59 protein-coding genes and 1 pseudogene (2 of these 60 only partly in view) are annotated in these 53,993 nt (G+C 65.1%); 10 read left to right on the forward strand and 50 right to left on the reverse strand.

Going from position 1 to position 53,993, the window contains the following annotated elements:
* Positions 1-19 carry the final stretch of a fatty acid desaturase gene (locus I6F24_RS12015; protein WP_225112960.1) on the forward strand. Its footprint begins 1,145 nt before the window's first position, so only the last 19 of its 1,164 coding nucleotides appear in the window; its start codon lies beyond the left edge, outside the window; the stop codon is at positions 17-19.
* A gap of 33 nt (positions 20-52) precedes the next feature.
* Here the strand turns inward: I6F24_RS12015 and I6F24_RS37590 are convergent, their stop codons facing one another.
* The 6 genes from I6F24_RS37590 to I6F24_RS12040 form a co-directional block, all read right to left on the reverse strand.
* Positions 53-187 (reverse strand): hypothetical protein, encoded by a 135-nt coding sequence (locus tag I6F24_RS37590; protein WP_276326279.1) that lies wholly within the window; start codon positions 185-187, stop codon positions 53-55.
* Positions 184-441 (reverse strand): hypothetical protein, encoded by a 258-nt coding sequence (locus tag I6F24_RS12020; RefSeq protein WP_225149239.1) that lies wholly within the window; start codon positions 439-441, stop codon positions 184-186. The genes I6F24_RS37590 and I6F24_RS12020 overlap by 4 nt, the downstream gene beginning before the upstream one ends.
* 254 nt (positions 442-695) lie before the next feature.
* Entirely contained in the window at positions 696-1,187 is a 492-nt protein-coding gene (locus I6F24_RS12025; RefSeq protein ID WP_225149240.1) for a DUF2852 domain-containing protein, read from the reverse strand.
* Positions 1,188-1,308: 121 nt separating this feature from the next.
* Positions 1,309-2,049 carry a TetR/AcrR family transcriptional regulator gene (locus I6F24_RS12030; RefSeq protein ID WP_225149241.1) on the reverse strand — a complete coding sequence of 247 codons (741 nt, stop codon included), beginning with the start codon at positions 2,047-2,049 and terminating at the stop codon, positions 1,309-1,311.
* Positions 2,050-2,173: 124 nt separating this feature from the next.
* Positions 2,174-2,539 (reverse strand): YciI family protein, encoded by a 366-nt coding sequence (locus I6F24_RS12035; RefSeq protein WP_036021849.1) that lies wholly within the window; start codon positions 2,537-2,539, stop codon positions 2,174-2,176.
* 48 nt (positions 2,540-2,587) lie between these two features.
* The gene (locus I6F24_RS12040) at positions 2,588-2,992 is read right to left on the reverse strand and encodes a YciI family protein (RefSeq protein WP_035998515.1); all 405 of its coding nucleotides are present in this window, start codon (positions 2,990-2,992) and stop codon (positions 2,588-2,590) included.
* A 263-nt stretch (positions 2,993-3,255) separates the two neighbouring features.
* Here I6F24_RS12040 and I6F24_RS12045 point away from each other — a divergent pair, with 263 nt between their 5' ends.
* From I6F24_RS12045 to I6F24_RS12055, 3 genes are all read left to right on the forward strand, one after another.
* The gene (locus I6F24_RS12045; RefSeq protein WP_225149242.1) at positions 3,256-4,044 is read left to right on the forward strand and encodes an SDR family oxidoreductase; all 789 of its coding nucleotides are present in this window, start codon (positions 3,256-3,258) and stop codon (positions 4,042-4,044) included.
* A gap of 114 nt (positions 4,045-4,158) precedes the next feature.
* Positions 4,159-4,596, forward strand: coding sequence for a hypothetical protein (locus tag I6F24_RS12050; RefSeq protein ID WP_035998510.1), 438 nt, complete (start codon positions 4,159-4,161; stop codon positions 4,594-4,596).
* Between the two features lie 395 nt (positions 4,597-4,991).
* A complete protein-coding gene (locus I6F24_RS12055; RefSeq protein WP_036021841.1) occupies positions 4,992-5,342 on the forward strand; it encodes a hypothetical protein in 351 nt (116 codons plus the stop codon).
* A gap of 196 nt (positions 5,343-5,538) precedes the next feature.
* On the opposite strand, the gene I6F24_RS12060 is transcribed toward I6F24_RS12055, so the two are convergent.
* The 4 genes from I6F24_RS12060 to I6F24_RS12075 all read right to left on the reverse strand — a co-directional run bounded on the left by I6F24_RS12060 (position 5,539) and on the right by I6F24_RS12075 (position 8,292).
* Complete coding sequence (locus I6F24_RS12060; protein ID WP_036021839.1) at positions 5,539-5,952, reverse strand: VOC family protein; 414 nt, start codon at positions 5,950-5,952, stop codon at positions 5,539-5,541.
* Between the two features lie 30 nt (positions 5,953-5,982).
* Complete coding sequence (kdpF, locus tag I6F24_RS12065) at positions 5,983-6,522, reverse strand: K(+)-transporting ATPase subunit F (protein WP_036021837.1); 540 nt, start codon at positions 6,520-6,522, stop codon at positions 5,983-5,985.
* 118 nt (positions 6,523-6,640) lie between these two features.
* The gene (locus tag I6F24_RS12070) at positions 6,641-7,927 is read right to left on the reverse strand and encodes an RNA polymerase sigma factor (protein WP_035998501.1); all 1,287 of its coding nucleotides are present in this window, start codon (positions 7,925-7,927) and stop codon (positions 6,641-6,643) included.
* Positions 7,924-8,292: a YciI family protein gene (locus I6F24_RS12075; RefSeq protein WP_035998498.1), complete on the reverse strand. Its 369-nt coding sequence runs from the start codon at positions 8,290-8,292 to the stop codon at positions 7,924-7,926. Before I6F24_RS12075 ends, I6F24_RS12070 begins: the two co-directional genes overlap by 4 nt.
* 140 nt (positions 8,293-8,432) lie before the next feature.
* On the opposite strand from I6F24_RS12075, the gene I6F24_RS12080 reads away from it, so the two are divergent.
* On the forward strand, positions 8,433-9,398 hold the full coding sequence (locus I6F24_RS12080; protein WP_225149243.1) for a glyoxylate/hydroxypyruvate reductase A: 966 nt from the start codon (positions 8,433-8,435) through the stop codon (positions 9,396-9,398).
* Between the two features lie 15 nt (positions 9,399-9,413).
* On the opposite strand, the gene I6F24_RS12085 is transcribed toward I6F24_RS12080, so the two are convergent.
* A complete protein-coding gene (locus I6F24_RS12085) occupies positions 9,414-10,094 on the reverse strand; it encodes a TetR/AcrR family transcriptional regulator (RefSeq protein ID WP_225149244.1) in 681 nt (226 codons plus the stop codon).
* 106 nt (positions 10,095-10,200) lie between these two features.
* Between I6F24_RS12085 and I6F24_RS12090 the strand changes: the two genes are divergently transcribed.
* Positions 10,201-10,845: a glutathione binding-like protein gene (locus tag I6F24_RS12090; protein ID WP_036021833.1), complete on the forward strand. Its 645-nt coding sequence runs from the start codon at positions 10,201-10,203 to the stop codon at positions 10,843-10,845.
* A gap of 36 nt (positions 10,846-10,881) precedes the next feature.
* On the opposite strand, the gene I6F24_RS12095 is transcribed toward I6F24_RS12090, so the two are convergent.
* The 12 genes from I6F24_RS12095 to I6F24_RS12150 form a co-directional block, all read right to left on the reverse strand.
* Positions 10,882-11,649 carry a transporter substrate-binding domain-containing protein gene (locus tag I6F24_RS12095; RefSeq protein ID WP_035998489.1) on the reverse strand — a complete coding sequence of 256 codons (768 nt, stop codon included), beginning with the start codon at positions 11,647-11,649 and terminating at the stop codon, positions 10,882-10,884.
* Between the two features lie 17 nt (positions 11,650-11,666).
* The gene (locus I6F24_RS12100; protein ID WP_082641419.1) at positions 11,667-11,945 is read right to left on the reverse strand and encodes a cytochrome c; all 279 of its coding nucleotides are present in this window, start codon (positions 11,943-11,945) and stop codon (positions 11,667-11,669) included.
* Between the two features lie 150 nt (positions 11,946-12,095).
* On the reverse strand, positions 12,096-13,814 hold the full coding sequence (locus tag I6F24_RS12105) for a PQQ-binding-like beta-propeller repeat protein (protein ID WP_035998486.1): 1,719 nt from the start codon (positions 13,812-13,814) through the stop codon (positions 12,096-12,098).
* 324 nt (positions 13,815-14,138) lie between these two features.
* Complete coding sequence (locus I6F24_RS12110) at positions 14,139-15,443, reverse strand: TRAP transporter large permease subunit (RefSeq protein WP_225149246.1); 1,305 nt, start codon at positions 15,441-15,443, stop codon at positions 14,139-14,141.
* A 31-nt stretch (positions 15,444-15,474) separates the two neighbouring features.
* On the reverse strand, positions 15,475-16,068 hold the full coding sequence (locus I6F24_RS12115; RefSeq protein WP_225149247.1) for a TRAP transporter small permease: 594 nt from the start codon (positions 16,066-16,068) through the stop codon (positions 15,475-15,477).
* 9 nt (positions 16,069-16,077) lie between these two features.
* On the reverse strand, positions 16,078-17,079 hold the full coding sequence (locus I6F24_RS12120) for a TRAP transporter substrate-binding protein (protein ID WP_225149248.1): 1,002 nt from the start codon (positions 17,077-17,079) through the stop codon (positions 16,078-16,080).
* A gap of 33 nt (positions 17,080-17,112) precedes the next feature.
* Entirely contained in the window at positions 17,113-18,771 is a 1,659-nt protein-coding gene (locus I6F24_RS12125) for a hydantoinase B/oxoprolinase family protein (protein WP_225149249.1), read from the reverse strand.
* A gap of 2 nt (positions 18,772-18,773) precedes the next feature.
* Complete coding sequence (locus I6F24_RS12130; RefSeq protein WP_225149250.1) at positions 18,774-20,858, reverse strand: hydantoinase/oxoprolinase family protein; 2,085 nt, start codon at positions 20,856-20,858, stop codon at positions 18,774-18,776.
* A gap of 140 nt (positions 20,859-20,998) precedes the next feature.
* Positions 20,999-21,820 (reverse strand): NAD-dependent protein deacetylase, encoded by an 822-nt coding sequence (locus I6F24_RS12135; protein WP_036021820.1) that lies wholly within the window; start codon positions 21,818-21,820, stop codon positions 20,999-21,001.
* Positions 21,821-21,887: 67 nt separating this feature from the next.
* Positions 21,888-23,687: a cation:proton antiporter gene (locus I6F24_RS12140; RefSeq protein WP_036021818.1), complete on the reverse strand. Its 1,800-nt coding sequence runs from the start codon at positions 23,685-23,687 to the stop codon at positions 21,888-21,890.
* Between the two features lie 131 nt (positions 23,688-23,818).
* Complete coding sequence (locus tag I6F24_RS12145) at positions 23,819-24,655, reverse strand: glucose 1-dehydrogenase (RefSeq protein ID WP_035998460.1); 837 nt, start codon at positions 24,653-24,655, stop codon at positions 23,819-23,821.
* A 70-nt stretch (positions 24,656-24,725) separates the two neighbouring features.
* The gene (locus tag I6F24_RS12150) at positions 24,726-26,039 is read right to left on the reverse strand and encodes a solute carrier family 23 protein (RefSeq protein ID WP_035998458.1); all 1,314 of its coding nucleotides are present in this window, start codon (positions 26,037-26,039) and stop codon (positions 24,726-24,728) included.
* A 126-nt stretch (positions 26,040-26,165) separates the two neighbouring features.
* Between I6F24_RS12150 and I6F24_RS12155 the strand changes: the two genes are divergently transcribed.
* A complete protein-coding gene (locus tag I6F24_RS12155; RefSeq protein WP_036021811.1) occupies positions 26,166-27,500 on the forward strand; it encodes a dicarboxylate/amino acid:cation symporter in 1,335 nt (444 codons plus the stop codon).
* Between the two features lie 192 nt (positions 27,501-27,692).
* Here the strand turns inward: I6F24_RS12155 and I6F24_RS12160 are convergent, their stop codons facing one another.
* From I6F24_RS12160 to I6F24_RS12205, 10 genes are all read right to left on the reverse strand, one after another.
* Positions 27,693-29,306 (reverse strand): ABC-F family ATP-binding cassette domain-containing protein, encoded by a 1,614-nt coding sequence (locus I6F24_RS12160; protein WP_225149251.1) that lies wholly within the window; start codon positions 29,304-29,306, stop codon positions 27,693-27,695.
* A gap of 172 nt (positions 29,307-29,478) precedes the next feature.
* Entirely contained in the window at positions 29,479-29,826 is a 348-nt protein-coding gene (locus I6F24_RS12165; protein WP_028138431.1) for a RidA family protein, read from the reverse strand.
* Between the two features lie 13 nt (positions 29,827-29,839).
* Positions 29,840-30,961, reverse strand: a complete 1,122-nt coding sequence (locus tag I6F24_RS12170; protein WP_036021805.1) for an FAD-dependent oxidoreductase — start codon at positions 30,959-30,961, stop codon at positions 29,840-29,842.
* Entirely contained in the window at positions 30,958-32,376 is a 1,419-nt protein-coding gene (locus I6F24_RS12175) for a (2Fe-2S)-binding protein (RefSeq protein WP_225149252.1), read from the reverse strand. The genes I6F24_RS12170 and I6F24_RS12175 overlap by 4 nt, the downstream gene beginning before the upstream one ends.
* Positions 32,373-32,669, reverse strand: a complete 297-nt coding sequence (locus I6F24_RS12180; protein WP_025034065.1) for a (2Fe-2S)-binding protein — start codon at positions 32,667-32,669, stop codon at positions 32,373-32,375. The genes I6F24_RS12175 and I6F24_RS12180 overlap by 4 nt, the downstream gene beginning before the upstream one ends.
* Before the next feature lie 31 nt (positions 32,670-32,700).
* Positions 32,701-33,837 carry an FAD-dependent oxidoreductase gene (locus I6F24_RS12185; RefSeq protein ID WP_225149253.1) on the reverse strand — a complete coding sequence of 379 codons (1,137 nt, stop codon included), beginning with the start codon at positions 33,835-33,837 and terminating at the stop codon, positions 32,701-32,703.
* A gap of 8 nt (positions 33,838-33,845) precedes the next feature.
* Entirely contained in the window at positions 33,846-34,652 is an 807-nt protein-coding gene (locus I6F24_RS12190) for an ABC transporter permease (RefSeq protein ID WP_225149254.1), read from the reverse strand.
* Positions 34,649-35,524, reverse strand: a complete 876-nt coding sequence (locus tag I6F24_RS12195) for an ABC transporter permease (protein ID WP_225149255.1) — start codon at positions 35,522-35,524, stop codon at positions 34,649-34,651. Before I6F24_RS12195 ends, I6F24_RS12190 begins: the two co-directional genes overlap by 4 nt.
* The gene (locus I6F24_RS12200) at positions 35,521-36,561 is read right to left on the reverse strand and encodes an ABC transporter ATP-binding protein (protein WP_036041403.1); all 1,041 of its coding nucleotides are present in this window, start codon (positions 36,559-36,561) and stop codon (positions 35,521-35,523) included. The genes I6F24_RS12195 and I6F24_RS12200 overlap by 4 nt, the downstream gene beginning before the upstream one ends.
* 23 nt (positions 36,562-36,584) lie before the next feature.
* The gene (locus tag I6F24_RS12205) at positions 36,585-37,619 is read right to left on the reverse strand and encodes an ABC transporter substrate-binding protein (protein WP_035998434.1); all 1,035 of its coding nucleotides are present in this window, start codon (positions 37,617-37,619) and stop codon (positions 36,585-36,587) included.
* 277 nt (positions 37,620-37,896) lie between these two features.
* Here I6F24_RS12205 and I6F24_RS12210 point away from each other — a divergent pair, with 277 nt between their 5' ends.
* Positions 37,897-38,817 carry a LysR substrate-binding domain-containing protein gene (locus tag I6F24_RS12210; RefSeq protein ID WP_225126351.1) on the forward strand — a complete coding sequence of 307 codons (921 nt, stop codon included), beginning with the start codon at positions 37,897-37,899 and terminating at the stop codon, positions 38,815-38,817.
* Here the strand turns inward: I6F24_RS12210 and I6F24_RS12215 are convergent.
* The 8 genes and pseudogenes from I6F24_RS12215 to I6F24_RS12250 all read right to left on the reverse strand — a co-directional run bounded on the left by I6F24_RS12215 (position 38,807) and on the right by I6F24_RS12250 (position 46,898).
* Positions 38,807-40,180, reverse strand: a complete 1,374-nt coding sequence (locus I6F24_RS12215) for an amidohydrolase family protein (protein ID WP_225149256.1) — start codon at positions 40,178-40,180, stop codon at positions 38,807-38,809. The genes I6F24_RS12210 and I6F24_RS12215 overlap by 11 nt on opposite strands.
* Positions 40,177-41,759 (reverse strand): annotated as a pseudogene (locus I6F24_RS12220) (ABC transporter substrate-binding protein). The gene I6F24_RS12215 and the pseudogene I6F24_RS12220 overlap by 4 nt, the downstream one beginning before the upstream one ends.
* Entirely contained in the window at positions 41,759-42,643 is an 885-nt protein-coding gene (locus tag I6F24_RS12225; protein WP_225149257.1) for a polysaccharide deacetylase, read from the reverse strand. Before I6F24_RS12225 ends, I6F24_RS12220 begins: the two are co-directional and overlap by 1 nt.
* Positions 42,630-43,445 carry an ABC transporter substrate-binding protein gene (locus I6F24_RS12230; protein WP_225149258.1) on the reverse strand — a complete coding sequence of 272 codons (816 nt, stop codon included), beginning with the start codon at positions 43,443-43,445 and terminating at the stop codon, positions 42,630-42,632. Before I6F24_RS12230 ends, I6F24_RS12225 begins: the two co-directional genes overlap by 14 nt.
* A 16-nt stretch (positions 43,446-43,461) precedes the next feature.
* The gene (locus I6F24_RS12235) at positions 43,462-44,226 is read right to left on the reverse strand and encodes an amino acid ABC transporter ATP-binding protein (RefSeq protein ID WP_225149259.1); all 765 of its coding nucleotides are present in this window, start codon (positions 44,224-44,226) and stop codon (positions 43,462-43,464) included.
* Entirely contained in the window at positions 44,223-45,080 is an 858-nt protein-coding gene (locus I6F24_RS12240) for an amino acid ABC transporter permease (protein WP_036021759.1), read from the reverse strand. Before I6F24_RS12240 ends, I6F24_RS12235 begins: the two co-directional genes overlap by 4 nt.
* Positions 45,077-45,904 (reverse strand): ABC transporter substrate-binding protein, encoded by an 828-nt coding sequence (locus I6F24_RS12245; protein WP_036021757.1) that lies wholly within the window; start codon positions 45,902-45,904, stop codon positions 45,077-45,079. Before I6F24_RS12245 ends, I6F24_RS12240 begins: the two co-directional genes overlap by 4 nt.
* 37 nt (positions 45,905-45,941) lie before the next feature.
* Entirely contained in the window at positions 45,942-46,898 is a 957-nt protein-coding gene (locus tag I6F24_RS12250) for an N-carbamoyl-D-amino-acid hydrolase (RefSeq protein ID WP_074447730.1), read from the reverse strand.
* 151 nt (positions 46,899-47,049) lie between these two features.
* On the opposite strand from I6F24_RS12250, the gene I6F24_RS12255 reads away from it, so the two are divergent.
* Positions 47,050-47,976 carry a LysR family transcriptional regulator gene (locus tag I6F24_RS12255; protein WP_036021753.1) on the forward strand — a complete coding sequence of 309 codons (927 nt, stop codon included), beginning with the start codon at positions 47,050-47,052 and terminating at the stop codon, positions 47,974-47,976.
* 28 nt (positions 47,977-48,004) lie between these two features.
* Positions 48,005-48,712 (forward strand): type 1 glutamine amidotransferase, encoded by a 708-nt coding sequence (locus I6F24_RS12260; protein WP_036021750.1) that lies wholly within the window; start codon positions 48,005-48,007, stop codon positions 48,710-48,712.
* Between the two features lie 194 nt (positions 48,713-48,906).
* On the opposite strand, the gene I6F24_RS12265 is transcribed toward I6F24_RS12260, so the two are convergent.
* The 9 genes from I6F24_RS12265 to I6F24_RS12305 form a co-directional block, all read right to left on the reverse strand.
* Entirely contained in the window at positions 48,907-49,374 is a 468-nt protein-coding gene (locus I6F24_RS12265) for a nuclear transport factor 2 family protein (protein WP_036021747.1), read from the reverse strand.
* 79 nt (positions 49,375-49,453) lie between these two features.
* Positions 49,454-49,816 (reverse strand): YbgC/FadM family acyl-CoA thioesterase, encoded by a 363-nt coding sequence (locus tag I6F24_RS12270; RefSeq protein WP_225156418.1) that lies wholly within the window; start codon positions 49,814-49,816, stop codon positions 49,454-49,456.
* The gene (locus tag I6F24_RS12275; RefSeq protein WP_225156260.1) at positions 49,753-51,543 is read right to left on the reverse strand and encodes a recombinase family protein; all 1,791 of its coding nucleotides are present in this window, start codon (positions 51,541-51,543) and stop codon (positions 49,753-49,755) included. Before I6F24_RS12275 ends, I6F24_RS12270 begins: the two co-directional genes overlap by 64 nt.
* Before the next feature lie 388 nt (positions 51,544-51,931).
* Entirely contained in the window at positions 51,932-52,306 is a 375-nt protein-coding gene (locus I6F24_RS12280; protein WP_225156262.1) for an HNH endonuclease signature motif containing protein, read from the reverse strand.
* A 186-nt stretch (positions 52,307-52,492) separates the two neighbouring features.
* The gene (locus tag I6F24_RS12285) at positions 52,493-52,912 is read right to left on the reverse strand and encodes a hypothetical protein (RefSeq protein ID WP_225156264.1); all 420 of its coding nucleotides are present in this window, start codon (positions 52,910-52,912) and stop codon (positions 52,493-52,495) included.
* Positions 52,899-53,240, reverse strand: coding sequence for a hypothetical protein (locus I6F24_RS12290; protein ID WP_225156266.1), 342 nt, complete (start codon positions 53,238-53,240; stop codon positions 52,899-52,901). The genes I6F24_RS12285 and I6F24_RS12290 overlap by 14 nt, the downstream gene beginning before the upstream one ends.
* 23 nt (positions 53,241-53,263) lie before the next feature.
* Positions 53,264-53,521 carry a hypothetical protein gene (locus I6F24_RS12295; RefSeq protein WP_225156268.1) on the reverse strand — a complete coding sequence of 86 codons (258 nt, stop codon included), beginning with the start codon at positions 53,519-53,521 and terminating at the stop codon, positions 53,264-53,266.
* Positions 53,518-53,676 carry a hypothetical protein gene (locus tag I6F24_RS12300; protein ID WP_225156270.1) on the reverse strand — a complete coding sequence of 53 codons (159 nt, stop codon included), beginning with the start codon at positions 53,674-53,676 and terminating at the stop codon, positions 53,518-53,520. Before I6F24_RS12300 ends, I6F24_RS12295 begins: the two co-directional genes overlap by 4 nt.
* A 28-nt stretch (positions 53,677-53,704) precedes the next feature.
* On the reverse strand, positions 53,705-53,993 hold the 3' portion of the coding sequence (locus tag I6F24_RS12305; protein ID WP_225156271.1) for a recombinase RecT. It continues 683 nt past the right edge of the window; 289 of the gene's 972 nt are visible here — the last part of the coding sequence; its start codon lies off the right edge, out of view; the stop codon is at positions 53,705-53,707.

Consider the following 53,993-nt stretch of genomic DNA (forward strand, 5'->3'; position numbering starts at 1 on the left):
ACTCGCCACGGCGCGCTGAAACTCCACGCCATGCGACACCGGCCGGCAGCGGTCATGTTGCCGGGGCGCGTCCATCGCGGGCGCGGCCGGGGTCAGCCTGCTTGCGGAGGCTGAGCGCATAGAACCAGCCGCCTGCGGCGATCAGCACGGGCAGGACGAAAAGCGCGAAATCGCGGAGCAGGATCATGGGACGATACTTCCCTTCGCGAACGACACCGCGCGGCTGAGTGCGTACGATGCGCCCCAATATAGATAGGCGCTAAGAAACAACCGCCAGGACTCACCGAGCTGCCACTCCGGGTAGAGCTGAACTTCCGTGGGCCATCCATTGAGGAACGCGATCGCCACCGGGACGACCGGGCCGAAGCGCTCGAACAACACGGCCGCGCGCTCGAACAATGCGAGGCGCTGGCTGATGTGTTTGCGTTCAATATTGGTCATGATCGTGCCCGTCGGCGCCGCGGAGGCGCAGTCAAGGCTTGGTCGGTGCTCGCGCGGTCCGGGTTCTATCGATCCTGCACATCTGCGTGATGGGCCTCGCAAAGCCCTCGCAGGCGCTTCGCATCGCCAGGACGACCATCGAAGTGTGACATAAGCCAAACCGCCCGCCTGCGGGTTGCGCAGACGGGCGGCTCGGGGCCATCAGGACTTTGGGGGCATGCGCCTGAAGGCTTTGAGGGGTGCAATTCTTCGGATCAGCCCTGCTGCTGATCGGTCGGCGGCGGGGTCGGACGCGTCTTGTGCTGCGCCATGAACTGGTCGAACTCTTCCTTGTCCTTGGCGTGACGCAGGCGGTCGAGGAAGTTCTTGAACTCGACCTGCTCTTCCTCGAGCCGGCGCAGCGTCTCACTGCGATACTCGTCGAAGGCGCGGTTGCCGGAGGACGGCGGGCCGAAGCCAAAGCCAAAGCCCCGGCGCTCCATGCGGTCGCGCATGCGATCCATCTTGTACTGCATCTTTTCCATCTTGTTCTGCCAGCGATCCTGATTGCTCCAGCACGACATTCTTCTGCTCCCGAGTGTGAAAAAGAGAAGGGCAAGTCCGATCGGCCACCAGATGATGAAGCCGACAATGGTCACGGCGATCCAGCCGGGATGCCAGGGCGTGTCCAGCATGCGGGGGCGCTCGTAATATTGCTGTTGGTTCGACGGGCCGCGCCAGCGATTGACATCAGCGGTGTAGGCCATTTCCCTTCTCCATCACGGCACCAGCGCCGTTGTGAATGTAAATAACATTTACATAGCTAGACCATCCCGCGATTTTGTCAAGCTGGCAGCAAGACACGGCCGCGTGATTATTATCGCAATCTTATTTCGGCTTGCCCCAGGGGCTGCCGGGCGGCAGGCTCGAACCGGAGGGAGCCTCCGGCGGCACCGGCGGCGGCTCGGCGCCCCTGGCCGGAGGACGGCGGTCGATCGGGAAACCGAGGCCGCGCAGATAGATCAGCACCTCGGCCTCCAGCAGCTCGTCCGGCGACATCGGCAGCTTGCGTCGCGCAGCATCGCCGCGGGAAAACAGCGAGGCCACGCCATGCGACATCGACCAGATGTGCAGCGCCATCATCATCGCCGGCGGGCGGGGTGTGCCGGGCGGCGTCAGTGCGGCGAGCCGCTCGGCTGCGGCTCGAATGATGTTGAAGGCGCGTTCGCTGGCCGCCTGAAGTGCGGGATTGGCATCGACCGGCACGCCCGATTCGAACATCGCGTTGTAGAAGGCCGGCTCCGCGCGGGCAAAGGCGAGATAGGCCTTGCCGACGCGCTCGAAGGCGGTGACGGTGTCGGGCCGCCCGTCGTCCCACGCCGCCGACAGGCGCGCCTCGAACTGCTCGAAACCGCGCTGGGCGATCGAGGACAGCAGCTCGTCACGGTCGCGGAAATGCCGGTAGGGCGCCGCCGCACTGACTCCGGCCATGCGCGCGGCATCGGCGAAGGTGAAGCCGGCCGCCCCCTTCTCGGCGATCAGCCCGAGGGCCGCCTGCAACAGGGCTTCCTTCAGATTGCCGTGGTGATAGCCGCGCTCGGCGCGGCGCTGCTCCTTGCGCCAGCTCATGTGAACGAGCTTTACATGAGCCGGGCGTGAAGGTCACTAGCGGCGGCCGGACTGGTTAACCCGTATTTTCACGTCATTCCGGGGCGATACGGAGCATCGAACCCGGAATGACGGGTGACCGGGGCTACATCTCCGGAATCGGCAGCACGGGCATGACCTCGATTGCCTCGCCCGGGAAGATCGCAAAATGCGGATGGTTCTCGAACAGCTTTGCAGCGTCCTCCTGCGAGGCGGCACGCACCACCGTGAAACCGGTCAGCGCGTTGCTGACCTCGGTGATTCCGCTCCCGTCGATCCTGCGGGTCTTGCCGAGCGGGCCGCCCATCTCGACGATCACGGATTTGTGCTTCTCGACCCAGCCGTGCCAGGCGGCCATGCCCTCCTGCTCCTTCGCCTTCCGCTCGGCCTCGGGCAGCGCGCGCCACGCCGCCATTTTCGATCCGCTCGTGCTGCCGAGATAGACGGCGAGAAATTTGTGTTCGGTGCTCATGGGTTTTCTCCTTCAGATTGATTGGGAATCGCGCAGCCGCCGTCTCGTCTACGTCTTCAGGTCGCCGAACCCGGCGACGATCTCCTGCACTTCGGGCGAGTAGTCGGCCATCTCCTGCACCTGGCGGACCTCGATGATCTCGTTGGCTGAAGCGGGACATTTCTTGGCCCAGGCGATCGCCTCGGCGCGCGAGGCGACCTCGATCATCCAATAGCCGCCCAGGACTTCCTTGGCTTCCGCGAAGGGCCCGTCGGTGACGATGGGCTGGCCGGTCGCAAACGAGACGCGTGCCCCGGTCGACGGCGGGTGCAGCCCATCGAGCGTGATCAGCACGCCTGCGTCCTTCAGCGCCTCGTTGTAGCGCATCATCGCGGCGACGCGCTCGGGATCGAGCTGCAGCTCCGGCGGCGCGTTCTCGTAGCCGAGCGGGATCATCAGCATCATGAATCGCATGGGAGTTCCTTGCTGCTCTCAGTCATTCCGATATGTCCTGCGGGCGGAAACGGCCGGGCCCGCGTCCCCTCCAAGACGAACGGCCTTCTGCCGGGCCGACAGCGGGACAGAAATTATTCGAGGCCGCAGCGCAGCCGCGGCTGGCGCATTCTGGGCCGCATCGGGCTCGATCGGCTCGGCGAGGCCTTTCATGCCGGAACGAAAGCGCAGTAAAAGGAACCGGCGCTTCGCGCGCTGCTCCCGGACACAGGACAGATCAGGCAATGCCGCAAGCCCCGCAAAAAGTCGCCCTCGTCACCGGTGCCGCCCGCGGCATCGGGCTTGCGACCGCGAAGAAATTCCTGGCCGAGGGCTGGCGCGTGGCCCTGCTCGACATCGAGCACGAACTGCTCGGCCGCGCGGTCGCGGACATCGGCCAGAGCGAGGCGACGCTGGCGCTGACCTGCGATGTCGCCGACGCGGCCGCAGTCAGCACCGCAATGACGAAGATCGAGCGGCGGTTCGGCCGGCTGGACGCGCTGGTCAACAATGCCGGCATCGCGGTGTTCGCGCCGCTGATGGAGACGTCGGATGCCGACTGGCGCCGCGTGCTCGAGGTCAACCTCACCGGACCGTTCCTCTGCACTAAGGCCGCGGTGCCCCTGATGCGCGACGGTGGTGGCGGCGCCATCGTCAACATCACCTCGATCTCAGCCGTGCGCGCTTCGACACTGCGCTCGGCCTACGGCACCAGCAAAGCAGGCCTTGCACACCTTACCAAGCAGCTCGCGGTCGAGCTCGCCTCCCTCAACATCCGCGTCAACGCGGTCGCACCGGGGCCGGTCGACACCGCGATGGCGAAGCAGGTGCACACCAAGGAGATCCGCGCCGACTATCACGACGCCATTCCGCTCAACCGCTACGGCCTGGAAGAGGAACTCGCGGAAGCGATCTATTTCCTGTGCTCGGGCCGCGCGAGCTACATCACCGGCCAAATTTTGGCCGTGGACGGCGGCTTCGATGCGGCGGGCATCGGCCTGCCGACGCTGCGCGGGCAAAGGCGCAACGGGTAGGCGCAGGATTTGTAGGGTGGGCAAAGGCGCAACGCGCCGATCCCAAATTTGCGGTGCGGATGGTGGGCACGCTACGCTTTGCCCACCCTACGAAAGCGAGTTGGTGGAGAGTTCATGCAACGCATCACCTTCCTCAAAGCTCTGATGCTTGCATCCGCGCTGCTCGCCGCCGCGCCTGCGGCGGCCGAGATCCGCATCATCCAGTCCCCGGGCGGACAGGTCGGGCCGTTCCTCGATCTGTTCGAAAAGGTCCGCGACAGTGGCGAGCGCGTGGTGATCGACGGCCCCTGCCTGTCCGCCTGCACGCTGGTGCTGAGCATCGTGCCGGGCGAGCGCATCTGCGTCACCAAGCGCGCCGTGCTCGGCTTCCATGCCGCACGCTCGGTTGACCGGCGCGGCCGCTTCTATGCCGAGCCGGAAGCATCGGTCGCGGTGCTTGCCGCCTATCCCGGTCCGGTGCGCGACTGGATCAGCCGACGTGGCGGTCTGACCTCGCGGTTGCTGCTGTTGAAGGGGCGCGATCTCGCCGCGATCTATCCGCGTTGCCGCTGATACAGCCGGCAGCCGCCACCGCTTTCAAAACAGCGTCTGGATCACTGGCGCCAGCTTCGCGCTGGCGCAAATGAGCATTCCCCAAAGAGCAAAGTTGATCTGTAGCGCCGCCGCCATCGGTCGCTCCCCTTGCAAGTGACGTCCATCCCAGTTTGTAGCTTTTATGACTCACCAATAACGATTCTGACGTGCAGAGCACAGCCCAATCTTGCGCCAATTGTTGTGCGATGCAGCTCGCTTCACGAAGCGGCCTCACTGCGTCCGCAAAGTGATGCGAAAGCACGACTCATATTCGGCCATGCCGGCAAGTTTGTTTTGCCTTGAGTTCCATTGAACCGACGATGCGCGTGTCTCACGCAGATTCTGCGCGCCGATTGTGGAGGCAAAAGCCCGGCATGATTCGACACGGCTTGATCGTGCTCACTTTTTGCACAGCGCTGATCGGATGCGCAGAGGCGCCAGCGCAGGAACGCCGCGCCATTGCATGGGATGGCCTCGGCAAGGATCCGAACCGTCCGCATGTGGCCAAGCGGCGCGTCACGACCGGCGCGCCGGCTGCAAGTGATCCCAATCAGGAGCGCGAAAAAGTGCTCGGCACATTGCGCGCCTATTCCGAGGCGTGGTGGGCGGTCCAGGACGAGATACAGGCGGAGAACGACAGGAAGCTGGGCGCCAAGCTCGTGATCTGTCCTCGCTGCGTGGAATCGTCGCCGCCGCCCGAGGACGTCACCGGATCAATCCGGTGAAAGGACAACGGCTGATCGGCGCCTAACGTAACGAAACGTACGTCCCCTCTCCCGCAGCATTGGAGAGAGGCATCGCAACGCGACGGTCGCGCCCAAAGCGCGATGCGATAGGATAAATCGTCATCGCGCTTTAGGTTGTTGTTTGAGCATGATCTTTTCGGAAAACCGCTTCACACTTTTCCGGATCATGCTCCTATCACATGCCCTCGGCCGGGCAGTTCACCATCCAGGGAATGCCGAACTTGTCGATGCACATCCCGAAGCCCTTGGCCCAGAACGTCTTGCTGAAGGGCATGGTGACGCTGCCGCCGTCGGCAAGCGCGTTGAACTTGCGCTCACCATCCACGGGGTCCTTGACTGTAATCGAGATTGCAAAGCCCTGCGGCTTCTGGAAATGCTCGGCCGGCGAGTCGGAGGCCATCAATACCGTGCCGTCCGGCAGTGACATCCGCGCATGCATGATCATCTTCTCGCGGCCGGGCGTAGCCGGCACCTCCGGCGGAGCATCCGATGCGCGCATCATCGCGTCGATCTTGCCGCCGAGAACCTTGGCGTAATAGTTGAACGCTGCTTCGCAATTGTCCTGGTAGAACAGATAGGGATTGAGCATCGTTTCTCTCCTCTTCGTTTGCAGTGAGGCTTATTGCTTCTCGGTGAGCTTCTTCAGGCCGGCGAGGCCGGTCTCGAAATCCTTGCCGATCATGCTGTCCATGTTGAAGAACACCTGCATCAGCTTGGACATGAACGGGGCCGGACCGTACATCGCCCATGTGACGAGTGTGGCATCGCCTTGCGGCACAAAGGTGAACTCGGCGGTGTTGTGGCCTTCGAACGGCCGCTCGAAATCAAGCTTGATCCGGAGCTTGGTGGGCCCGGTCGCCTCCAGGATCTCCATATGGCCGGCGCCGACCTTGTTGTCGCCCTCCCAGGCATAGGTCGCACCCTTCCCTGCCGCGGTTCCGCCGAACGTCCGCTTCATGGCGGGATCGCGGGTCTCATACGGCGACCAGGCGGTCCAGCGATGGAAATCGGCAACCAGCGGATAGATCACAGCGGCCGGTGCCCTGACGGCGAGCGAGCGTTCCACACGGAACGTGTCGGGTTTCGTCAGGGCGAAGACGAGGACCGCGGCAAGGCCGGCGGCGAGAACGATGGCGATGACGGCAATGGCTTTCAGCATGGATGGCTCTCCGTGGATACGGAGCCTAGGACGAACGGGGGAGGCCCCGGCCCGACAATGGGACAGAAATTCTTTGGCGCACTGCGCACCCCACGTCCTGGCGTGGAAACAGACGGGCCTACTTCGCCTTGGCGCTTTCCTTTGCCTTCGGCTGGCTGTCCCGGATCAGGCGATCGAGATGCATGCGGATGTGGGCGGCTTCGGCCGAGGTGTTGGCGAGCGCGATGGCGCGGTCGAAGGCGATTCGGGCTTCGTCGTTGCGGCCGAGCTGCATCAGGAAGGCGCCGCGCACGCCGTAGAAATGGAAATAATTGGCGAGCTTCGGCGCCAGCGGCTCGATCAGCTCGAGCGCGGCCTGCGGCCCACGCACCTTGGAGACCGCGACCGCCCGGTTGAGCGTCACCACCGGCGAGGGCTGCACCACTTCGAGCGCGCCGTAGAGCAGGTCGATCTCCGTCCAGTCGGTCTCCTCCGGCGTCGCCGCGCGCGCATGCAGGGCGGCGATCGCGGCCTGGATCTGGTAGGGCCCGCTGCGGCGGTGGCGCATCGCCTTGTCGATCAGCGCGAGGCCCTCCGCGATCATGGTGCCGTTCCACAACGAACGATCCTGATCGTCCAGCAGGATCAGCGACCCGTCCGCGGCAAAGCGCGCCGCGCTGCGCGCGTGCTGCAACAGGATCAGCGCGGTCAGGCCCATGATCTCCGGCTCGCTCGGAAACAGCCGCAGCAGCAGCCGCGCCAGCCGGATCGCCTCCTCGCACAGCGGCTTCCTGATCTCCGCGGTGTCACCGCTCGCCGAATAGCCTTCATTGAAGATCAGGTAGATCATCGCCGCGACGCCGGCGAGCCGTTCAGAGCGCTCGACCGCGCCCGGCGCCTCGAACGGCGTCCCGGCCTCGGCCACCTTTGCCTTGGCGCGCGTGATGCGCTGCTCCATCGCCGCTTCCGAGACCAGGAACGCGCGGGCGATCTGCTTCACCGTGAGGCCCGAGACGATGCGCAGCGCCAGCGCGATCTGCTGCGTCGCCGGCAGTCCTGGATGGCAGCAGATGAACATCAGCCGCAAGATGTCGTCGCGATAGTGCGAGCCGTCGAGCCGCTCGGCCAGTTCGCCTTCGGCGTCGTCGAGATCGGAGATCGCCTGGTCGTCCTCAGGCAGCGGCTGCTGCCTGCGCGCGCGTCGCACTTCGTCGATCGCAACGTTGCGGCCGACCATGATCAGCCAGGCCGCGGGATCGCGCGGCGGCCCATTCTGCGGCCAGGTCTTGAGCGCGCGCAGGCAGGCGTTCTGAAACGCCTCCTCGGCGGTGTCGAGATCGCGGAAATAGCGCAGCAGCGCGCCGACCGCCTGGGGTCGCGCCGAAGTCAGCGCAGTCTCGATCCAGGCGGTATCGGCCTCGCTCACGTCAGGTTTCCTCCGGGCCGGAACACGCCGACGGGACGCACCTCATAGGCGCCGCCGGGATTGGCGGCACCCAGCTCGCGTGCGACGTCGAGCGCGTCGTCGAGATTCTTGCAGTCGACGATGTAGAAGCCGAGGAGCTGCTCCTTGGTCTCGGCATAGGGACCGTCGAGCACCAGCGGCGGATCCTCCTTGCGCAGCGTCGCCGCCGCGGTCGTCGGCAACAGCCGCGCCACCGGCCCGAGTCGACCCTGCCTGGTGAGCTTCTCCTGCACCACGGTGAGCTTCTTCATCACGGCCTCGTCCTGTTCCTTGCTCCAGGAGCCGACGAAATCCTCATCGTGATAGCAAAGAATGGCGTAAAGCATGGGCAGCACTTCCCTCGTCTGTTCTGAAGACGCGCCAATATGCCCCGCCCCGACAGCGCTGCGGAAAAAATTTGCAAGAAAAATCCGGCAGATCGTGCCAAGGAGGGCCTTCTTGCGCGGAACCTGAAGAGGCACTTCGAATGACCATGGGCACACTGGCCGTCCTGATCAACAGCACGCAGCAGAACTGGCTGCCGGAGCGCTGGAAGGCCCGCTTCGACGCGGTCTGCGGGGGACGCCGCGTGGTGCTGCTGCCGGACGCCGGGCTCGATCCGGCGGAGGTGCATTATGCGGCGGTGTGGAAGCCGGTGCCCGGCGATCTCGGTGCGTTCCCCAATCTGCGGGCGATCTTCAACCTTGGCGCCGGCGTTGACGCGCTAATGGCGGACAAGAGCCTGCCCGAGGTGCCGCTGGTGCGCGTCGCCGTGCCCGATCTCACCAATCGCATGACCGAATATGTCGTGCTGCACGTTCTGATGCATCACCGCCAGGAGCTTTACCTGCGGCAATCGCAGCGCGAGAAGCGCTGGGAGCCCAGATATCAGTGGCCGGCGAGCGCGATCACGGTCGGCGTCATGGGGCTGGGCACGCTCGGCGCCGATGCGGCCGACGTGCTGCGGAGGCTCGGCTTCCGCGTCGCCGGCTGGAGCCGCAGCCCGCGCACGTTCGAGGGCGTCGAATGCTTCCACGGCACTGCAGGCATGGACGCGTTCCTGCGCAACACCGACATCCTGGTCTGCCTGCTGCCCCTGACACCAGACACGCACGGCATCCTCAACCGCGAGGTCTTCGCCAAGCTCAATCGCAACAGCCCGCTCGGCGCGCCGGTGCTGATCAATGCCGGCCGCGGCGGCCTGCAGAACGAGGCCGATATTCTCGCCTGCCTCGACGACGGCACGCTCGGCGCCGCCTCGCTCGACGTCTTCGTGCAGGAGCCGCAGCCGAAGGACAGCCGGTTCTGGACCCACCCCAAGGTGGTGTTGACGCCGCACAATGCCGCCGACACCGACGCGGATGCGATCTCGGCCTATGTCGCCGAGCAGATCGCCCGGTTCGAGGCGGGCGGCGCGCTGGAGAACGTGGTGGATCGAACGCGGGGATATTGAAGCTTCGCTTCCAGCTTATCCTTTGGCGCCGATCATCACGTCGATCGCGCCCTTGACGATCGCCTCCAGCTCCTTGCGCGGTACGCGGGCGCGCGAGCGGATGGCGATGGTGTGGATCGTGGCCGATGCGATCTGCGCCAGCGCGAATGGATCGGCGCTCTCCGGCAGCTCGCCTTTCTCCTTGGCGCGGCGGAAGCAACTGGCAAAGGCCTTGTCGAGCCCGGTGAGGCCGTCCAGCACCATGGCGCGGATCTCGGGATCGCCGACCGCCTCGGACGCCGCGGTGACGACCGTGAAGCAACCGCGCGGTCCGGTGTCGCCGGACAGATAGATGTCCAGCGCGGCTGCGTAGATGCGCTCTAGCCGCTGGCGCAGCGGCATCTCCTCGCGGAAGATCGCGACCATCGCCGCGCCCGCCTCGTCGCGGTAGCGCTGATAGCTCTTGATGTAGAGCTCGCGCTTGTCGCCGAAGGCGCCGTAGAGGCTCGGCCGGTTCATGCCGGTGGCGGCGCTGAGATCGTCGAGCGAGGTGGCCGCGAAACCCTGCTTGCGGAACAGATCGAGCGCCTTGCCGAGCGCGACATCGGGCTCGTAGGCGCGCGGACGGCCGCGGCGCTTAGGCCCACCGCGACGCTCGGACTCGCCGCGACGCTCGGGCTGATTGGCAGCAGCTGGCGGCTTCGATTTTTGTACCATTCCGCAAGTTATTCCTTGACCTCACCCATATTATGCAAGATGGTACAAAAATCAATCTGGCCAGGTTGAGCGACACCCAAAGAGGAATTGCCCAAGGAGGCTACAGATGGATCTCTATTTCTCGCCGCTTGCCTGCTCGATGGCGACACGCGTCGCGCTGTATGAAGCAGGCGCCGAGGCGAACTACCTCGAAGTCGATCCGCCGACCAAGAAGGTCTTGAGCGACGGCTCCGACTTCCGCACCGTGAATCCGATCGGCCTCGTGCCGACGCTGCGCACCGATGAAGGCATGGTGCTGACCGAGAACGCTGCGATCCTGCAATATGTCGCGGACCGTTTCCCGCAAGCCGGCCTCGGCGCGAGCGCCGGCATCGAGCGCACGCGGCTGCATCAATGGCTCTGCTTCATCGGCACCGAGCTGCACAAGGGTCTCTTCATCCCCATGCTCGACCGCAAGGCGCCGCAGGAAGTCAAGGCCTATGCCCTGGAAAAGAACCTGTCGCGGCTCGACTATCTCGACAATTACCTGAAGGGACGCGAGTTCCTGCTCGACCATTTCAGCGTGGCCGATGCCTATCTCGTCACGGTCATCAACTGGACCATGGCGACGCCGCCGATCGAGCTTGCGAAATGGCCGAACCTGAAGGCGTATCACGAGCGGCTGCGTCAGCGACCTTCGATTGCCAAGGCGATCGCGGAGGAGTTCGAGCTGTACAAGGCCGAGCTCGCTCGGAAGAAGGCCGCGGCCTGAGGCCGCACGCGAGCTCCGTAATCGCGCGGCAGCGCGCTATCTCGGCGCCTGCAGCGCGATGCCGTAGCGGCGGTAGATCCGGTCGATCGTGCCGTCGCTGCGCAGCCGCTCCACGGCTGCGTCGATGGCTTCGCGCAACGCATCGTCCGGGCGGACCATGCCGACGCCGACGTTCCAGTTCAGATCGGCCGTGCTCTCGTCGCGATCGAGGATCCGGAGCGGTTTGTCCGGGTGGGTCAGATTGAAATAGCTGGCGGCGGTGGGCGTGACCGCGGCGGCGTCGATCTCGCGGTTCGACACGGCCTCCAGGCTGTCGCTCTCGAAGCCGAAGGTCGATATCGGCACGCGCCGCTGACCGATGATCATGGCTGCGATCGATCCAACCTGCACGCCCACCTTGGTCGATTCGTTGAGGCTGGCGAAGGACGTGAGCGTGCTGGATGACGGCACGGCGAGCGCGACGCCTGTGCGATAATAAGGCTTGGAGATTCTCAGACGGGTTTCGCCTTGCGCTTCGCGATCGGCGATGACGTCCAGGAGAATGTCGCAGCCGGCGCTGCGCATCTGGTACTGCGTGATGATCCAGTCGAGCCGCAGCGAGACACCGAGCTCGCGTGCCAGCACCCGACCGAGTTCGACCTGGAAGCCGGGCGGATCGCCGGTCTTGTGCGCGAAGGGAAGCGAATTGGGATGTGCGCAGAGCCCGATCACGCCGCTGGAGCGGATCGCCTCCAGGGGGCGCGCCGCCGCCTGCCCCGACAGGACGATGGCGGCAGCGACGATGACCGGGGCAAATGTCTTCATTCCACACTCTATGCTAGTCAGCCGTCGCGCGGTTTCAGGGCGCGGATGTACTTGACCATCTGGTCGATCTGGGCGTCGGTGAAGGCGCCGTCAAAGGCCGGCATCGCTCCTTGCTTGCCGAGCTTGATGCGACTGCGGATATAGTCGTCGTCGCGCGGCGAATTCATCAGTTGCGGCCCCTTCCCAGCGGCCCGGCCACCGTCGGAGTGACAGAAGCCGCAAGTCCCCGCAAACACCTGCTCGACCTCGAACGCCGCGTTCTCCGGTACGGGTGTGGCGGATTGGGCCTGGGCCATCGCAGCCCACAGCAACGAGGCGCCCAGCCCCGCCAAAATCGTCTTGCAAGACAGTCTCAACAGCTACGCTCCATTCCTGAGCCACGCGGCCGCGACATCGATCGAGGAGCGGGCTTGCGCCCGCTCCATGATCAGAACATCTGCGGCAGACTATTTCAGGCTGAAGACGACCAGGGCGCCGTCGTCACGCGGCATGCTCTTGTAGACGCCGCCGAAGTTCGGCGCATATTCGTCCGCCAGCATCCCGCCGAAGCCCGCCGTCACCGCGATATATTGCTTGCCGCCGACGGAGTAGCTGACGATCCCGCCCTGATGGCCGGTGCCGTTGTTGTGCCTCCATAGCTCGGCGCCAGTTTCGGCATCATAGGCGTGCAGCACGCCACGCGAATCAGGCACGAAGACGAGGTTGCCTGCGGTCGACAGCACGCTTCCGAGCGGAGGCTCGGGATAGCGAACCTCCCATTTCTTCGCGCCCGTGATGGGATCGCGCGCGTCGAGATGTCCGTAGATCTCGCCACCCGGAGGAGGCACCATCTTGAAATCGGCACCGATGTTGAGCTGGACCTGCGGCGTGGTGACCGGCGTCGTCTTCTGGATATCCAGCGTCATGCACCATTCCTGTCCGATCTTGTAATAGAGACCGGTCTTGGGGCTGTAGGAGCCGGCGTTCCAGCTGATGCCGCCGCCGATGAACGGACACAGCGGCGGTTCGGTGACCTTGCCGACCGGGAAATCGCGACGGCCGATCAGGGCGCCGGTCTTGGGATCGATGTCCTTGACGAAGTTGATGTTCTCGACCAGCCGCCAGACGTTCTTCACTTTGAGATTGCGGTCGTAGACGAAGACGAAGCCGCCCTTGTTCGGATGGACGACGTATTTCTGGCCGTCACGCTCGAGCATCACGAATTCGCCGACCGAGCTGTCGAAGTCCCAGGCATCGTGCGGCAGTTCCTGATGGTAGAATTTCAGCTTGCCGGTATCGATGTCGAGCCCGATCACCGAGCTCGTATAGAGGTTATCGCCGGGACGCGCCCCCTGGGTCTTGTAGTCCGGACCCGACCAATCGTAGAGCGGCGCCGGATTCGCAGTGCCCCACAGGACAGTGTTGGTCTCGGAATCGTAGGTGCCCGGCATCCAGCCGCCACCACCGCCGGTGCGCCAGGACTCGTTGCCCCAGGTCTTCATCGCCTCTTCGGTGCCTGCGACCGTGAGGAACTCCCACTTCTTCTTTCCGGTTGCGGCATCGAGCGCGAAGATCGGGCCGCGGCCCGGCCATTCGCCGCCTTGCGCGCCGATGATCACGCTGCCCTTGGCGTAGAGCGGCGCGCCGGTGAAGCCGACCGTCAGCTTCTGCGAGTCGATCAGCCTGGTCTCCCAGAGAACCTTTCCGGTCTTGGCGTCCAGCCCGAAGACACGACCGTCCATGGTGCCGACGAAGACCTTGCCTTCGCCGAGAGCGACGCCGCGGTTATAGGGCGAGTGGGTCTGGCGGCTGATCAGCGCTTCATCCAGCTCCGGAAAGAACGACCAGATCACCTCGCCGCTGGCGCCGTTCAGCGCGAAGACCCGGCTGTAAGAGCCCGAATAGTACAGCACGCCGTCGGCGACGAGCGGCATCGACTGCAGGCCGCGCGTCGATCGCCCGGGAATGTGCATCCATGCCACGCCCAGATTGCCGACATTGCTCGTATTGATCTGTGTAAGCGGGCTGTAGTGATGGGATTTGTACGAACCGTGATAGGTGAGCCAATCGTTCTGGCCGGCGGCCTCGATCCGGGCCGTATCCACGGACTGAGCCAATGCCGCCGTCGCTGCAAGTGTCGCAACGACAACGACAGCCAAGGCCGAGCTGAGCCACTGTTTCCTCATTTGCACTTCCTCCCGCTCTTGTGTTTGTTGATTGCGTCTCGTGAATGCGGCTTGCGAGGGGTATTTGCAGTTCAGTGTGCGTCGATCGTCCTCCATCGGACCGAATCGTCAACAGACGTCCCCTCTCTCGGCGCATCGCGCCGAGGAGCCACGTTCACCGGAGTGGTTGCTGTTGTACTTCTGCTTGCCGTTACACTGTACGACGGATCACAGGGCGTGCAAATATGGAATGCGCGCCGAAGTCAATTCGATGCAGCGCGACTTGAAACGGCAGCGACGCTGACCGTTTTTGCTTTCGATCCGCCGATCCCGGAACAAGTCGTCTTATCCGTAAAGCACCTTCGGCAGAATCGTGACGATGCCCGGCCACAGCGTCAGCAGCAGCACGAATCCGATCATGATCATGAGGTACGGCATCGTGACGCGGGCGATATAGCCGAGACCGTCGTCGGTCAGCCCCTGGATCACGAACAGGTTGAAGCCGACGGGCGGCGTGATCTGCGCCATCTCCACGGCGAGCACAAGGAAGACGCCGAACCAGACCTCGTCGAAGCCGGCACCCTTCACGATCGGCAGCACGATCGGCAGCGTCATCACGATCATCGAGAAGCCGTCGAGGAAACAGCCGAGCACGAGATAGAAGACGATCAGCGCCACGATCAGCATGAAGGGCGACAGGCCGAGGCCCTTGACGAACGCGGCCACCGCCTGCGGGATGCCGAGGAAGGCCGCGGCATTGCCGAGGATCGAAGCCCCCAGCACGATCAGCGCGATCATCGAGCAAGTGACGACCGAGCCGATCAAGACGTCGCGGATCACCTGCTGCGACATTGCGCCTTGCGCCCAGGCAACCAGGGCCGCGCCGAGCACGCCGACCGCGGCAGCTTCCGAGGGCGTTGCGAGCCCGCCATACATCGAGCCGAGCACGCATGCGATCAGGAACAGCGCCGGCGCGAGATCCTTCAGTGCTGCAAAGCGCTCGCTCCACGGCACCTGCGAGAGCTTGGCTTCGGTCTCGGGCACCATCGCGGGTTTGAGGGTGGTGTGCAGCATCACCCAGGCCATGAACGTCGCGGCCAGCAGGAAGCCCGGCAGCACGCCGGCGGTGAACAGCTTCAGGATCGAGACGTCGCCGAGCACGCCGTAGATGATCATGATGTTGGAGGGCGGGATCAGGAAGCCCAGCGTGCCGGCGCCGGCGAGCGAGCCGATCGCGATGTCACGGGAATAACCTCGGCGCGTGAGCTCGCTGAGCGACATGCGGCCGATCACCTGCGTCGTCGCGGCCGACGAGCCCGAGATCGCCGCGAAGATGGTGCAGCCGATCACGTTCACATGCAGCAGGCGCCCGGGCAGTAGGCCCGCCCAGGGCGCGAGGCCCTGGAACAGCGAGCGCGACAGGCGGGTGCGAAACAGCAGCTCACCCATCAGGATGAACAGCGGCAGCGCCAGCAGCTCCTGCGTGGTCAAGATGTTCCAGGCGTATTGCGGCAGCAGCTTGTCGAGCGGGACCGAACGGAACATCGCGAGCAGCAGCGTCGCGGTCAGCGCAAGCGTGAGGCCGATCCAGACGCCGCAAGCCAGCAGCACAAACAGGATCGCGAAAAGGGCGACGACTTCGATGGTCATGCGATCTTGGATCCGGATGCGGGCAAGGCGATCATTCGACGGGCGAGGCCTTCATGCGATGATCCTCCATCGGCAGGCCGAGCGCGGCCTGGATCGCACGCGCCAGGAACTGCAGCGTCAGCAGCAACATGCCGAAGGTGACGATCGCTTGCGGAAACCACAGCGGCGTGTCGCTCGAGGTCGAGACCTGGCCGCGCAGGAAGGCGCTCCAGGCGAATTTCGCCATGGCCATGGTCAGGAACGCCATGAAGGCGAAGCCGGCCGCCGCCGAGAGGATCTCGAGCGCGCGCTGCACCGGCACGGGTGCGTTCTTCAGGAGCAGCACGACGCGGATGTGGCCGCCGACGCGCAGCGTCATGGCGGCGCCGAAAGTGAAGGCCGCCGCCATCAGATAGGAGGAATATTCCCACGCGATCGAGATGGTCGGCGGGAAGAACGGTAGGAAGTTCGAGAGGAAGCGGGTTGCGACCTCGCACAGCATCAACAGCGTCAGCATCAGGAGACAGAAGCCGCCGATCCAGCCATCGAGCCGGCCGAGGCGATCGATGCCGTCGAGGACGATGCGCAGCGGCGCAGGCGCCGCCGCGTTGAGGCTTTGCGATGCTTCAGGCGAAAGGCTCACCACGCCTCGTCCTCAGCCGCGCTTGATTTCGGCGAGATAGGCCCGCACCGGCTTGTCCGCTGCCGGAACGCGCTTGAGGAAGGCATCCAACTGCGGCGCAGTCTTGGCCCGGATGTCCTTCATCATGGCGTCCGAGACCGGCACCACCTCCATGCCGCCTTCCTTGAGGCGGTTGAGGCTGTCGACATCGGCCTTGAGCGAATTGGCCCAGAAGCCGGGCTCCATCTTCGCCGCGATATCAGCGACCAGCTTCTGTTGATCGGCGCCGAGCGCCTTCCAAGCATCGAGATTGACGGTGAGCATCTGCGACGACCAGACATGGTTGGTCGGGTAGACGTATTTCAGGAACTCCCAGAACTTGCCGTCGACGCCGGACACCGACGAGGTGGAGACGCCGGCCACCGCGCCGGAGGCGAGTGCGGGAATCGTTTCGCCCCAGGGGATCATCACCGCCGCCATACCGATGGCATTGAGCATCTCGACCGCGTTCTTGTCGGGCACGCGGATCTTGATGTTCTTGAGGCCCTCGACGTCGGCGACCTTCGCCTTCAGATGCAGATATTGCGTCGGCCACGGCACGATGTAGAGGATCTTCTGATTGTTACGCGCGGCGATCTTCTCATATTCGGGCCGCACATATTTGTGCAGCACCTTGAGTTCCTCCACGGAGCCGCAGAGGAAGGGGATGCTCTCGACGCCCATGAAGGGCTCGTCGCCGACCTGCTGGATGTTGAGGACGTCGGCGAGCGGCACCAGGCCGTCGCGCACGGCCCGCAGGTGCTCGGGCCCCTTGAAGCCGAGCTGGCCGCCGGCCTTCACGGTGATGGCGACCGCACCGCCGCTCTGCTTCTTCACTTCCTCCGCGAAGGCCATCGCGTTCTGGGTGTGGAAATTGCCGTCGGGCCAGACCGTCGACATGTCCCAGCTTGTCGCCGCCGCCCGGGCGCGGGTCGAGATGTGGCCGGCGGCGAGCAGCGTCGCTGCGCCCACAGTGAAGTTCCGTCGCGTAATCATTGCTCCCCTCCGTTTACCGAGCGCGCTGATGCATCAACGCGCGTACCCATAGACCTTGACTGCGTTCTCCGAAGACACGAGACCGCTTGCGACGTCGTCGTTGACGGCCGCGCGATCGCGCTCCCTGGGATCGCCGATGCCGGCACCGCCGGGCGTCAGCACGACCAGCCGGTCGTCCGGCGGCACCTGCTGAAAGCCCTTGCCGCGCAGCTTCTTGCCGGACTTCAAACCGACATAGCCGGCCTCGCCGTTCCCGCCGCCATCGCGACCGCGCGGCGGATGATCGATGCGGTCGAACGCGGCGAGGATGTCGAACGGCGCATCGACCCCGCTGCCGACCTCGATGATCTGGCCGAGGCCGCCGCGGGTGCGCCCTGCCCCGCCGGAATCCGGGCGCAGCTCCTTGCGCCAGAAGATCAGCGGCGTCTGGGTCTCCGCGATCTCGACCGGCGTGCCGCGCACGCCGCTTGGGTAAGCGGTCGCCGACAGCCCGTCCTTGCCGAAGCGCGCACCGGTGCCGCCGTTGGAGGTGACTGCCATCGAGAACCCGTAATTGCCGCCGGCGCCGGAGCGGGTCTGGCCGCGCACGTTGAGATTCCACAGGCAGGAGGTGCCTTCCGCAGGCACGCGCTCGGGAATGATCTGGCGCAGGCAGCCGAACACGACGTCCGGCAGCATCTGGCCGATGACGTGGCGCGACGCCACGGGCGCCGGCTTTGGCGCATTGAGGATGGCACCAGCCGGCGCCGACACCGTCAGCGGCGAGAGCGAGCCGGCATTATTCGGGATCTGCGAGGCGACGACGCAGCCGAGGCCGAACACGGTGTAGGCGGTGGTGTAGGACAGCGGCACGTTGATGCCGAACTTCGAGGCCGCCGAGGTGCCGTCGAAATCGACGTGGATGCCGGTATCCGAGATCGTCAGCGTCGCCGCCAGCGTCACCGGCGCATCATAGCCGTCGACCACCATGGTGTTGCGCCAGCTGCCCTTCGGCAGCTTGGCGATTTCGGCCAGCACCGCCTCGCGCGAGCGGTCGCAGATGTAGTCGCCGAGCTCGTCGAGCGTGTCGATGCCGAACTCGCTCATCATCTCGACCAGGCGCTCGCAGCCGACGTCGTTGCAGCCGGCGAGCGAATAGGTGTCGCCCTCGGTGTCGATCGGCAGCCGCGTGTTGGTGCGGATCATCGCCATCAGCGTCTCGTTGACGACGCCCTGGTCGATCAGCTTCAGCATGGGGATGTAGAGCCCCTCCATGAACACGTCGGTGGCATCGGGCCCGAAGCCGATGCCGCCGATGTCCATGAGATGGCTGGTGCAGGAGAACAGTGCGACGACCTTGCCGTCCTTGAAGCAGGGCGTGGTGACGACGAAATCGTTGAGATGACCGGTCCCCATCCAGGGATCGTTGGTGATGTAGGCATCGCCCTGCTTCATCGTCTCGATCGGGAAGTGAGCGATGAAGTGCTTGACCGATTCCGCCATCGAGTTGACGTGGCCGGGTGTGCCGGTCACCGCCTGCGCCAGCATCCGCCCCCTGAGGTCGAACACGCCGGCCGAGAGGTCGCCGCATTCGCGCACGATCGGGCTGAAGGCGGTGCGCAAGAGCACCTGCGCCTGCTCCTCGACCACGGCGATCAGCCGGTGCCACATGATCTGAAGGTCGATCAGGCTCGCGCCATTTGCCTTGCTCATGATCAGGCCGCCTTTCGTTCCATGACGATGCTGCCGGCACCGTCGATATGGGCGTCGAAACTGGTGGAGACGAAGGTCGAGGTTTCGTCTTCCGCGATCACGGCGGGGCCTGCGATGGTCGCCCCTGGCGCCATGTCCTCGCGCCGATAGAGCGGGATCTCGATCACTTCGCCGGCCCGGCCGTCGAAGAATTTTCGGCTGCCGGACGCCTTGGCCGCGGGCTGGCGCGCCACGGAAGCGACGGCGGGCGGATTGCGCGCCTCCGTGGTCGCGAGCACCGACCAGCTCAACACCTCGATCGCCGCGCCCGGGATCGGTCGCTCGAACATCGCCGAATAGTCGGCCTCGAACTTTTGCCGCAGACCGGCGAGATCGGCCGTCGTCAGCGGACGGTTCGGCAGCTCGACGGTGATCTCGTGGCCCTGGCCGACATAGCGCATGAAAGCCGCGCGGCGCTCGCGCACCGGCGCGCCGGCCGCGCCCGGCTCGACCAGCGCGCGCGCTTCGGTCACCATGTCCTGAAGCAAGTCAGAGACCGCCTCGGTATCGAAATCATCGAGCCGGACGTGACGGCTGCGCACCAATTCATACGCGATGGGAGCCGCCAGAAATCCGACCGCCGAGCCGACGCCGGCGTTCGAGGGCACGATCACGCGGGAGACGCCGATCTTCTCGGCAACGCGCGCCGCATGCAGCGGCGCGGCGCCGCCGAAGGCGATCAGCGTGTGCTGGCCGACCACCGCGCCGCGCTCGACAGCGTGCACGCGCGCGGCGCTCGCCATGTTCTCGCAGACCACCTCGTGCACGGCATAAGCCGCTGTTTCCGCCGACAGGCCGAGCGGCGCACCGACATCGCGCAGCAGCGCCTGTTTCGACAGCTCCGGATCGAGCTTGATCGTGCCGGCCGCAAAGGCGTCAGGATCGATCATTCCGAGCGCAACGTCGGCATCCGTCACCGCGGGGCGCTGACCGCCGCGGCCATAGCAGGCCGGTCCCGGCTCCGACGAGGCGCTCTCCGGGCCGACGGTGACGCGCTTCATCGCGTCGACATGGGCGATCGAGCCGCCGCCGGCGCCGATCTCGACCATTTCGATCACGGGGATGCGCACCGGCAGGCCGGAGCCCTTGAGGAAACGCGCGGCGCGATCGACCTCGAACACGCGCGAGGTCTCGGGCTGGTATTTCTCGATCAGGCAGATTTTTGCGGTGGTGCCGCCCATGTCAAAAGAGAGCACCTTGCTCTCGCCAAGGCGCGCCGCGATCTGCGCCGCGAAGATCGCGCCGCCCGCAGGACCGGATTCGACGAGACGCACTGGAAAGCGCCGCGCCGTCTCGATCGAGGTGACGCCGCCGCCTGAGGTGACGAGGTAGATCGCGCCGCGGAACTGCTCGACCTGCAGGGCGTCAGCCATGCGGGCGAGATAACCGTCGATCAGGGGTTGCACATAGGCGTTCGCGACCGCAGTCGATGTGCGCTCATACTCGCGAATTTCGGGACAGACGGCGGAAGACAATGTGACGGAGATGCCGGGCATCTCCTCGGCCATGATCGCCGCTGCGCGTCGCTCGTGCTCGGGATTGGCGTAGGAGTGCAGGAAGGCGACCGCGACGCTCTCGACGCCGAGTTCACGCAATTTCGGCGCGAGCGCGCGCACGGCCGTCTCGTCGAGCGGGAGGCGGATGGCGCCATGGGCGTCGATGCGCTCGGGAACGGTGAAGCGGAGGTTGCGCGGCGCCAGCGGCTTCGGCTTGTCGATGCTGAGATCGTACTGGTCGTAGCGGCTCTCGGTGCCGATATCGAGCACGTCGCGAAAGCCTTCGGTTGCGATCAGCGCCGTCTTGGCGCCGCGCCGCTCGATGATCGCGTTGGTCGCGAGCGTCGTGCCGTGGATGAAGACGTCGATATCGCTGATATGCGCGCGTGCATCGGCAAGAATGAGCCGCATGCCGTCCAGCACCGCCTGCTCGGGGCGCTGCGGCGTCGTCAGCACCTTGCGGGTTTTGCGGTCTTGTCCCACGTCCAGCACGATATCGGTGAACGTGCCACCGATATCAACGGCAAGCCGCACCTCGGCTCCCTCGAGCATTCCAATTTCTCCGTGCTGATCGTCAAGTTCGGGTCCAAAAGCGCAGCAATTCCCGTGCCATGAGACATGCCTGCAACGCTGTGCCCGGCTATTTTGCGCGGCACCTATGCAATAGGCAAGGCGTGTTCGCGCCTGAGCGATCAGAGCAGGAATGCAAGCGCCGCTTCACAGCGCTCCTCAACCTTCAGCGTCAGGAGATCGTCGGCGCGGGTGCGGCCGAGATTGACCGCGGCGATGGGGATATTGCGCCGCGCGGCGGCTTGGACGAAGCGGAAGCCGGAATAGACCATCAATGATGAGCCGACGATCAGCATGGCATCGGCCTCTGCCAGATGATCCTGCGCCGTGGCGACCACCTCGCGCGGCACGTTCTCACCGAAGAACACCACGTCGGGCTTGAGGATGCCGCCGCAGGCTTCGCAAGGCGGCACCTCGAAGGAAGAAAAATCCTCGTGCTCCAGATCGGCGTCGCCGTCGGGTGCATCGGCGGCATCGAGTGTCAACCATGCCGCATTGGCGCGGCCGAGCGCGTGCTGAAACTCCTCGCGCGGCGTCTTCGCCCCGCAGCCCATGCAGCGGACCAGATCGAGCCGGCCATGCAGGTCGATCACCTGGCGGTGGCCGGCCGACTGATGCAGCCGGTCGACGTTCTGGGTCAGCAGCATCCCGCACCGGCCGTTCGCCTCGAGCCGGGCCAGCGCATGATGCGCATCGTTCGGCCTCGCCCGGCCGAACCGCCGCCAGCCGATCAGGCTGCGCGCCCAATAGCGCCGGCGGGTTGGCTCGTCCGACATGAAGGTCTGGAAATTGACCGGCTGGGTCCGCTTCCAATTGCCTTGGCTATCGCGATAATCGGGAATCCCGGAATTGGTGCTGCAGCCGGCGCCGGTCAGCACGAACAGGCGTTCGTGCCGGCCGATAAAATCCTGGAGCGGAGGTTTTGCCGGAGGGGCATTCGTCATGGCGCATGATGTAGTTCGCGCCGGCCCGTTTTGCCAGATGACGACAATCCCGGCGCATGCATAGCCGCTATCGCGGCGACCGTCGTCCCGTGGGATCGAGCGGACGAGCTTTCTCTTGTCCCGCGATCCGCGCGGCCTGCTGCAGCGTCAGCCTGAACTCGTCCCGCTTCTCGTGCACCGAGGCGATCGCATGCCCGACCGCAACGCCGAGGCCGACCAGTGCGGCTTCGGAGAGCTGCAGGCTCGCCTCGATGGTCTCCGGCACCGCATCGGTTGCGCCGATCGCGTAAAGGTGCCGGGCATGATCGGCGTCCCGCGCACGCGAGACGATCAGCACGTCCGGCCGCACCGCCCGGATCCGCTCGACGACGGCATCGATCGCCGGCCGCGACTGGATGGTGATGATCACGCCGGTCGTCTGCATCAAGCCGCAGGCTTCGAGGAAACCCGGCTCTGTCGCATCGCCAAAATAGACCTTGTGACCGTCGCGGCGGTCGCGCGCCACGTCGACGGCCGCGTGATCGACCGCGATGTAGTTCAGGCCATGGCTGGTCAGCAGGGAGCAGACGACCTTTCCAACACGGCCATAGCCGACCACGATGGCTTGCGCCCGGTCGCCGGGCGGCCGGACCGCGAGCTCGGGATCGGGCGTGCGTTCGCTGCTCAGCTTCGCGGCCAATCGTCGCCCGAGCATGCCCAGAAGCGGCGTCAGGGCCATCGTCACGGCGGTGACGGCGACGGCAAAGCTCGACACGCGGGGCTCGATCATGCCTCCGGCCGCCGCCATTCCGATGCTGACGAAGGCGAATTCGCCGACGGGGCCCAGCAGGAAGCCGATCTCGATCGCCGCGGGCCATGACAGCCTGAAGAGGCGCCCCAGGATGATCAGCACGATCGCCTTGCCGACGAGAATGCCGACGACGGCGGCCAGCAGCCAGCCGGGCTCGCGCAGGAACACACGGACGTCGATCGCCATCCCGACTGTGAAGAAGAAGATGCCCAGCAGCAGGCCCTTGAACGGCTCGACGGTGGCCTCGATGGCCTTGCCATATTCGGTTTCCGCCAGCATCAGTCCTGCAACGAAGGCTCCGAGCGCCATCGACAGGCCAGCCTGGTGGGCGGCAAGGCCTGCGCCGACGATGACGAACAAGGTCGCGGCAACGAACAACTCCGTCGAATGGGTGCCTGCGACCATCTGGAAGAGCGGACGGATCAGCAGCCGTCCGACCAGAGTGAGGAAGGCTACCGCCAGCACAGCCTTCAGGACCGCACTGGAGATGTGCGCCACGACCGAGCCACCGCTTCCCGCGCCGAGCACCGAGACGAAAACCAGAATGGGGACGACTGCGAGGTCTTGAGCCAGCAGCACCGAGAAGCTGGCGCGCCCGGCCGAGGTGGAAAGCCGCCTCTCGGCGGACAGGAGCTCGAGCACGATCGCCGTCGAGGACAGCGCAAGGCTCGCGCCGAGGATCACGGCCGTATCGGAGCTCTGCCCGAAGAGAAGCGCCACGCCGAAAATCATGGCCGACGTCGCGAGGACTTGCAGGCCGCCGAGCCCGAACACCAGACGCCGCATCGTCATGAGCCGTCTGAAAGACAGCTCGAGCCCGATCAGGAATAGCAGGAACACGATGCCGAGATTGGCGATACCCTCGACGTTCTGGGCGTCCGTCACGGTGAACCAGTACAGGACCGGGACGTCCTTGACGAGCGAGCCGAGCCCGAGCGGACCGAGAATGGCGCCGGCCCCGAGATAGCCCAGCACGGGATTGATGCCCCAATGCCGGACCATTGGCACCACCACGCCGGCAGTCCCGAGCACCACCAGCGCGTCACTATAGGCATTGATGTTGATGGTTGTGGTCACGGGCCCTTCACGTGTCGGCGCCCGCCAATAGCGGCAGCGCCATCCACGGTCGATAGCACACGGCGCCGCAGATCCCCAACCGGTCGCGCCCCTCTATCCCACGCGAGGTGCGCGCAACCCCAAGCCGGTTTTCAGCTTGCCCAGTTCTCCCGAAACTCTGGAAACAGCGTCAGGCCCCCGCAGGCATAGATAGTCTGCCCGGTGATGTAGCTGGCGTCGTCCGAGGCGAGGAAGGCGAACACCGCGGCGATCTCTTCCGGCGTGCCGACGCGCCCCATCGGAATGTGGGAGGTGACGACGCCGCGCTTCTCCGGATCGCCGGTCCAGGCCGCATTGATCGGCGTGTCGATCGCGCCGGGACCAACCGCGTTGACGCGGATGCGCTGGCCGGCGAATTCCAGCGCCAGCGTGCGCGTCAGATTGGCCATGCCTCCCTTGCTGATCGAGTAAGCGAGATAGCCGGGTTTGGGGATGATCTGGTGGACGCTGGAGCAGTTGATGATGCTGCCGCCTGCCCCGCGCGCGACGAAATGCGCCAGCGCCTTCTGCGCACACAGCACGGCGCCGTTCAGGTTGACGTCGATGATGCGGCGATAGGTTTCGACGTCGAGCGCCTCGCTCGGCGATTCCCGCTGGAAGCCGGCATTGTTGACGAGACAGTCGAGGCGCTTGAAACGCGCCAGGACCGTCTCGAACATCGCGGCGATGTCCTGCTCATTGCCGATATCGGCCTTGACGACGATATGGTCGAGCCTGCCGTGGCCGCGATCGCTCGATGCGGTTCGTGCGAGCGCGAGCGTCTCGTCCGCCCCCTCGGGACTGCCGAAATAATTGATGGCGACGGTCGCGCCTTCCTGGGCGAGCCGGATGGCGACGGCACGGCCGATGCCTTGTGAGGCGCCGGTCACCAGCGCGTACTGGCCGACGAGGCGCGAGGGAAACGGGGTCGAGCGTTCGGTTTGCGGCATGTGTTTTCTCCGGGATGCATCATCATGGATGGAACCGGCGTTTTGTTCCATCCCTCGCAGATGCCGGGATCTAGTCAGCTCGCTGCGCGCGCGGCGAGGTCAAGATCTGATAGAGGATGATCGCGCCGAAGGTCGCGGTGCCGATGCCGCCGATCGTGAATGCACCGAATTTGAGCGTGAGATCGCCGGCCCCTGCGATCAGCGCCACCGCGACCGTGATGAGGTTCGCAGGATTAGCGAAGTCGACCTTGTTCTCGACCCAGATTCGTCCGGCCATCGCCGCGATCAATCCGAACAGCACGATCGAAAGCCCACCGATGACGGGACCCGGGATGGACAGGATGAGCGCGCCGAATTTCGGCGAGAAGCCGAGTAGGATCGACACCAGGGCTGCGAACGCAAACAGCAGGGTCGAATAGACCTTGGTCGCCGCCATCACGCCGATGTTCTCGGCATAGGTGGTGACGCCGGTACCACCGCCGCACGCCGCCACGATGGTAGCTAAGCTGTCGGCGAACAGGGCGCGGCCAAGATAAGAATCGAGGCTTCGGCCCGTCATGGCGCCCACGGCCTTGATGTGCCCGAGGTTCTCGGCAACGAGAATGACCGCAACCGGCGCGATGAGGAAGATCGCATCGGCATGGAAGCTCGGCGCAGTGAAGTTCGGCAGCCCGAGCCACGGCGCGGCCGACAATTGCGTGAAATCGATCGGCTTGCTGAAACCGAGGCCGTTCGCGAAAAGCAGGTACAAGAGATAGCCGCCGACAGCGCCGAGGATGATCGGCAGGCGGCGCCACAGGCCTGGCGCTGCAACGGCCACCACGCCGATGATCAGCACGGTGGCGAGCCCGATCCAGGTGTCGAAGGCATTGGCGCTCACTGCCTTGACCGCCACCGGCGCGAGATTGAGACCGATCGCGGCGACGACAGCGCCGGTAACGGCCGGCGGCAGCAGCCGCTCGATCCAGCCGACACCGGACCACATCACGACCAGCGAAATCAGGCCATACAGCACTCCGGCGCCGACGATGCCGCCGAGCGCAACCGACAGGTTCGGGTTCGGCCCCTGCCCGGCATAGCCGGTGGCGGCGATGACGACGGCGATGAAGGCGAAGCTCGAGCCGAGATAGCTCGGCACGCGCCCTGCGACGATGACGAAGAAGATCAGCGTGCCGACGCCGGAGAACAGAACTGCAACGTTGGGATCGAACCCCATCAGCAGCGGCGCGATGATCGTCGCACCGGACATCGCGACGCAATGCTGAAGACCCGAGACGATGGTCTGGCCCCAGGACAGCCGCTCCTCCGGCATGATCACGCCCGAGGTCTTGAGCTTCCAACGTGGAAAATAACTCTGCTCGTCCGAGCCTGTTGCGATCGTCATGTTTCCACCCAAGTTCGACGCAACGACCGATGGTCGTGCCAACAGACAAAAATGTGATTGTCGCTTCTGCGGCGCCCATCACATGATGCAAATCATGCACGATCAATCCGTTCCCGAGCCTACATTATGACACAGATTGCGATCCCGTCAGCCATCCAGCGCCGGCACCAGCCCTGGTACAAGATCCTCTACGTCCAGGTGCTGATCGCGATCGCACTCGGCGTGCTCATCGGCTATGTCTATCCCGATCTCGGCAAGGCCTTGAAGCCGCTCGGCGACGGCTTCATCGCGCTGATCAAGATGATGATCGCGCCCGTGATCTTCTGCACCGTGGTGCACGGCATCTCCTCGATGGGCGATCTGAAGCGGGTCGGCCGGGTCGGGCTGAAATCGCTGATCTATTTCGAGACGGTCTCGACCGTGGCCCTCGCGGTCGGCCTTCTGGTCGGCGAGATTCTCCAGCCCGGGCACGGCTTCAACATCGATCCAGCCACGATCGACCCGAATTCGGTGGCGACCTACGTCACCAAGGCCAAGGAAGAGGGCATCGTCGCCCACCTGATGGCGATCATTCCCGACAGCTATCTCGGCGCCATCGCGCGCGGCGACCTCTTGCAGGTCCTGCTGATCTCGATTCTCTCCGGCTTCGCCATCGCCTTTCTCGGCAAGGCCGGCGAGCCCATCGCGGACGCAATCGACAAGGCGGCGAAGATGTTCTTCGGCATCATCCGCATCATCGTGCGCGTCGCGCCGATCGGCGCCTTCGGCGCCATGGCGTTCACCGTCGGCGCCTACGGCCTCGGCTCGCTGCTCAATCTCGCCGCGCTGATCGGCACGTTCTATCTGACCAGTATCCTGTTCGTGCTGATCGTGCTGGGTTCGATCGCCCGGCTCGCCGGCTTCTCGATCCTGCGCTTCATCGCCTATATCAAGGACGAACTCTTGATCGTGCTCGGCACCTCGTCCTCCGAGACCGTGCTGCCGCAGATGATCCAGAAGATGGAGCATCTCGGCGCCTCACGCTCCGTGGTCGGCCTCGTCATCCCGACCGGCTACAGCTTCAACCTCGACGGGACCAACATCTACATGACGCTGGCGACGCTGTTCCTGGCGCAGGCGACCAACACCCATCTGACCATCTGGCAGGAGCTCGGCATTTTGGGCATCGCCATGATCACCTCCAAGGGGGCCTCGGGCGTGACCGGCGCCGGCTTCATCACGCTCGCTGCGACGCTGTCGATCGTGCCTGATATCCCGATCCAGTCGATCGCGATCCTGGTCGGCATCGACAAGTTCATGAGTGAATGCCGCGCGCTCACCAACCTGATCGGCAATGGCGTTGCCTGCGTGGTCATCAGCATCTCCGAAGGCGAGCTCGACCGCGACGCGCTGCACGAGACCATGGCGCATCCGCTGGAGATCGGCGAGGCGCTGGAGCCGGGTGGAGGCGCGGCATCCTAGGCCGCGCAATCGGTGGGCAGACGAAGCCTGGTTCCGATGCGGTAGTTTCCCGGAGTAGAAAATCGATGCGGCCCGCGTCACAACAATGGCGTTGGGATCACGGATTTATACTCATTTTTTTCCGCCCGACGCGCTGGGGGCAGGGCGTCGGGCTTTTGAAAATCACAGCCAGATCCAGAGCGCCAAGCGGGATCAGACGATCCCGCCATCGATGCGCGGCAAATTGGCGGCAAGTTCGATCCACCGCGTGATCCCGATCGCCTGCAGGAACGCCTCGTCATGGCTGACGACCAGCAGTGCGCCGTCATAGGCCCGCAAGCCGGCCTCGACGGCTTCGATGGACTCGAAGTCGAGATGATTGGTCGGCTCGTCCAGGATCAGCAGCGACGGCGGCGGCTGCCCGCCCAGCACGCAAGCGAGGCCCGCGCGGAACATTTGCCCGCCGCTCAGGCTCCCGGCGATTTGCAAGGCGGCATCGGCGCGAAACATGAACCGGGCCAGCGCGGCATGGCACTCGTTCGCACCGGCCTTCGGATTGAGACGCCGAAAATTGTCCAGAATGGAGCGCGCCGGGTCGAGCAGGCTGACCTTCTGGTCGAACAACGCGAAATCCGGCCTGATCCGCACGATGCCCGCAAGCGGACGCAGCTCGCCCACGATGAGCTTCAGCAGCGTCGTCTTGCCGGAGCCATTGGGCCCGACCAGCGCGACGCGCTCCGGCCCGACCACCGCAAATGAGAGGTCGCGCACGACAGGCTGCTCCGGCCAAAAGCCAGCGCTGACACCGTCAAGCCAAAGCACTTCCCTCCCCGCCGGCAGGTCGGTTGCGGGCAATTTGACCGAGAGCGGCTGAAGAACCTCGATGCGCCGGCGCGCCGTGTCGATGGCTTGAAGCGCCTCCGCGCGCTGCCGCTCCGCGATTTGCGCATTCTTGCCGCCGGTGTCCTCGCTGCGATCCTTGCGGGCGCCGGCCAGGATGCGCGGCATGTCGCCCTTGGCGCGCTTCTTTCTGCCGCCGCTGTCCTTGCGCGCTTTCTTCTCCGCGGCCTCCTGCGCCCTCCCGTCGATCTCGGACAGGCGGTTCTCGGCATGCGCGAGATCGTGCCTCACAGCCGCGAGCTCGATGGCCTTCTGCGTTCGAAAGCTGCTCCAATTGCCACCATATCGCGTCGCGCCGAGCGACGTCAGTTCGACGATCGCATCCATGGTGTCGAGCAGTGTCCGGTCGTGGCTGACGATAATCGCGCCGCCGCGCCAGGCAGACAGCAGATCGGTGACGGCCTTGCGTCCGTCCTGGTCGAGATTGTTGGTGGGCTCGTCCAGCAGCAGGAAGTCAGGCGCAGCGAACACCAGCGCGGCGAGACGAACCCGCGTGATCTGGCCACCGGACAGGCACGACAGCGCCGTATCGGGAGACGGATCGAACCCGAGGCGCGCCAACGCGGCCTCAAGCCGCGTCTCGAGCGTCCAGTCGACCGCAGCGACCTCGTCGGCGGAGGCGTCGCCCCGCTCGGCACGGCGCAGCAACTCGAGCGCCGGCCGCACGCCGAACAGATCCGCCACGGTCCCGCCGGCAAGAACCTGCACGTCCTGGCGTAACAAGCCGATAGTGCCGTTGATCAGAACGCGTCCCGACTGAGGAATATGTTCGCCGAGCATCGACGCAAGCAGCGTCGTCTTGCCAACGCCGTTACGGCCGACGAGACCAGTTCGCTCGGCGCCGAATGTCAGATCGAGGTTTGAGAAGAGAGAGCGCCCGTCAGGCGTGGACAGCGACAGGTTCGACAGGATGATTGAAGCAGGCATGGAATTCCCCGTGAGCAAGGCGGATGGGCGTTGCGGTCGGGGTGAAATCCATGGCTGCGAAGATCCTCATTGAGGAACTCTCTAACTAGTCCCATCAAAGGGCGAGATCAAGGCGCGGCACGAGGAGACAACAGGCGTGATGGGCGCTGTCGTCCTTCCTCGCCGTGCACCATCAGCCCTTGAGCGCGGTCACCACCACCTCAATTAGCGCACCGCCGCCGAGATCGGCGACGCCGACGGTGGCGCGGGTCGGCAGGTTGTCGCCGAAGAATTCGGTCCAGGCCGCGTCCATCTCTTTCTTCTTGGAGAGATCGGTGACGAAGATCGAGGCGCTGACCACGCGGCTCTTGTCGGTTCCCGCCTCTTTCAGATAGCCGGCGATCTTGCCGAGGATGTTGCGGGTCTGCTCGCCCATCGAGACCGAGGTGTCGTCGGCGATCGTGCCGCCGAGGAAGACGAAGCCATTGGCTTCGACGGCGCGGTGCATGATGGGCGTGCGGATGCTGCGGGTGATGCTCATGATATCCTCTTGTTTAGAGCGTGGAAGGGTGGAAGCGGTCGATGCCGAGTTCGCCGATACGGGTCTGGGTGCCGCCGTTGACGATCAGTTCCGCCATCACGGCGCCGGCGCCAGGGCCGAGCTGGAAACCGTGCAGCGAGAAGCCGAACTGGTGATAGAGGCCCTTGTGACGCGAGCTCGGCCCGAACACGGGAATGTCGTCCTTCATCTTGGCTTCAATGCCGGCCCAGGCACGGACGATGTTGGCGCTGCGCATCACCGGAAACAGCTCGAACACGGTCTGCGCACTGGTCGCAAGGCTCTTCCAGTCCAGCACCGTCTCGTTGCGATCCTGATAGGGCGTCGCCAGATGGCCGCCGCCGATCAGCACGGTGCCGTTCTTGAACTGCTTGAAGGACAGCTTTCGACCACGCAGGATCACGACGGGGTCGATGAAGTGCGGCACGCGCGAGGTGATCATCAGCATCGGCGCCACGGTTTCGACCGGGACGGGCTCGCCGAGATGAGCCGCGATCCTGCCGGCCCAGGCGCCGGCAGCATTCACCAGCACCGGCGCGGCAAAGCTCTCCGACCCGGCATCGACGTGCCAGAGGCCGTCACGGTGCCGGATGCTGCCGGCAGCTACGCCTTCGCGCACAGTTGCGCCCAATTGCTCGGCCTTGCGGCGGAACGCCGTCGTCGTCTGCGCCGGATTGGCCGCACCGTCACGCCGAGAAACCACACCGCCGGGACAGGTCTCGGCCACCGCCGGCACCAGCCGGCGCAGTTCGGCGGCGTCGATCAGCTCCTCGTGGGTGAAGCCCAGCGCATTGAGCTCGGCGACGCGCGCGCGGCAGAGGGCGAGTTCTTCCTCGTTCTCGGCGACCAGCACCTGGCCGTAGCTCTCGAAGCTGCAATCGTCGTCGACGAGATCCGTGATCTTCTCCCAGATGTCCATCGAGCGGATCGACAGCGGAATCTCGGGAATGTGCCGCGCGAGCTGCCGGACGCCGCCGGCATTGACGCCCGAGGCGTGACGGCCGGCATAGTCCTTCTCGATCAGCACCGGCTTCAGGCCGGCGAGACACAGATGCAGCGTGGTCGAGCACCCGTGGATGCCGCCGCCAATGACGATCGCATCCACATTTGTGCTCATCCGCGCACCACAGCCTTGACGTCGGCCTCGCTCTTGGGAACGGCGGCGAGTTCGGCCAGCGTGATCGGCTTCACCGGCGCGCGCAGCCGGTAGTAACCGATCTCCTGCGGGGTCTTGCCGCGCGCCCCCGCCATCAGCTCGGTGACGGTGAGGCCGCAGAGCCGGCCCTGGCACGGGCCCATGCCGGTGCGGCGATAGGCCTTGAGCTGATTCGGCCCGGTCGCGCCGATCGCGACGGAATCGAGAACGTCCTTTGCCGTGACCTCTTCGCAACGACAGACGATGGTATCGCCTGAAGGAATCCGGAACTGCGGCGCGGGGCGGAACAGCGTGTCGAGGAACAGGCGACCACGCTCAGCCTTGGCGAGGTCGGAACGGAGCGTCGCCATTGCGGGAAGTTTTGCGGCAGAAGCGGGCGCCAGTGCTTCGACGGCGGCGCGCGCGGCAATGCGACCGCGCACCACGGCTGCACTCGCGCCGCCGATGCCGGCCCCGTCACCGGCGATCGCGATGCCGGCGACCGACGAATTGCCGCTCGCGTCGAGCACTGGCGACCAGCACAATTGCAGATCATCCCAGCGATGCTCGATGCCGGCTGACATCGCCAGATTGACGTTGGGCACGACGCCCTGATGCAGCAGCAACAGGTCCGCAGCGATGGTCTCGCGCTTGCCGCCGGCGACGTAGCTCACGCTGGCAAGCTGGCCATCACCGGAAGCCGCAAGCTCGGTGACGCCGGAGACGACCTGCACCTTCGCCCTCACCTCGCGCATCATCGACAGGCCCTTGGCGAAATAGGGCGAGGTGAGGAAGGCGAAAGCGTGCGGGAGCGCAGCGAAATAATTGCCGCGCTGGGTGGTGTCGAGGATGCGATCGATGCGGCCGCCAAGCCGCAGTATCTGCGCGGCGAGCAGCCAGAGCAGCGGCCCCTGCCCTGCGATCACGGTGCGTCCGTCGGGCACCAGCGCCGAGGACTTCAGCATGGTCTGCGCCGCGCCCGCGGTCATCACGCCCGGCAGCGTCCAGCCGGGAATTGGGAACGGCCGCTCCAGCGCACCGGTCGCGAGAATCACGCGTTTCGCCTTGACGAAGGCCGAGGCGCCGCCGATCGAGACGGCGATATCGAGATTGCGGTCGAGGCTCCAGACGGTGGCGCGGTGAATGACCTCCGCATTGCTCGCGCGCAGCGACTGCACGAGATCGGCCCCGACCCAATAATCGGCGCCGAGCTGATTGCGCTCGGTAACCGGCGTCGAGGCGATGGCGCGAAACACCTGGCCACCGGGGCCGATGTTCTCGTCGAGCAGCAGCGTCGAGAGGCCGGCCTTGGCGGATGTTGCGGCAGCCGCAAGGCCCGCGGGCCCGGCGCCGATCACCACGAAGTCATAGTTTTCGCGCTTGGGAGCCACGCTCATTTTCCGATCTCCCGCTTGCCCTTCTGGATTTCGATCTGCATGCCCTCGGCGACGGGCACGAGGCACCCTTGCCGGTTGCCGACGCCGTCGATGGTGACGAGGCAGTCGAAGCAGACGCCCATCATGCAATAAGGCAGACGCGGCGCGCCGCTCACCGCGGTGGAACGCCGTGCGTCAACGCCGGAGGCCAGCAGTGCGGCGGAGACGGTGTCGCCCTGGCGCGCTGCGACCGCGACGCCGTCGACGAAGATCTGCACCTGTGGCCGCTTGTCCTGTTCGGATCGCTTGAACATGGGGATGCCTCTTGGCTCCTTCTCAGAATCTCTAGTAGCCGCTGCTGTTCGCAGCACCTGCGCCGCCAAAACGGCTGGCCGAGAACGCGCCGACCAGCTCCGGCTCGAGCGCGCCCTGCGCCACCATGCGCGCGATCTCGAAGGCGTGGTTGGAGGCGAGCGTCACGCCGGAATGGCAGCAGGCGACGAAGGCACCGGGATGCGTCTCCGACTGATCGTAGATCGGAAAGCCGTCCTGCGGCATGACGCGGATTCCGGACCAGCTCCTGACCACGTTGAGCCGCGCCAGATGCGGAAACATGCGCTGCGCGCGATCGGCCATGACGCCGCTGATCGACGGCTTCAGCGTGCGATCATCGAGCTCGTCCTCCTTGCTGTCGCCGATCATCACCGTGCCCTCGTCGGTCTGGCGGATCGTGGTCAGCGGATGCGGCAGGAACGGCATGGTGCGCTCGGTCACGACGACCTGGCCGCGCGTCGGGCCCATCGGCGCAAAGAGGCCGACCATCGGCGCCAACGCCTGGTTGGCATTGCCGGCGGCGAGCACGATCTTGGCGGCGCGCAGCTCGCCCTGCGGCGTGATCAGCCGAAATTCGCCCCCGCTCTTGCTGATCGCCGAGACCGGACGCTCCGGAAAATAGTCGATGCCGAACGCAATGAAGCCGGTGTGGAAGGCGCGGAAGGTGCGCAGCGAATTGACGTGGCCGTCGAGCGGACAATAGCTGCCGCCGGAGACCTCGGGGCCGATCAGCGGCAGCGCCTCCTTCACCTCGGACGGCCGCAGCATCTCCATCTTGTAGTCGGCCGCGCCGACCTGGTTGTGCATGCGCTTGACGAGCTCGGTGCGCTGGCCGAATTCGTCCTCGCCGAGCGTGAGATGAAAACCGCCGTTCTGCTGCAGGGCGACGTCGAGGCCGGTCTGCTGCTTCAGCTCGGAGGCCAGCCGGCCCCACGCCTGCGAGGCCTGCACGGTCCACCGCGTATAGGCCGGCATGCCGAGCCCTTTGCTCTGCACCCACACCAATGCGAAGTTCGCGCGCGAGGCGCGCTTGGTGATGTCGCCTTCGTCGAGCACGGCGACCTTCTTGCCGAGCCGGCCGAGGCCCCAGGCAATGGCGGAGCCGAGCAGTCCGCCGCCGACGACGGCGACGTCGTAATCTCCTGACATGAGTTCTCCTATCGTCCCGTATCGCCCTTGCCAGCGAGCACACGGTCGAGCCCGTAGAAGCGGTCGAGCAAAATGAGGGCGGCCATGGTGATTGCGATCACGCAGGCCGAGACCGACGTCACGAGCGGATCGATGTTGTCCTGGATGTAAAGGAACATGCGGACCGGCAACGTCTCGGTCCCGGGCGCAGCAAGGAAGACGGTCATGGTGAGATCGTCGAAGGACTGGATGAAGGCGAGCGCCCAACCGCTAATCACGCCGGGCAGGATCAGCGGCAAGGTCACGCGGCGGAACAGCGTCCAGCCGCCGGCGCCGAGCGAGACCGCCGCCATCTCGACCGTGCGGTCCATGCCGGTCGCCGCCGCCAGCGTCAGCCGCAGCGCGAACGGGAACACGATGATGACATGCGCGACGATCAGCGCCGCGAAGCTGCCGCCGAGACCGGCCGAAGTGAAGAAGCGCAGGAAGGCGATGCCGAGCACCACATGTGGGATCATCAGCGGCGACAGGAACAGCGCCGCCAGCACATCACGACCACGGAAGCGATAGCGCGCGATCGCCAGCGCCGCCGGCACCGCGAACAGCAGCGCCACGAGGGAGGACAACGCGCCAAGGCCCAGGCTGACCCAGAAGGCGTGAATGAATTCGGGGTAATTCAGGATCGTCTTGAACCAGCGCAGCGAAAACCCGTTGGTCGGCAGCGACAGAAAACCTTCGGGCGTGAAGGCGACGAGGCAGACCACCAGGATCGGCGCCACCATGACGATGACGAAGATGGTGTGAAAGATCAGCGCGAGCGGACCGTTCCGGCTCATCGGAACACCTCCGCATAGCGGCGTTCGATCAGTGCGTTGCTGCCGACGACGATCAGCACCAATGCGGCCAGCAGCAGCGTTGCGACCGCAGCGCCCAGCGGCCAGTTCAGCGTGTTGAGGAATTCGTCATAGGCGAGCGTTGCCGCGACCTTGAGCCGGCGGCCGCCGATGATCGCAGGCGTTGCGAAGGCGCTGGCCGAGAGCGAGAACACGATGATGGCGCCCGACAGCACGCCCGGCATGATCTGGGGCATGATGATGCGGCGGATGATGGTCGCAGGGCCCGCGCCGAGCGACATCGCGGCATTCTCGATCTGCGGATCGAGCCGCTGCAGCGCCGCCCACACCGAGAGCACCATGAACGGCATCATCACATGCGCGAGCGCGATCACCACGCCTGTTTCGGTGAACATGAAGGGAATGGGGGAGCCGATCAGCCCGAGCGAGATCAGGAGCTTGTTGACCAGCCCGTTGTTGCCGCCAAACAGCAGGGCCCAGCCCAGCGTGCGCGCCACCACGGAGATGAGAAGCGGCCCGAGAATGACCAGCAGGAAAAAACTCTTCCAGCGGCCGCTCATGCGGTTGAGGATATAGGCTTCGGGTGCCCCGAGTAGCGCGGTGAGCAGTGTGGTCAGGATGGCGATGCGGAAGGTCCGCCAGAACATCTCGGCGTAATAGGGATCGGTCGCGATCTCGTGCCAGTTCTTGAGGATGAAGACCGGCTCGATGCCCTTGTACTGGCCCCAATCGTGGAACGACAGCATCACCGTCATCGCCAACGGAATCAGCAGCACGCCGACGAACAGCATCAAGGCGGGCGCGGTCAGCACCCATGGCGCGCGCAGGCTGCGCTCCTCGGCCGCCATGCTCATGCGCCGGCCCTCGCGCGCACGCTCATGTCCTCGGGCCGCCAGGTGAGGCAAACCGCGTCGCCTTCGGCCGGCTGCGCTTTGCCGTCGTTCTGGCGGATCACGATCGCCGGGCCGCATTCACTGTCGCACTGGAACAGCCAGTGATTGCCCTGGAAGATGCGCGTGATGATTTTTGCGCCCAGCCCCGTATCGCCAAAGCCGATTCTTTCGGGCCGAATGCTGACGGTGACGGGGCCGCCCAGCCCGGCCGGCGCCGGTGCGCGCCAGGAGCCGGCCACCAACTGCGTCGGCGCGACGGTCCGGTCGATCGTTCCGGCAAAATCGTTGGTCTTGCCGAGGAATTGCGAGACGAAGGCCGAGGCCGGCCTTTCATAGGTCTCTTGTGGCGTGCCGATCTGCTCGATCTTGCCCTGGCTCATGACCACGATGCGATCCGACAGCGACATCGCCTCGTTCTGGTCATGCGTGACCAGGATCGTGGTGGTGCCGACGGTGCGCTGGATCTGGCGCAGCTCGATCTGCATCTCCTCGCGCAGCTTGGCGTCGAGGTTCGACAGCGGCTCGTCGAGCAGCAGCACGCTGGGCTTGATCACCAGCGCACGCGCCAGTGCCACGCGCTGCTGCTGGCCGCCGGACATGCGGCGCGGATGGCGATCCTCGTATCCGGCGAGGCCCACCATCGCGAGTGCGGCGCGGACGCGTTCGGACCTTTCAGCGCGCGGCACGCCACGCATCTCGAGGCCGAAGGCGACGTTCTCCGCCGCGGTCATGTGCGGAAACAGCGCGTAGCTCTGGAACACGATGCCGAGGCCGCGCTTTGCCGGATGGATCGCGGTCAGGTCCTTGCCCTCGAGGCGGATCGCGCCGCGCGTCGGATCGAGGAAGCCCGCGATCATCTGCAGCGTCGTGGTCTTGCCGCAGCCGGACGGGCCGAGGAAGGAGATGAACTCCCCCTTCCCCACCGACAGGCTGAAGTCATCGACCACAGTCTGCGTGCCGAACTGCTTTGCGACCCGATCGAGCTCGAGATAGGCCATGGCGCTGTCTCCGCGGCGACCGATCAGCGTTCGACCTCGCGATTCCAGCGCTTGGTCCACTCCTCGCGCTTCTCGTTGATCACGGTCCAGTCCGGATTATAGAGCTTGGCCGCGCGCTCGCCGATCGGCGCCATCTTGCCGAGCTCGGGCGGGATCACCAGCGATTTCAGCACCGGGCCGTAGCCGTAATCCTTCAGCATCACGAGCTGGGTTTTCGGATCGAGCAGCATCTTGACGAAGCTCGCAGCCAGCGGCGAAGCATTGGGCTTATTGATCGGGCACGCCGTGGTCAGCAGCGTCGCTGCGCCTTCCTTCGGGTAGACGAAGTCGACGGGGAAGCCGGTATTGGCGAAGCTCTGCACGCGGCCGGTGCCCCATACCGCGATCACGGCCTGGCCGGACTGGAACAGCTCGGTCATCTTGCCCGGCGACGGCTCATAGGCCAGCACGTTCGGATTGATCTGCTCCTTGAAGATCTTGAAGCCGGACTCGACGTTGGTCTCGCCGCCGCCGTTCATCTTCGACAGCATCACCAGCGCTTCGAGACCGTAGGTGTTGTTGATCGGTGGAATCACGAGCTGTTTTGCGTATTTCGTGTCCTTCAGGTCGTTCCACGAGGTCGGCGGCGCCCAGCCTTTCTCCTTGAACACCTTCGTGTTGTACATCAGCCCGGTGGCGACGATGCCGATCGCGACCGCGCGATCGTCCTTGAAGCGCGCAGTGTCGTAGAGATCGGCGGGCAGGCCGTCGAGCTTGCCGCAGAAGCCGAGCTGGATGGCCTGGTACATCGGGCCATCATCGACGATGGCGACGTCGATCTGCTGGTTGCCTTTCTGCGCCTGGAGCTTGGCCAGCGTGTCGGTGGAATTGCCGGCGACGTATTCAACCTTGACGCCGTTCTCCTTCTCGAAGGCCGGGATCACCTCGTCGCGGATGGTCTTCTCGAACGAGCCGCCATAGCCGGCGACGTAGAGCGTTTTCTGCTGGGCCGAGGCGACCGAGGGGACGGCAATGAGCGCTGCGATGCTGACCGCGGTCAGAAGGCGAAAAGTCTTCATGTGGACCGATCTCCAATACCGGAATGAGGTGACGTGCCGACGAGTCTCGCTGGCTGAAGCGCGTTGCCGCATTCCCTTCCGCGCCAATCCGCTTCCGATCAGGGCTCCGGCCCCCATTCGGCGGGTTTTGGCGCGATCTGGAGGTTTGAACCCCTCCAATCTGCCGAAAAAGCGGGCTGTCTCCAGTCCTGATGAAAAAGATCGCAGACCTATACTTCCATCGTCCAATGAATAATGGCACCCTCTGCATGCCGAAATGTTATGATTGGATGGTGGAATGGCGCGGATCAATTCGCGGCAGGTGGAGGCCTTCCGCGCGATGATGCTGACCGGCAGTGTGACCGAGGCGGCGGCGCTAATGAAGGTGACGCAGCCGGCCGTCAGCCGGTTGCTGCGCGACCTCCAGGCGCTGCTGAAGATGGAGCTGTTCGAACGGCGCGGCACCGGCCTGGTGCCGACCGCCGCGGCGATGGCGCTCTACACCGAGGTCGAGCGCTCCTTCGTCGGCCTCGAACGCATCACTGCGGCAGCAGAAGAAATCCGGGGACGCCGCACCGGCTCGCTACGCATCGCGGCACTGCCGGCGCTGTCGAACGGCTATCTGCCGCGGCTCACCGGTCACTTTCTGAAGGAGCGGCCAAACCTCAACCTCGCCTTCTTCGGTGTCATCTCGCCGATCGTGGTTGACTGGGTGCTGAACAATCAATGTGACGTCGGCTTTGCCGAGGTGCCGATCGCGCATTCCGGTCTGCCGAGCCAGAGACTGCCGGCGCCGGCGCGCGTCGCAGTGCTGCCGACCGGTCATCGCCTCGCGGAGAAGGAAGTCCTGGAGCCGCGCGATTTCGAGGGCGAGACCTTCATCTCGCTGTCGGCGGGATCGTCGAGTCGGCATCTCGTCGATCAGGTCTTCCACCGCCACGATGTCCGCCGCGTGCTGCGCGTTGAGACCACGCTGTCGGAAATCATGTGCGGCATGGTGTCGTCAGGCCTCGGCGTCGCGATCTGCGATCCCTTCACGGCGCAGGAATTTGCAACGCGCGGCGTCGTCGTGCGCCGCTTCCTGCCGCGCATCGATTTCGAATTCTCCGCGGTCTTTCCGGCGCAGCGCAGCCCGTCCCCGGTGGCGCTGGACCTGGTCGAGACCATGCGCAAGGCGCTGGTGGAGTTCGAGGACGACGAAGCCGGGGTCAGCCGTTGAACGCGGCCTGCGCCTCCGGCAGATCCCAGATCTTGCCGATCGCGGCGGTGCCGGCCGCCGTAATCGCGGCTTCATCCGCGCCGAGATAGCGTCCCTCATCGACCAGGACCCGGCCATCGACCATGACCTGATCGATATTGGCGCGGTTGGCGAGTGCGATCAGCGCGCGGCGCGGGTCGAACAGCGGCTGCAGATGCGGATGGGTGAGATCGACGACGGTGAGATCTGCGGTCGCGCCCGGCTCGATGCGGCCGAGATCGGGCCGCTTGATGACGTCGGCGGCGACCGTCGTGTTCGCCTCGATCAGCTCGGGTGAGTTCGCGACGTCAGGGCGCGCCGAAATGATCTTGGAGATCAGCGACGCCGCATTGAGCTCGCCGAGCAGGTCCATGTTGTAGCCGTCGGTGCCGACCACGGTGCGCACGCCGTGCTCGGCGAAGCGGCTGAACGCCGCGGTGATGCCGGCACGCGCGAACACGCGCGGGCAGTTCAAGACGGTCATGCCGCGCGCGGCCATCAGCTTGAGATCGTCGTCGCTGCTGAACATGCAATGCGCCGCCATCAGATCGGGCGCGAGCAGGCCGAGCCAGTCCAGGTATTGTGCCGGCGTGCGGCCGCCATAGCGCTTGCCGATGGTCTCGACCTCGGCGCGGCTCTGCGCCATGTGCGTGGTGATGGGAACGCCGAGCTCGCGCGCCCGCGCGGCGCAGGCCTTCAGCAGATCGGGGCCGCAGGTGTCGGTGGCATGCGGGCTCATGGCAAGGCTGATGCGGCCGTCGCCGTGACTATTCCAGCGCTGATAGAGCGCGTCCCACGCCGCCATGTCCGCAGCGCCGTCATCGCCGGAATATTGGACCACACCGTCAGACCCGGCCTTGGCGTCGGACGTCGAGAACAGATAGGGGGCACCATAGAAGCGGATGCCCATCTCTTCCGCCGCGTCGAACATCTCGGGGATCGAGTTGCGGAACGGCTCCATCACCGTGGTGGCGCCGCCCTTGAGCAGCTGGAGGATGCCGAGCCGCGCCACCGCAAGGCGCTCTTCCGCCGACAGGATATCGGCGCCGCGCTTGGTCAGCGGCAGCAGCACCGTGTAGACGATGCTCTGGTTGTTCTTGCGGCCGTTGCCGTCCTCGGTGTGGCTGCGCGCCACCGCTTCCGAGAAGCAATGATTGTGCAGGTTGAGCAGGCCCGGCAGGACGAAGCGGCCCGGACGATCATAGACCCGATCGGCGCGCGGCTTGTCGCGTGTGATCGCTGCAATCTTCTTGCCTTCGACCAGAACCCAGTGGTCGCGCAAGACATCCTGCGCGCCGTCTTTGCGTGACAGCACATAGCTGCCGAAGATTGCTGTGGTGCTCATGCGGGGCGCACGTTCCAGAACACGGCGGTGCCGTCGAGAATGCCGGTGATGGCCTTGCGATAGGCCGTCGGCTGCTTGTAGAGGCCGATCGGAATATAGGGGATTTCCTCGAACGCCACCCTCTGGACTTCGCGGCAGATGCGCTGCTGTTCGGCGAGTTCGGAGGCCGCCAGCCACTGGCTGCGCAACTCGCCCATCTTCGTGCTCGCGTACCAGCCGGCGACCTTGCCTTCGCCGCGAATGTTGGTGTTGCCGGCCGGGTTGAGCCAGTCGATGCCCTGCCAGTTGCCGACCGCGGCGCTCCAGCCGCCCTGCGGAAGCGGATCCTTCTTCAGCTGGCGCTGCAGCACCACGGCGAAATCGAGGCCGGCATATTCGACGTTCATGCCGGCCTTGCGCAACGAGTCCACCGCGATCTCGCCAAGCGGCTTTTGCGCCAGCGAGTTGGTCGGAACGAGCAGCACGATCTTCTCGGCGTTGTAGCCCGCGGCTTTCAGGTCGGCCTTCACCTTGGCGTAGTCGCGCGGGCCGCGGAACACGTCGAGGCCGACCTCATTTGCCATCGGGGTGCCGGGTGCGAAATAGCCGACCGCTGAGACCTGGAACGCCGGATCGGTGCCGGCGACGGCGGTCATGAATGCGGACTGGTCGATCGCACCCAGGAGCGCGCGGCGGATGGCGGGATTGTCGAACGGCGGCTGCAGGTGGTTGAGGCGCAGCATGCAGGCGTAGCCTCGGGGATCGAGGATGCGCGTCTCGATATCGCCGGCCGCCTTGATCACCGGAAGCAGATCGTGCGGCGTAGTCTCCTGCCAATCCTGCTCGCCGGTCTGGAGCGCGGCGACGCCGGTGCCGGCATCGGGCGTCGTGGTCCAGACCACGCGATCGTAGTGCACGATCTTCGGCCCCGCAGTCCAATCCGGCTTGCCGTCGGTGCGCGGCTGATAGCGCTCGAACTTGGCATAGGCATTGCGCGCGCCCTGCACGCGCTCGTCGGCGAGATAGCGGAACGGACCGCTGCCGATCACCTCGGTGAGCGGCTTGAACGGATCCTGGCTCGCCAGCCGCTCCGGCATCATGAAGCAGGCATTGATCGCTGCCTTGCCGAGCGCCTGCGGCAGCAGCGGAAAAGGACGCTTCAGACGGAAGCGGATGGTGCGGTCGTCGGCAGCCGAGAGCTCGGCGGTCGCCTCCATCAGCTCGCCGCCAAAGCCGTCGCGCGCGGCCCAGCGACGGATGCTGGCGACGCAATCGCGCGCCAGCACCCGCTCGCCGTCGTGCCAGAACAGGCCGTCGCGAAGCGTGAGGTCCCACTGTAGCTGGTCGGCGGAGATGGCGTGGCCCGACAGCATCTGCGGCGAGACCTGGAGCGAGGAGCTCATGCCGTAGAGCGTGTCGTAGACATGAAGCCGTGGTTTCGCGACACCTGCGCGGTCGAATAGATGGGATCGACGAAGGCGAGATCGATGACGGGGATGAAGCGCAGCGTGGATTGCGATTCAGCGCGGACGATGCCCGGCAGGGACAGCGCCGGCAGCGCCGCGCCAGCCTTGAGGAGCGAGCGGCGGGAGATCGACATTATCGGTGACCCGCTTCGTGGCGCAGGAAGTTCTCCGCGATCTTCTCGCCGGTGGTGATCCAGAGATCCGGGCACGACTTCGCGTAGGTCAGGAACTCGCGCAGCAGGCGCAGCCGCATCGGGCGGCCGCTGCATTGGGGGTGCAGCACCGTCGTCACCATCGCGCCCCAGTCGCGGACCTCATCCAGCTCGTCCTTCCACATCGAGAGGACGTGCTCCCTAGGAAAGATCGAGCGCGGACTGAAGCGCGCGGACAGGCCGTGCATCCAGTCGTCATAGCTCGCGGTCACCGGCAGCTCGATCGTGCCGGGCTTGCCGTCGGCGAGGCGATGGCGATAGGGCCTGACGTCGTCGCGGAACGAAGACGTGTAGACGATGCCGTGCCGCACCAGCGCGACGCGCAGCTCCTCCGTGAACTCGCCATAGGGCGCGCGATAGCCGGTCGGCTTGACGCCGAGCCGGCGCTTCAAAGCCTCGAAGCCGCGCTCCAGCTCCTCCTCGATCCATGGATCGCCGGGATCGGGCAAGAGATGGTGATAGCCGTGATGTCCGATCTCGTGACCGGCCTTCAAGATGGATTCCGCCATCGCCGGATGCGCGTCGACCGACCACCCCGTGACGAAGAACGTCGCCTTGAGATCGAGCTGGTCGAGCAGCTCCAGGAGCTTCGGCGTGCCGACGCGCGCCTCGTAGCCGCCATAGCTCATGGTGATCAGCCGCTGCGCATGCACCGCGTCCTTGCTGGTCCAGGCACTCTCGGCGTCCACGTCGAACGACAGGAACATCGCGGATGTGTACGGCTTCGGCCACGGATATTCCGGCGCGGGATCCGCGGTGTTGGCCGGAACGAGCGGAATGCTCTGGAGTGCCTTACTGTCCAGCATTGATGGTCGCCTTCTCGATTGCGTTGTCGCTCAATTTCCACTTCGCCAGCAGCGTCTTGTAGGTGCCGTCCGCGATCAGCGCGTCGACCGCCTCCAGCATTGCCTGCTGCAATGCCTTCTCCTTCACCGGCAGAGCAATGCCGGTGAATTGCTGTGCGATGGGCGCGCCCACGGTCGCATAGGTGTTGGGCTCGAGGTCCATGATGTAGGGCAGCGTCTCGTTGCCCTGGGCGGCGGCATCGATGCGGCCTTGCCTCAGCTGGGTGCGCGCATCGGCCGAGCCGTCGGTGCCGACGAACTGGATCGGAGAGCTGTCGCAATTCTTCTCGCTCCACGCCGCAATCTGGGCCGGGTACATGGTGCGTCGGCTGGCGCCGACCTTCTTGCCGCACAGCGACGTCGCATCCTTGAATTCCGCCTTGCGTGACGCCTGCACGAAGAACTGCGGGCCGCTGCGCAAATAATCGACGAAGGTCGCGACCTCGTGCCGGCTCGCATAGTCGGTGAAACCGGACAGGATCGCATCCACCCGCCCGGTCGAGATCGAGGGCATGAACTCGGCAAAGCTGGTCTCGGTCCATTCGATCTTGAGGCCGAGCTTGCGGCCGATGGCTTCGCCGAGATCGACGTCGAAACCGGAGAGCGCGTTGGTGGCGGGATCGCGGAACTCCATCGGCGGATAGTTCGGCACCACCGCGACCTTGATGCTGCCGCGCTTTACGATCTCAGGCGGCAGTTCGGCCGCCATTGCCGACACGCTCATGGCGCCCAGGAACGCCGCCGCAAGCAAGAATCTCTTCATCACCATACCCCCAATGTCAGATCACTGCCGAAAGAAATGCCTTGGTGCGCTCCTCGCGCGGCGCGCCCAACACGTCGGAGGCGCGGCCTTGCTCGACGATCGCGCCCTGATCCATGTAGACGACGCGGTCGGCGACCTCGCGGGCGAAGCCGAGCTCGTGCGTCACCACCATCATGGTCATGCCGCTTCGCGCCAGCTCCTTCATGACCGCGAGCACCTCGCCGACCAGCTCGGGATCGAGTGCGCTGGTGGGCTCGTCGAACAACATCAGCATCGGCTTCATGGCGAGCGCCCGCGCGATCGCGACGCGCTGCTGCTGGCCGCCGGAGAGCTGCGCCGGATACCAGTCGGCCTTGGCCGACAATCCGACGCGCCGAAGCAGCTCGGTCGCCTCGGCGCGCACCTCATCCGGCTTGCGCCCCTGCACCTGGGTCGGGCCTTCCGTGATGTTCTCCAGCGCGGTCTTGTGCGGAAACAGGTTGAAGCGCTGGAATACCATGCCGGTCTTGAGCCGCTGCCGCCCGATTTCGCGCTCGCTCAGGCGATGGAGTTTCCCGCCTTGCTCGCGCACTCCGAGCAGTTCGCCGTCGAGCCAGATGCCGCCGGCATCGATCGTGGCGAGCTGATTGATGCAGCGGAGCAGCGTGGTCTTGCCGGAGCCGGAGGCGCCGATCAGGCACATCACCTCGCCGGGCCAGACGTCGAGCGAGACGTTCTTGAGAGCCCGAAACTCTCCAAAGTTCTTGGCTACGGAGCGGATCGCGACGAGCGGCTTTGTCATCGCGCCAGCCGCAATGTGCCGCGTGCAAAGCGGCGTTCGAGCAACATCTGGAGCGGTGTCAGGATCGAGACCGCGAGCAGGTACCAGAGCCCGGCGACGATCAGCAGCTCGATGACGCGGGAGTTGGCGTAGTAAATGTTCTCGGCATTGTGCAGCAGCTCCGGATACTGGATCACGCTGGCGAGCGAGGTCGCCTTCACCATGCCGATGAACTCGTTGCCGAGCGGCGGGATCACCACGCGCATCGCCTGCGGCAGCACGATGCGGCGCAGCGCGCGCAGCCGTCCCATACCGATCGCCTGCGCCGCCTCATATTGCCCGATATCGACCGACAGCATGCCGGCGCGCATCACTTCGGAGGTGTAGGCGCCCTGGTTGATGCCGAGCCCGAGCAGCGCGGCAAGGAACGGCGTCATGACGTCGACGGCGCGCGCGGACCACAGGCCGGGGATGCCGATGGTCGGAAACACCAGCGCGAGATTGAACCACAACAGCAGCTGCAGGATCAGTGGCGTGCCGCGGAACAGCCAGGTGTAGCCGGCGGCGACCGACTTCAGCACCGGATTGGGCGACAGCCGCATGATCGCGACGACGATGCCAAGGAAGATGCCGAGCATCATCGCCAGCACCGCCATCACCATGGTGTTGACGATGCCTTCGAGGATGACCTTTGCGGTCAGGAAGCGGCTGACATAGGACCATTCGATCTGGCCGTTCGCAAAGGCGCGCGCGATCGCCGCCAGCACGAGGACGATCAGGGCCGCGCTGATCCAGCGAAACCAGTGCGGCTCGCGCGCGATCCGCATGCCCGACAGATCGGGAAATCCTTGCGCGAGTGCCGGCGCCTGCTTCATTGCGGCGCCGCGTTCAGCATGGGCTGGGCGACTGCATTGGTCCCCAAGCCCCATTTGTCGAGAATGGCCTTGTACGAGCCGTCAGCGATCATCGCCGCGAGTTTCTCGGTCACGACTTCGCGCAAGGCGGCATCGTCCTTGCGGAACATGATGCCCTGATAGCCCCTGGCAAAGGGCTCGCCGACGATGCGATACTTGCCGGGCTCCTGTTGCTGCGCATAAGGCAACGTCTCGCTACCCTGCACGGCGGCGTCGATGCGGCCCTGCTTGAGCTGGTTGCGGACATCGATGGAATTCTCGCCCGGAACGTACTGGATCGCGAGCTTGCCGGCCGGCTCGCAATTCTGCTTGCTCCACTTCTCGATCTCGACCGGGAAGCTGGTGCTGCGGGTGGTGCCGACCTTCTTGCCGCAGAGATCGGTGGCGTCCTTGACCGCGCTCTCCGCCATCACGAAGAACTGCGGGCCGGTTGCGAGGTAATCGACGAAGTCGGCGGTCTCGCGCCGCGAGGCACGATCGGAGATGCCGGAAATGATGAAGTCGGCCCGCTTGGTCGTGAGCGAAGGGATCAGCTCGGCGAACGGCGTCTCGCTCCAGACGATCTTCAGCCCTCCGAGCCGCTTGGCGAGCTCCTTCGCCAGATCGATGTCGAGCCCGACCAGCTCGTTGGTTGCGGGGTCGCGATATTCCATCGGCGCGTAGGTGGAATTGACCGTGAGCTTCAGCGTACCAGCCTGCTTGATCTCCGCCGGCAGCTCGGCGGCTCGCGCCGACGTCACCGCAGCCAGCGCTGCGCAGGCAAGCAAATACGAGAGGCGTGTCATGTCAGCTCCTTTTGCCAATGCTGCGACCGGCCGTTGATCAATCCGCGTCGAGAACGGCCGGCTCGATGATTCCGGCACGCTCGGTGATCACCCTGTATTGGTCGGGCCGCCGGTGGGCGGCGAAGTTGAACATCTTGTCCTTGCCCTGGCGGCAGAGGTCGAGATCGATGTCGGCGACGATCACCTCGTCGGCCAGCGTCTGCGCCTGCGCGACGATGCGGCCGTTGGGATCAACGATGCAGGAGCCGCCGATCAGGCCGGAGCCGTCCTCCTCGCCCGCCTTCGCCACCGAAATCGCCCAGGTCGCGTTCATGTAGGCGTTGGCCTGGGTCACCAGCGTCGAGTGGAAGGTGCGCAAGGCTCCGTCTTCGGTCGTGCCGCCGTTGGGATCGTAGGCCGCCGAATTGTAGCCGATGCAGACGAGCTCGACTCCTTGCAGACCGAGCACGCGCCAGGATTCCGGCCAGCGACGATCATTGCAGATCATCATGCCCATGATGGCATGGGCCCAGGACGAGCCAGCGCGGAAGGCGGGAAAGCCGAGGTCGCCATATTCGAAGTAGCGCTTCTCGAGTTGCTGGTAGCGCGCGCCCGGACGCGGCTCGACCGAGCCCGGCAGATGCACCTTGCGATAGCGGCCGAGAACCTCGCCGTCGCGATCGACCAGGATGGAGCAATTGTAGCGCCGCCCCTCCGGCGTCAGCTCGGCATAGCCGACATAGAAGCCGACGCGCAGCGCACGTGCGCGATCGAATAGCTTTGCCACCGCGGGGTTCGGCATGCTGCGCTCGAAATACCGGTCGAGGGCCTCGCCTTCGAGCAGCCAGCGCGGGAAGAAGGTGGTGAAGGCGAGCTCCGGAAACACCACAAGACTCGCACCCCGACCGGCCGCCTCCTCCAGCATGTCGAGCATCCGCGACAACGTGTGTTCGCGCGTATCGGCTTTTTGCGTCGGCCCCATCTGAGCGGCTGCGGCGCGAAGGACACGAACCAAGATTGCCTCCAATCTGTGCGCAGTGCTGCCTCAATGGGCGAACGAACCCTTTGATGCGACGTGCAAATCCGCTGCCATTACGGGCGAGCGGTGCTGCAAAATCAATTCGCGTTGCTATGATGTTTTGGCCCTGACTATAATCGGCAGTGATATGAACCTGCGTCAGCTCGAGATCCTTCGCGCCGTGATCCGCCACCGCACCACGGTGGCGGCGGCGGACGAGCTGGCGCTGTCGCAGCCGGCGGTCAGCAACGCGCTGAAGACGATGGAGGCGCAGGCGGGCTTTGCGCTGTTCGAGCGCGTCAACAACCGGCTGTTTCCGACCGCCGAAGCGATGGCGCTCTACAAGGAGAGCGAGGCGATCTTCGCGCTGCACGCCAAGCTCGAGAACCGCATGCGCGATTTGCGCGAGAACCGGTCCGGGCATCTCGCCATCGTGGCGACGCCGCCGCTCGCGTACAGCATCATTCCGTCCGCGCTGTCGGGCTTCCTGCGCCGCCGCCCGGAGACGCGGGTGTTCTTCGATGTACGGCGCTATGAGGGCATCATCGAGGGTGTGCTGAGCCGCGTCGCCGAACTCGGCTTCGCGCTCGGCCTCACGCATCATCCAGGGATCGCGCATGAGGTGGTGCACACCGGCGAGATGGTCTGCGTGCTGCCGCCACAGCATCCACTCGCCGACCGGCCGATGATCTCCGCTTCCGATCTCTCCGGCCTACCCTTCATCGGGCTCGAACGCGGCACGCGGCTCGGCGAAGCCGTGCGCGACAGCTTTGCCCGCGCCGGCGCGCCGTTCCGGCCGACGGTCGAGGTGCGCTACTGCAACACGGCCTGCGTGCTGGCCGCCGCCGGCGTCGGCGCGGCGGTGGTCGATCCTTTCTCGCCGCGGCAGAACGGCGGCAGCGGCCTCGTCGTCCGTCCGTTCACGCCGACGACGCAGGCGGTCGCCTATATGCTATGGTCTGAAGCCGAGCCGCTGTCGCGTCTGGCCAAGGCCTTTCTCAACGAGATCCGCAAGGAGAGCGCTTTGCTCGAGCGCACAGCGCCGCACCAGCAACATGGGGCAGAAAGCGGCTGAGCTTCGCAACCTTTTGACCGGGAGGCCCATGGCACGCATCACCATCATCGAGACCGGAGAGGTGCCGCAAAAATACCGCGAGCGCCACGGTTCGTTTCCGGACATGTTCGCGCGCATGATCCGCGCCGAGGAGCCGGCCGCGACGATCGAGGTCGTCAGCATTCCCAACGGCGATGCGCTGCCCGATCCGAGCAAGCTCGAGGCCATCCTCATTACCGGCGCGGCGGCCGGGGTCTATGACGGGCTCGACTGGATCGCGCCGCTGGAAGATTTCGTGCGGACGGCTTACGCCAACAAGACACCGATGGTCGGTGTCTGCTTCGGCCACCAGCTGATCGCGCAGGCGCTCGGCGGCACCGTGCGCAAATCAGAACAGGGCTGGGGCATCGGCCGGCATGTCTATCAGGTGCTGCCGGAGAACGGCCTCATCGACGGTGAAGCGGTCGCGGTCGCCGCCTCGCATCAGGACCAGGTGATCGAGCCGCCAAGCGAGGCGCTGACGATCCTCTCCTCCGAGTTCACCCCGCATGCCGGCCTGCTCTATGCCAATGGCGCAACGCTGACAGTGCAGCCGCATCCGGAATTCGATGTCGGGTTCGCGCAAGTGTGCTGCGATCTGCGCGATGGCAAGGCACCTGAGGATGTCGTTGCCACGGCGAGGGCGTCGCTGGCGGAGCCGATGGATAATGCGAAGCTCGGCGGGGCGATTACGCGGTTTCTGGCTAAGCGCACCTGACTACGAAGCTCGAGACGCACTCGTCTTCCCTTCTCCCCTTGCGGGAGATGGTGGCGCGAAGCGCCGGATGAGGGGTTCTATCCATTCGCCGGACTGCTCGTGAGGAGAGAGACCCCTCACCCGTCTCGCCGCTATGCGGCGAGCCACCCTCTCCCGCAAGGGGAGAGGGTGAAGCAGCGTTGCTGGCGAAAATATCAGAACGGCTCGCTTCCCAGCCCCGGCACATCGGCCGGCCGCGGGCCCGGCGCCGCCCAGTGAAACCGGCGATCCTTCTCCGCAATGGCGATGTCGTTGATCGAGGCCTCGCGCCGCTTCATCAGGCCGTGCTCGTCGAACTCCCATTGCTCGTTGCCGTAGGAGCGGTACCACTGGCCGCTTGCATCGTGCCATTCGTACTGGAAGCGCACCGCGATGCGGCTGCCGTCGAAGGCCCAGAGGTCCTTGATCAGGCGGTAATCCTGCTCCTTCTCCCATTTGCGGGTGAGGAAGGCGACGATGGCTTCGCGGCCCTGAAAAACTTCCGAACGGTTGCGCCAGCGGCTGTCCTCGGTATAGGCGAGCGAGACCCGCACCGGATCGCGTGAGTTCCAGGCGTCCTCGGCCATGCGGGCCTTTTGCGCGGCGGTCTCGCGGGTGAAGGGTGGAAGCGGCGGGCGCGACATGGTGGCCTCATCGGTTGATCGGGACCGCGAATGTATCGTCGCAATTGGCAGAGTCGATAGGCGATCCGCTATCGAGCGATCACGTAACCAGATCGGCCTTCATCAGCTGGCGGATCGACTTCGGAATCGGCTGGGCCCGGCCGCCGCTGATGAAGGCGACGCGGACCTCGGCTTTCACCAGCACGTCGTCACCGCGCCGCACCTCCTGCGCCAGCATGATTGACGCCCCTTTCACCGCGACCGGCCAGGTCACGACGTCGAGCACGTCGTCCATTCGCGCGGGCTTCAGGAAGTCCAGATGCATCGAGCGCACCACGAAGGCGAAGCCCGCGCCGTCCGTCTCGGTCTGCTCGAACAGCACCTGCTGCTCGGCACCCATCAGCCTGAGATGATTGGTGCGTCCGCGCTCCATGTAGCGCAGGTAATTGGCATGATAGACGATGCCGGAAAACCCTCGCTTGGCGCTATCGGAGTAGCCAAAAAGGCCTGTTCCGCGAGGACTTCCTTACTTGAGCGCCTTTCCGGGAAAAGGTTCAGCCCCATCAAAGCGGCCACCTTGGCGTAGGGGGTGAACTCATAGGGCATACGCTTGCCGGTCGGGTGCACCACGATGCTGTCGATCAGGGCCGCCAGGGCATACCGGCTTTCTGGCGCTTCCGGATGTTTGGTGATGGCGCGGTGTACCTGCATAACGCTCCGGCGATAGACCTCCCTGAACTTGGGGCTCTCTGCCGCCACGAACGGGACCACGTTATTCTGACCACCAGAGGGGCCGCCCAACTGGTGCAGTCGCTCATCCAACGAAGCTCGCTCGGCTTCTTTGGCGTCGATCTTTTTGTAAAACGCCTCGGGCGGATTGGCGAGTTTCATGGTCGCCTCAACCAGCCGGGCGATCTCGACGTTGAGGGCGTTGAGGCGGCGCTCGACCGCCTTCCGTTCGCTGTCATTACGCTCGCCCGATTTCTTCTCGTTCCGGTACGCCTCGAGGGCGGCATCGATGGCCTCATCCGTCGTCAGATGCGCCACCATGCCGTCGCGGATGCCTTCCATCAGCTTGTTGAGGTCATACGACTTGCTGTGCGTGCATGTGCCATGCTGATGCGCAGCAGCGCAGGCGATCCGCGATGTGCCATCCCGCGAGGTTTGGGCGACCCGCATGTGACCATTGCAAGCGCCGCACCGCGTGAGACCAGATAGAAGATGATTGCCACGCGCCAGGACGGGGCGACGGGCGACCTTGCCGGTCGGGCCGAACTTCTTCACCGCGCGCTTGGTGCGAACCTTCTGAGCGGCATCCCATAGCTCTTGAGAGACGATCCGCATCGCCGGGTTCAATTGCTTGGTGTGCTCATTCTTGGGGTTCGGCCGTTTCACCTTCTTCAAGGTGTCGGGGTTCTCTGCCGTCGTGTGAGTGTTCCAATCGATCTCGCCGATGTACTTTCGGTTGCCGAGAATTCCCTTCGCGTACATCCCACCGACGAAGGCTTGGCTATTCCAGATCGTTGATCCCGCATACCGACGATCCCGGTGACTGGCCGGGGTCGGGATGCCCTCGCGCGTCAGGTCCGCAGCAATGTCACGCGGCGAGCGCTCCAGAATTCCATACTCGTGAAAAATCCGGACAACGATCTTAGCTTGCTCGGGATCGATCTCATGCTGGCCCGGCTTACCCGGCACAACGCGATAGCCGTAAGCAGGTGCGCCGGGAACGCCCCCATTTTCGAGCAGCAGGGCCTGGCCTCGACGCACGTTGATCGCCCGGCTTTCCTTATCGATCGAATTGACGAGGCTTTGGACAGCAACGTCGAGAGCCTTAATCCAACCCTTCTGCGTCAGGATCGCGATTTTGTTGTAGTCGCAGACTTTTCGGAAGCGCTGAATGTCGGCGGGATCGCGCGAGAGGCGGTTCAGGTCCTCAACAATGATCACGTCGAAGGGACGACGCTTACTTCTGACCCCAGCCATCAGCGCGGCGAACCCATCGCGGCCAGCTTCCGATTGTCCCGACTTCGCGCTGTCCTTGTGCACCTCAACAATTTTCAGCCCGTGGGCGTCGGCCAACTTCTGACAGAGCAGCCGTTGCCCTTCGATCGAAGTTTCCTTCTGCATGATGCTCGAATATCGAGCGTACACTGCCGCTTTCCGTTTAACCCCTGCCGTCGTCGTCATTCTCTACATCTCCAATGTGCGGCCCGCAGAGACCATCACGTTCATCTCTCGCGATCTGCCGCCCGATTGCGCGGGCGATCTCAAGCCATTGTTCTTTGTGGCTTGGATGGTCCCAGCTCTGCGGGTCTGCTGGGTCGAGCGGCCGAATGACCGCCCCTGATTTCGGGCCCTTACGGGTACGCAAATCACTTCCCCCTCAATTTACGCGGGAACCAAAAGCAAGACGACGACTAAAAAGCTGAACCTTTTCAGGGCCCTAGAGCCCGTTTTTAGGGGCCCTGGGGCGACCCCGCGCGGCTCGGCGCCATACCCCTGCTCCCTGGCGGGCCGGTTCCGGGACTGCCCTCGGCGTCCCCGCGGCCTGGACGAAGCGAAGAAGCGACCGTGCTCATCGCCTTTCCCACCCGCCGCCGATCTTCATCTTGATCCCGCTATCGCGCGATCCAGGCATCGGCCGCCGTTTCCGTTTCTTGATCCCGAGGTGCCTCATCCGCACTTTGTCGTTGGCTGCTCTCAGCGCGACATCGGCCGGCGTCTTCACCGAGCGGTCGCAGGCCTCATGAATGGGCCAGAGATTGCTCTCGCGGTTCTCGCCGCCGTTGCACAGGGCGACCCGGTGATCGCAGGTCCAGCGCTTCGCCCTGATCTTGACGGTGCAGATCCCGCAAATGCCCTTGAACCGGTCGAACACCCGCAAGCGAACGTGCGGCGGCACCGGCGTGTCGTCAGTCTTGCCAATCCACTCGGGAACGCTACGGCTCATCGTGGTTTACTCGAACATTCGAAGGGCCACGGCAGCGGGCCAGTCCGCAGTTCGCCGCCGTGGCCCTGGCCAGTTCACCGGTTGTGAGCCGTTACTGACTGCAGGCCGTTGTTTTCTTCCCGCCACCACCTGCCTGCTGGGCAGCGTCTGGCCTCCCTTCGGCAACCCGCCAGCGAGGTCATAGCCTCACGCCGAAGCCCGCTTATCCGTGGTCACGCGCACGACCTCGGTCTGCGCCTCCCGCATTTTCCCAACGATGTCGTGGAGACGGCCGACCTCCGCGTGGACATAGCGGCAGATCACGGCGTGGCCCTCGACCTCGGCCTGCACCCGCGCGGCCGAGACCAGCATCAACTGCTCCAGCTCATCCAGCTCGGAGCGCAGGGCAGCGAGCGCCTTGCCGTTCTGCTCGCTCATGCCCACGATGATCGCCTTGATCGCATCACGCGAACTCTCGCCATATCCGGGCGGCTCAATGTGCTCGGGCGGATCGAACCGGTCAGCATCGGGCTTCTCCGGCATCGCCCACTGCTCGCGCGGGGCGCCGCGCATCGGCGGCGGCTCGCCATTCAAGCGGATCTCGGGAAGTGCCTCAGCCGTTCGCATCGCTCGTCTCCTGTTTGTGGTTGGCGCGATATGGTGCCGGTCCGCTACGGCGGTGCAGCGTGCCGAGATAGGACCGGGCCGTCTTGATCTGGATATGCATCACGTCGGCGACCCGCTGCTCCGACATGCCCAGGGCATGCAGGCGCCGCGCGACCTCGGTGCGAGCCTCGACCACATGCTCCGCGCGGTTGCCGCGCGTGATCAACGTCGGGTCAACCCCGTATTCGGTCGCCACATCCGCCACGATCGCACGGCACAGCGCGCGCGGCGTGAGTGGCGAAATCGGAATGATTTCGGTTACGTCGATAATCTCCACCCTGTCGCGCATTTGCGGTTACTCCTCACACACGATTACTGGACGGTGGTCCCTTCGGCTGCGCTCTTGGTCGCCCCGGCCACGAGGACGTAGTTGCAGCCGCGAAGGGCGATGTCGGTGATGGCGCTGCACTCCTCGCACCTCCCCGCCAGGAAGAACTTGTTTGGTACGCCCATGGTCTGGCGTGACCCGCAGCGGTGGCAGGTGAACTTCTGGTGCACGGTGTGCCCGGCCTCGATGTACTTCACGGCACGCTCGACAACCTCGGTGAACGGAAAGTCCCTGCTTGTCATGTGCTCCTCCTCTGGATTTCCAGCAGCCAGCGCTCGGCAAGCTGCAGCATCCTGATCCACTGGCGCAGCGTCTCGGGCTTCCGGGCGATGTCGTCGGCGGTGAGCCGAACGCTCCGCTCGCCGTTCTGCGTGCTGCGATCCAGCTCCACCTTCATTCACTCTCCCTCGATAGGTTCAGGGGCATCAGCGGTCTCCCGCTTCCGCCGCTGCCAGGGCGACCGCGCCACCGTCGGGGGCTGGGGGGCTTGATGACGGCAGCGCGGTCTCGGCGGGTGCAGCAGCATCCGCCGGTCCAGTGGCATCACCCTTGCTGGACCTCTTGGGATCGGAAGGCGTCGCCGCAGCAATCGCATCCTCGATCGAACTCTTGGTGTGCTCGAAGCCCTCGCCAATGGGGCCGCGCAGCCGCTCGCGGAGCCTGGGCGAGGTGTCAGGTGCGCGCGAGACCTCGACCACTTCGGCGAAGCCTGCC

It is taken from the genome of Bradyrhizobium sp. BRP23, from assembly GCF_020194135.1.
GTDB lineage: Bacteria > Pseudomonadota > Alphaproteobacteria > Rhizobiales > Xanthobacteraceae > Bradyrhizobium > Bradyrhizobium yuanmingense.

Excerpts from the sequence above, each read along its gene's own strand:
- I6F24_RS12090 (WP_036021833.1), top strand. The coding sequence starts at position 10,201 with ATGGATCTCTATTTCTCGCCGCTTGCCTGCTCGATGGCGACACGCGTC.
- I6F24_RS12165 (WP_028138431.1), bottom strand. The coding sequence starts at position 29,826 with ATGAGCATCACCCGCAGCATCCGCACGCCCATCATGCACCGCGCCGTC.
- I6F24_RS12135 (WP_036021820.1), bottom strand. The coding sequence starts at position 21,820 with ATGACGAATGCCCCTCCGGCAAAACCTCCGCTCCAGGATTTTATCGGC.
- I6F24_RS12290 (WP_225156266.1), bottom strand. The coding sequence starts at position 53,240 with ATGCGCGACAGGGTGGAGATTATCGACGTAACCGAAATCATTCCGATT.
- I6F24_RS12105 (WP_035998486.1), bottom strand. The coding sequence starts at position 13,814 with ATGAGGAAACAGTGGCTCAGCTCGGCCTTGGCTGTCGTTGTCGTTGCG.
- I6F24_RS12125 (WP_225149249.1), bottom strand. The coding sequence starts at position 18,771 with ATGAGCAAGGCAAATGGCGCGAGCCTGATCGACCTTCAGATCATGTGG.
- I6F24_RS12155 (WP_036021811.1), top strand. The coding sequence starts at position 26,166 with ATGACACAGATTGCGATCCCGTCAGCCATCCAGCGCCGGCACCAGCCC.
- I6F24_RS12100 (WP_082641419.1), bottom strand. The coding sequence starts at position 11,945 with ATGGCCCAGGCCCAATCCGCCACACCCGTACCGGAGAACGCGGCGTTC.
- I6F24_RS12245 (WP_036021757.1), bottom strand. The coding sequence starts at position 45,904 with ATGACACGCCTCTCGTATTTGCTTGCCTGCGCAGCGCTGGCTGCGGTG.
- I6F24_RS12040 (WP_035998515.1), bottom strand. The coding sequence starts at position 2,992 with ATGCGATTCATGATGCTGATGATCCCGCTCGGCTACGAGAACGCGCCG.
- I6F24_RS12170 (WP_036021805.1), bottom strand. The coding sequence starts at position 30,961 with ATGAGCACAAATGTGGATGCGATCGTCATTGGCGGCGGCATCCACGGG.
- I6F24_RS12160 (WP_225149251.1), bottom strand. The coding sequence starts at position 29,306 with ATGCCTGCTTCAATCATCCTGTCGAACCTGTCGCTGTCCACGCCTGAC.
- I6F24_RS12025 (WP_225149240.1), bottom strand. The coding sequence starts at position 1,187 with ATGGCCTACACCGCTGATGTCAATCGCTGGCGCGGCCCGTCGAACCAA.
- I6F24_RS12260 (WP_036021750.1), top strand. The coding sequence starts at position 48,005 with ATGGCACGCATCACCATCATCGAGACCGGAGAGGTGCCGCAAAAATAC.
- I6F24_RS12300 (WP_225156270.1), bottom strand. The coding sequence starts at position 53,676 with ATGAAGGTGGAGCTGGATCGCAGCACGCAGAACGGCGAGCGGAGCGTT.
- kdpF (WP_036021837.1), bottom strand. The coding sequence starts at position 6,522 with ATGCTGAAAGCCATTGCCGTCATCGCCATCGTTCTCGCCGCCGGCCTT.
- I6F24_RS12265 (WP_036021747.1), bottom strand. The coding sequence starts at position 49,374 with ATGTCGCGCCCGCCGCTTCCACCCTTCACCCGCGAGACCGCCGCGCAA.
- I6F24_RS12120 (WP_225149248.1), bottom strand. The coding sequence starts at position 17,079 with ATGATTACGCGACGGAACTTCACTGTGGGCGCAGCGACGCTGCTCGCC.
- I6F24_RS12295 (WP_225156268.1), bottom strand. The coding sequence starts at position 53,521 with ATGACAAGCAGGGACTTTCCGTTCACCGAGGTTGTCGAGCGTGCCGTG.
- I6F24_RS12020 (WP_225149239.1), bottom strand. The coding sequence starts at position 441 with ATGACCAATATTGAACGCAAACACATCAGCCAGCGCCTCGCATTGTTC.
- I6F24_RS12080 (WP_225149243.1), top strand. The coding sequence starts at position 8,433 with ATGACCATGGGCACACTGGCCGTCCTGATCAACAGCACGCAGCAGAAC.
- I6F24_RS12095 (WP_035998489.1), bottom strand. The coding sequence starts at position 11,649 with ATGAAGACATTTGCCCCGGTCATCGTCGCTGCCGCCATCGTCCTGTCG.
- I6F24_RS12180 (WP_025034065.1), bottom strand. The coding sequence starts at position 32,669 with ATGTTCAAGCGATCCGAACAGGACAAGCGGCCACAGGTGCAGATCTTC.
- I6F24_RS12045 (WP_225149242.1), top strand. The coding sequence starts at position 3,256 with ATGCCGCAAGCCCCGCAAAAAGTCGCCCTCGTCACCGGTGCCGCCCGC.
- I6F24_RS12255 (WP_036021753.1), top strand. The coding sequence starts at position 47,050 with ATGAACCTGCGTCAGCTCGAGATCCTTCGCGCCGTGATCCGCCACCGC.
- I6F24_RS12280 (WP_225156262.1), bottom strand. The coding sequence starts at position 52,306 with ATGAGCCGTAGCGTTCCCGAGTGGATTGGCAAGACTGACGACACGCCG.
- I6F24_RS12085 (WP_225149244.1), bottom strand. The coding sequence starts at position 10,094 with ATGGTACAAAAATCGAAGCCGCCAGCTGCTGCCAATCAGCCCGAGCGT.
- I6F24_RS12275 (WP_225156260.1), bottom strand. The coding sequence starts at position 51,543 with ATGACGACGACGGCAGGGGTTAAACGGAAAGCGGCAGTGTACGCTCGA.
- I6F24_RS12200 (WP_036041403.1), bottom strand. The coding sequence starts at position 36,561 with ATGGCCTATCTCGAGCTCGATCGGGTCGCAAAGCAGTTCGGCACGCAG.
- I6F24_RS12055 (WP_036021841.1), top strand. The coding sequence starts at position 4,992 with ATGATTCGACACGGCTTGATCGTGCTCACTTTTTGCACAGCGCTGATC.
- I6F24_RS12185 (WP_225149253.1), bottom strand. The coding sequence starts at position 33,837 with ATGTCAGGAGATTACGACGTCGCCGTCGTCGGCGGCGGACTGCTCGGC.
- I6F24_RS12230 (WP_225149258.1), bottom strand. The coding sequence starts at position 43,445 with ATGAAGAGATTCTTGCTTGCGGCGGCGTTCCTGGGCGCCATGAGCGTG.
- I6F24_RS12150 (WP_035998458.1), bottom strand. The coding sequence starts at position 26,039 with ATGACGATCGCAACAGGCTCGGACGAGCAGAGTTATTTTCCACGTTGG.
- I6F24_RS37590 (WP_276326279.1), bottom strand. The coding sequence starts at position 187 with ATGATCCTGCTCCGCGATTTCGCGCTTTTCGTCCTGCCCGTGCTGATC.
- I6F24_RS12050 (WP_035998510.1), top strand. The coding sequence starts at position 4,159 with ATGCAACGCATCACCTTCCTCAAAGCTCTGATGCTTGCATCCGCGCTG.
- I6F24_RS12110 (WP_225149246.1), bottom strand. The coding sequence starts at position 15,443 with ATGACCATCGAAGTCGTCGCCCTTTTCGCGATCCTGTTTGTGCTGCTG.
- I6F24_RS12235 (WP_225149259.1), bottom strand. The coding sequence starts at position 44,226 with ATGACAAAGCCGCTCGTCGCGATCCGCTCCGTAGCCAAGAACTTTGGA.
- I6F24_RS12030 (WP_225149241.1), bottom strand. The coding sequence starts at position 2,049 with ATGAGCTGGCGCAAGGAGCAGCGCCGCGCCGAGCGCGGCTATCACCAC.
- I6F24_RS12215 (WP_225149256.1), bottom strand. The coding sequence starts at position 40,180 with ATGAGCACCACAGCAATCTTCGGCAGCTATGTGCTGTCACGCAAAGAC.
- I6F24_RS12175 (WP_225149252.1), bottom strand. The coding sequence starts at position 32,376 with ATGAGCGTGGCTCCCAAGCGCGAAAACTATGACTTCGTGGTGATCGGC.
- I6F24_RS12210 (WP_225126351.1), top strand. The coding sequence starts at position 37,897 with ATGGCGCGGATCAATTCGCGGCAGGTGGAGGCCTTCCGCGCGATGATG.
- I6F24_RS12195 (WP_225149255.1), bottom strand. The coding sequence starts at position 35,524 with ATGAGCATGGCGGCCGAGGAGCGCAGCCTGCGCGCGCCATGGGTGCTG.
- I6F24_RS12035 (WP_036021849.1), bottom strand. The coding sequence starts at position 2,539 with ATGAGCACCGAACACAAATTTCTCGCCGTCTATCTCGGCAGCACGAGC.
- I6F24_RS12145 (WP_035998460.1), bottom strand. The coding sequence starts at position 24,655 with ATGCCGCAAACCGAACGCTCGACCCCGTTTCCCTCGCGCCTCGTCGGC.
- I6F24_RS12205 (WP_035998434.1), bottom strand. The coding sequence starts at position 37,619 with ATGAAGACTTTTCGCCTTCTGACCGCGGTCAGCATCGCAGCGCTCATT.
- I6F24_RS12075 (WP_035998498.1), bottom strand. The coding sequence starts at position 8,292 with ATGCTTTACGCCATTCTTTGCTATCACGATGAGGATTTCGTCGGCTCC.
- I6F24_RS12240 (WP_036021759.1), bottom strand. The coding sequence starts at position 45,080 with ATGAAGCAGGCGCCGGCACTCGCGCAAGGATTTCCCGATCTGTCGGGC.
- I6F24_RS12060 (WP_036021839.1), bottom strand. The coding sequence starts at position 5,952 with ATGCTCAATCCCTATCTGTTCTACCAGGACAATTGCGAAGCAGCGTTC.
- I6F24_RS12130 (WP_225149250.1), bottom strand. The coding sequence starts at position 20,858 with ATGCTCGAGGGAGCCGAGGTGCGGCTTGCCGTTGATATCGGTGGCACG.
- I6F24_RS12285 (WP_225156264.1), bottom strand. The coding sequence starts at position 52,912 with ATGCGAACGGCTGAGGCACTTCCCGAGATCCGCTTGAATGGCGAGCCG.
- I6F24_RS12190 (WP_225149254.1), bottom strand. The coding sequence starts at position 34,652 with ATGAGCCGGAACGGTCCGCTCGCGCTGATCTTTCACACCATCTTCGTC.
- I6F24_RS12225 (WP_225149257.1), bottom strand. The coding sequence starts at position 42,643 with ATGCTGGACAGTAAGGCACTCCAGAGCATTCCGCTCGTTCCGGCCAAC.